This window comes from Massilia psychrophila (assembly GCF_002760665.1).
GTDB lineage: Bacteria > Pseudomonadota > Gammaproteobacteria > Burkholderiales > Burkholderiaceae_D > JAFCUW01.
In genome coordinates, this window is the sequence record NZ_PDOB01000015.1 from 1 (window position 1) to 57,671 (window position 57,671).

A 57,671-nucleotide genomic window follows, 5' to 3' on the forward strand; every position below is an offset into this window, starting at 1 on the left:
TGCCGCCAATGCTGCCCCGGAAGGTGGTGCGCCCGCCACCGGGCCGGCTGCGGCCCCTGCGGCGGCGCCCCCCGCAGCCGCCGCCGGCGGTAGCACGCCTGCCAGCGCCAAGCCGGCTGCCCCGACCGGCGGCAGTACCACTAACAGCACCACTTGAAGCGAACCGGCTGCAGGCCGGTTCGCCTGACAACCACCTGAGAAATCAATGCGTAAATATTTCATTACCGGATTACTGATTCTGGTTCCGCTCGCCATCACGGCCTGGGTCCTGAACCTGGTAATCAGCACAATGGATCAGTCGCTGTTGATCGTTCCTGAGCGCTGGCAGCCGCGCACCCTGATCGGCTTCGACATTCCCGGCCTTGGCACCATCCTGACGATCGCCATCGTGTTCCTCACCGGCCTGCTGACCAACAACCTGGTCGGCAACTACGTCGTCCGGCTGTGGGAGCGCCTGCTGCACCGCATTCCCGTGGTCAGCTCGCTCTACGGCAGCGTCAAGCAGGTGTCCGACACCTTGTTTTCGTCGTCCGGCAACGCCTTCCGCAAGGCAGTGCTACTGCCTTACCCGCACGCCAACTCGTACACCATCGGCTTTCTGACCGGGGTGCCCGGCGGCGACGTCCAGAACCACCTGTCCGGCGACTACGTCAGCGTGTACGTGCCGACCACCCCGAACCCGACCTCGGGCTTCTTCCTGATGATGGAGCGCAGCCGGATCGTCGAACTGGACATGTCGGTCGACGCCGCCCTTAAATACATCGTCTCGATGGGCGTCGTCGCTCCCGAGACGCCGGCCAAACGAGCCGGGTCGACACCGGCGCCGGCGCCGGCGCCCAACGAATTAACCAACCTGGATCGAGAATAATATGTCCACCATGCGTACTCACTATTGCGGCCTCGTCACTGAAGAAATGCTGGGCCAAACCGTCAGCCTGTGCGGCTGGGTGCATCGGCGCCGCGACCACGGCGGCGTCATCTTCATCGACCTGCGCGACCGCGAAGGCCTGGTGCAGATCGTCTGCCATCCGGACAGTGCCGACGTTTTCAAGGCGTCCGAGGCGGTCCGCAACGAGTACTGCCTGCGCATTACCGGCGTCGTCACCAACCGCCTGGAGGGTACCGTCAACAGCAACCTCAAGTCCGGCAAAATCGAAATCACCGCGTCGAACGTGGAAGTGCTGAACGCCTCGGTCGCCGTGCCGTTCCAGTTAGATGACGACAACCTGTCCGAGACCACCCGCCTGACCCACCGCGTGCTCGACCTGCGCCGCCCGCAGATGCAAAACAACCTGCGCCTGCGTTACAAGGTGACGATGGAAGTGCGAAAATACCTCGACGCGCTCGGCTTCATCGACATCGAAACACCGATGCTGACCAAGTCCACGCCCGAAGGTGCGCGCGACTACCTGGTGCCGTCGCGCGTCAACGCCGGCAAGTTCTTCGCGCTGCCGCAGTCGCCGCAGCTGTTCAAGCAGCTGCTGATGGTGGCCAACTTCGACCGCTACTACCAGATTACCAAGTGCTTCCGCGACGAAGACCTGCGCGCCGACCGCCAGCCGGAATTTACCCAGATCGACTGCGAGACGTCGTTCCTGTCCGAGCAGGAAATCCGCGACCTGTTCGAGGACATGATCCGCGTCGTCTTCAAGAACACGCTCGACATCGACCTGCCGAACCCGTTCCCTGTCATGGACTACTACGCCGCGATGGGCCTGTATGGCTCGGACAAGCCGGACATGCGCGTGAAGCTGGAATTTACCGACCTGACGGCGGTGATGAAGGACGTTGACTTCAAAGTCTTCGCCGGCGCCGCCAACATGGACGGCGGGCGCGTGGTCGGCCTGCGCGTACCGCAGGGCGGCAGCATGCCGCGCTCGGAAATCGATGCCTACACCCAGTTCGTCGGCATCTACGGCGCCCGCGGCCTGGCCTACATCAAGGTCAACGAAGCGGCCAAGGGCCGTGACGGCCTGCAGTCGCCGATCGTCAAGAACCTGCATGACGCGGCGCTGGCCCAGGTCATCGCGCTGACCGGCGCCCAGGACGGCGACCTGATTTTCTTCGGCGCCGACAAGGCCAAGGTCGTCAACGACGCCATCGGCGCCTTGCGCGTGAAAATCGGCCATTCGGATTTCGGCAAGAAGGCCGGGCTGTTCGACGACGTTTGGAAACCACTGTGGGTGATCGACTTCCCGATGTTCGAGCACGATGAAGAGTCGGGCCGCTGGAACGCCACCCACCATCCGTTCACGGCGCCGAAAGACGGCCACGAAGACATGCTCGAGACCGACCCGGGCGCGTGCATCTCGAAAGCCTACGACATGGTGCTCAACGGCTGGGAACTGGGCGGCGGTTCGATCCGTATCCACCGCGAAGAAGTGCAAAGCAAGGTATTTCGCGCACTGAAGATCGACGCCGAAGAAGCGCAATTGAAGTTCGGCTTCCTGCTCGACGCGCTGCAGTACGGCGCGCCGCCGCACGGCGGCCTGGCGTTCGGCCTGGACCGCATCGTCACGATGATGACCGGTTCCGACTCGATCCGCGACGTCATCGCCTTCCCGAAAACCCAGCGCGCCCAGTGCCTGCTGACCAACGCGCCGTCCGAAGTGGACGAGAAGCAGTTGAAAGAGCTGCACATCCGTTTGCGTAACGCAGAGCCGAAGGTGGCATAACACCTGCGGCGCGGGACAATCAGGGGCCAGGCTTTTTTTCGCGCGTTGTGCGAAAATCAGACTGGCCCTTTTTTTGGGGGGGCTGTGTGAACGCTAGCCGTTGACTCATGCGCCGTCGTCTTCGCGAATGCAGGGACCCAAGTTGCGCGAAGACCGTTGGCTCGCCTCGGTAGCCACGGATGATGCGCATGAATGGGGTCCCCCGCGTTCGCGAGGACGACGCAGACCGATATCTTTTTTTACGAACCTGGTCGCCAACGTGCCCCACAAAATCCCCGAATCCGTACTGGTCGTCATCCACACTCCTGACCTTCAGGTGCTGCTTATCGAGCGCGCCGACAAGCCGGGCTTCTGGCAATCGGTCACCGGTTCGCTCGATGCGCCCGACGAGCCCTTGTCGAATGCGGCGGTGCGCGAACTGTTCGAAGAAACCGGCATCGTCGCCGGCGGCGCCACCATTGTGCTGCGCGACTGGCAGCTGTCCAACGTCTACGAAATTTATCCGCTCTGGCGCCACCGCTACGCCCCTGGCGTCAGCCACAACACCGAGCACGTGTTCAGCGTCTGCGTGCCGATTGATACCGTCATCACCCTCAGTCCCCGCGAGCACGTAAATTATGCCTGGCTGCCCCGGGTCGAGGCGGCCGACCGCTGTTTTTCGTCGTCCAACGCGGAAGCGATCCTGCAGCTAAAACGCCATCTGGGCTAGTTCCACAAATCTTCTTTTTTGAAACTACCGTCTGAAGCTCCGCGCATCAAGACAATTTCAGGGGCGGTCGTGGATGCAGGGCGGGCAGCGCACGATAGACGTGCTTGCTAAAAAACATCGTCGGATACGGTTAAAATGTTCTCATGAAACTTCGTGTCGCAACCTATAACATCCACAAAGGCGTGTCGTCGATTGGCAGCCGGCCACGCGTTCTCGCGTTAAAAAGGGCCATCTCCCTGTTCGAGGCCGACGTCGTGTTCTTGCAGGAAGTGCAGGGCAAGCACGAGAAGTTTTCCGCCAAGTTCGGCGAGGAAAGCAACGGCAAGCGGCATTGGCCAGTAGCGGCCCAGCACGAGTATTTCGCTGGAGAATCCCATCATTCGGCTTACGGCATGAATGCGGTGTACGACCACGGCCACCACGGCAACGCGTTGTTGAGCGCGTTCCCGATCGGCGACCAGCGCAACCACGACATTTCCGATCACGCGTACGAACAGCGCGGCATCCTGCATTGCGTCCTCGAAACGCCAAACGGGCCAGTCCACTGCTACGTTGTCCATCTCGGCCTGTTCGAATCGGGCCGGGGGCGCCAGACCACGGCGCTGATCGAGGCGGTGATGGCGTCGGCGCCGAACGGCGAGCCGGTGATCATCGCCGGCGACTTCAACGACTGGCGCAATACCCTCAGCGCCAAGCTGCGCGACAAACTCGGCGTGGTTGAGGTATTTGACGAGCAGGGCTCCGGCACGGGGTTTGGCACACGGGTGCGCAACCTGATCGGCGGCGTCCAGCCGGTGCGTCCGGCGCGCACTTTCCCGGCCATGCTGCCGTGGTTTCGCCTCGACCGGATTTACGTGCGCGGCTTTAAGGTTGACACGGCCGAGGTATTGCATGGTAGCTTGTGGGCGAAACTGTCGGATCACGCGCCGATCGTCGCCACCCTCAAGCTGTCCTGAGGCTACCGCAACTTTTTTACTTGCCTATGCATTCGGTAAATTATGTCGGACATAATCAGGTCGGCCTGCTGGAGTCCGGCCAGGCCTTGTTCCCGGCGATGATCGCCGCCATCGACGGCGCCCGTCAGGATATCCATTTCGAAACCTACATCTTCGGCGCCGACGCCACCGGCCTGTCGGTACGGGCGGCGCTGGTGCGCGCCGCCGGGCGCGGCGTCAAGGTGCGGGTGGTGACCGACTGGTTCGGCACCGGCCGCAGGCAGGCAAAACTGCTCGGCCAGGCGTTTGCCGAAGCCGGCGTGTTTTACCGCGCGTTCAACCCCTGGTTCAGGCGCGGCGTCACCCGCACCCATCGCAAGATCGTCGTGGTCGACCGCAAAGTCGCCTTTGTGGGCGGCATCAATATCAACGACGACATGCTGCGCGATTACAGGCCGCACGAACCGCTGCCGGCGCCGCGCTGGGATTTCGCGGTGCAGGTGAACGGCCCGCTGGTGGCGCAAATCCACCGCGAGACGCAGGCGCAATGGGCGCGGGTCGGCCACCTCGGTTTTGTGAGGCGGCTCAGCCTGCTGCGCGAGATGCGCGAGCGCCCGTTGCCTGCTGGCCTGGCGCCGATGCAGGCCGGGTTCGTGGTGCGCGACAACCTGCGCAACCGCCGCACGATCCAGCGCGCCTATCTGCACGCGCTTGGCCGCGCGCGCCACAGCGTGCTGCTGGCCAATCCCTACTTTGCGCCGGGCCGCAAGTTCCGCGAGGCGCTGTCGCATGCGGCCCAGCGCGGGGTCGAGGTCAGGCTGTTGATCGGCGTTGGCGAATTCTGGCTGCAGGACATGGTGGCCCGCTCGTTCTATCCGAAGCTGCTCGACTGCGGCGTGCAGATCATCGAGTACCGCAAGACGCAATTGCATGCGAAGGTGGCCGTGATCGACGAGGACTGGTCGACGGTCGGCTCGAGCAATTGCGACGGCCTGTCGCTGTTTTTGAACCAGGAAGCAAACGTCGTCGTCAAGGACGCGCAATTTGCGCGCACCATGCGCGCCCACATCGAACGCGGCATGGCCGACGGCGTGGCGATCCATGCCGACCATTTCGCCCACGTCGGCCGCTTCAGGCGCCTGGGCTACGGAGCGGCGTATTTCCTATACCGGGTTACCATGCGCATTTTCACCATCGGTTACGCCTGACGAGACATTATGGACAACGTACGCATCGACAAGTGGCTGTGGGCCGCCCGTTTTTTCAAAACCCGCTCGCTGGCGACCGACGCCGTCGACAACGGCAAGGTTCGCCTCGGCGGCGAACGCATCAAGCCGGCGCGCGCCGTCAAGGCTGGCGACCTGCTGGCGATCGACAACGGCGCCGAGAACTGGGAAGTGGCGGTCATCGGAATTTCGGACAAGCGCGGCGCCGCGCCGGTGGCGCGCCTGCTGTATGCCGAGACCGAGGCGAGCATCGCCAGGCGCGCCAACGAGGCGGAGGGACGCAAACTGTACCGCGAGCCAGGCAGCATGATCAAGGGCCGCCCGAGCAAGCACGACCGCCGCGCCCTGAGCAAGGCCAGCGAATAGAACTTGAACTCTAAACTTCGTGTTTGACATTTGCCCGTGGCTGGATAATAGTACGAGCGTTCGGATTTTTCGCGCATGGCGCGGCGCCGTCAATCATATTGGGTAAGCTTATCAACACTTCAGTCAAATTCATGCGCAAGGGCGAGCTCACCCGCGCTGCGATCCTCGATGTCGCGCTCGATCTGGCCAGCCGGAACGGGCTCGAAGGCCTGACGATTGGCTTGCTCGCTGACAAGATGAACATGAGCAAGTCAGGCGTGTTCGCCCACTTCGGCTCGCGCGAGGATTTGCAGCTCGAGGTGCTCAAGCTGTATCACCACCGCTTCGAGCAGGAGGTGTTTTTCCCCAGCGTGCAGGAAGCGCGCGGTATTGCCCGCCTGAAATCGATGTTTTCGCGCTGGATCAAGCGTGTCAGCGTCGAGATTGCCTCCGGCTGCATCTACATCAGCGGCGCCGTCGAGTACGACGACCGTCCCGGCCCGATCCGCGAAGAACTGGTGTCGATGGTGCGGGCCTGGCAAGGCGCGCTGCTGCGCTGCGTCCAGCAAGCCATCGAGATCGGCGACCTGAAGGCCGACACCGACGCCGAGCAGCTGGTCTACGAGATGTACGGCATGATCCTGGCGCTGCACCATGACGCGCGCTTTTTGCGCATGCCGGGCAGCGTCGACCGCGCCCGGGTCGGCTTCGAGCGCTTGATAGAGAATTACCAAAAATCCGCCTAAGAAACAAGTCAGCTGAACTTGGCGCCAAGCCGGTTCAGCCACCATTATTACCTTCGCCAGGAGAATCACCATGGGTCAATACGTCGCGCCACTTCGGGACATGCAGTTCTTGCTGCACGAATTCCTCAACGTTTCGGAAGAGCTGAAACTGATGCCAAAGTTCGAGGATGTCGATGCCGACATCATCAACCAGGTACTGGAAGAGGGCGCCAAATTTACCCAGGAAGTGCTGTTCCCGCTGAACCACTCGGGCGACCGCGAAGGCTGCCATTACGACGCAGCGACCAAATCGGTGACGACGCCAAAAGGTTTTAAGGAAGCCTACAAGCAGTACGTCGCCGGCGGCTGGGCGGCGCTGGCGTGCGACCCGGAATACGGCGGCCAGGGCTTGCCGATCGTGCTCAATAATTCGTTCTATGAGATGCTCAATTCGTCCAACCAGGCCTGGTCGATGTATCCCGGCCTGTCGCACGGCGCCTACGAGTGCCTGAAGGAACACGGCACCGACGAGCAGAAAAAGACCTACCTGCCGAAACTGGTGTCGGGCGAATGGACCGGCACCATGTGCCTGACCGAAGCGCACTGCGGCACCGACCTGGGCATGCTGCGCTCGAAAGCGCTGCCGCAGGACGACGGCTCGTGGCTGATCACCGGCTCGAAGATCTTCATTTCGGCCGGCGAGCACGACATGACCGACAACATCGTCCACCTGGTGCTGGCGCGCGTGCCCGGTGCGCCGGAAGGCTCGAAAGGCATCTCGCTGTTCCTGGTGCCGAAGTTCCTGCCAAACCTTGATGGCAGCATCGGCGAGCGCAATCCGATCACCTGCGGCGCGATTGAAGAGAAGATGGGCATCCACGGCAATTCGACCTGCCAGATCAACCTCGACTCGGCGCGCGGCTGGATTATCGGCGAGCCCAACAAGGGCCTGAACGCCATGTTCGTGTTCATGAACGCGGCTCGCCTCGGCGTCGGCATGCAGTCGCTCGGCCTGACCGAAGTGGCCTACCAGAACGCGCTGGTATACGCCCGCGACCGCATCCAGATGCGCAGCCTGTCGGGCGTCAAAGCGCCCGACAAGGCGGCCGACCCGATCATCGTGCACCCGGACGTGCGGCGCATGCTGCTCACGGCCAAGGCTTACGCCGAAGGCGCGCGCGCTTTTTCGTCGTACGTCGCGCTGCAGATCGACCGCGAACTGCACCACCCGGACGCCGACGTGCGTAAGGAAGCGGCCGACGAAGTGGCGCTGCTCACGCCGGTAATCAAGGCCTTCATTACCGACAACGCGTGGATCGCGACGTCGGAAGCGATGCAGGTCTACGGCGGCCACGGCTACATCGCCGAATGGGGCATGGAGCAGTATGTGCGCGACGCCCGCATCAACATGATCTACGAAGGCACCAACACGATCCAGTCGCTCGACCTCTTGGGCCGCAAGGTCCTGATGGACAACGGCGCCAAGCTGCGCAAGTTCGGCGAAAAGATCAAGGCTTTTGTTGAAGAAAACGGCACCGATGAAGCGCTGTCGGAATTCATCACGCCGCTGGGCGACCTGGGCGACAAGCTCACCAAGCTGACCATGGAAATCGGCATGAAGGCGTTCCAGAATCCGGACGAAGTGGGCGCCGCCGCCGTGCCTTACCTGCGCGTGCTGGGCCACCTGGTGTACTCGTACTTTTTTGCGCAGATGGCAAAAATCGCGTTGGAGAAGCAGGATTCGGGCGACAACTTTTACAAGGCCAAGCTGGCCACCGCGCGCTTTTATTTCGCCCGCCTGCAACCCGAGACCGCCATGCTGATCCGCCAGGCGCGGTCCGGCTCGGCCAACCTGCTGGCGCTCGACGCTGATTTGTTCTGATTAGTCCGCCGTCCCCGCGCAGGCGGGGACGACGATGCAAGCGATATCGAAATTAAAAGGAAAATCATGACCAATTTCATCGTCAAAAAAGTCGCCGTGCTGGGCGCCGGCGTGATGGGCGCGCAAATCGCCGCCCACTGCATCAACGCCAAGGTGCCGGTGGTGCTGTTCGACCTGCCGGCCAAGGACGGCAACAAGAACGGCATCGTGCTGCGCGCGATCGAGAACCTCAAAAAACTCAGCCCTGCGCCGCTCGCCAACAAGGATGACGCGGCCCTGATTGAAGTCGCCAACTACGAAGACGACCTCGCGCTGTTGGCCGGCTGCGATCTGATCATCGAAGCGATCGCCGAGCGCATGGACTGGAAGCACGACCTGTACAAAAAGGTCGCGCCGCACATCGCGCCAAACGCGATTTTTGCGTCAAACACCTCGGGCCTGTCGATCACCGCACTGGCCGACGGCTTCGACGCCGAATTGAAAGCGCGCTTTTGCGGCGTCCACTTCTTCAATCCGCCGCGCTACATGCACCTGGTAGAGATCATCCCGACGGCGGCCACCGGCGCGGCGATCGTCGATCAGCTGGAAGGTTTTTTGACCACCACGCTCGGCAAGGGCGTCGTGCGGGCCAAGGACACGCCGAACTTCATCGCCAACCGGGTCGGCATCTTCGGCATGCTGGCCACCATCCATGAAGCCGAAAAATTCGGCCTGTCGGTCGACGTCGTCGACGACCTGACCGGCGCCAAGCTGGGCCGCGCCAAGTCCGGCACCTTCCGTACCGCCGACGTGGTCGGGCTCGACACGATGGGCCACGTGATCAAGACCATGCAGGACAACCTGGCCGACGATCCGTTCTTTGCCCTGTACAAGACGCCTGACGTGTTGGCCAAACTGGTGGCCGGCGGCGCACTCGGCCAAAAGGCCGGCGCCGGCTTCTATAAAAAGGTCGGCAAGGACATCCTGCGCCTCGACTTTGCCAGCGGCGAGTACGTCGCCGGCGGCGGCAAGGCAGCCGACATCGTCGCCCGCATCCTCAAAGAAAAAGATCCGGTCAAGAAATTCAAGGCGCTGCGCGAATCGACCAACCCGCAGGCGCAGTTCCTGTGGGCGATCTTCCGCGACGCGTTCCACTACATCGCCGTGCACCTGGGCGAAGTGGCCGACAACGCGCGCGACGTCGACTTTGCGATGCGCTGGGGTTTTGGGTGGAACGTCGGCCCGTTCGAAACGTGGCAGGCGGCCGGCTGGCAGCAGATCGCCACCTGGATCAATCAGGATATCGCCGAAGGCCGTGCCCTGTGCGACGCGCCGTTACCAGGCTGGGTCACCAGCGGGCAGGTAGCAGAGAAGGGCGGCGTGCACACCCCTGAAGGTTCGTACTCGGCCTCGAAGAACGCTTTCGTGCCGCGCTCCGAACTGTCCGTGTACCAGCGCCAGCCGTTTCGCGCCCCAGTATTCGGCACCGGCGCCATCGACGGCAAGACCGCCGGCACCACCTTCCACGAAGACGAGTCGGTACGCATCTGGCACATGGACGACGAGGTGCTGGTTATCTCCCTGAAGACCAAGATGCACGTGATCGGCGAAGGCGTCATCAACGGCCTGAAAATGGCGCAGGCCGAGGCCGAGAAAAACTTCAAGGGCCTGGTCATCTGGAACACCGATGCGGCCGAAGGCGGGGCGTTTTCGGCCGGCGCCGACTTGCAGGCCGCGCTGCCGCTGTTCATGCAGGGCGGCGCCAAGGCGATGGAGCCGGGCATCAAGCTGCTGCAGAACACCTTCATGGCGATGAAGTATTCGAGCGTGCCGGTGGTGGCCGCGGTGGCTGGCCTGGCGTTGGGCGGCGGCTGCGAAATGGCGCTGCATGCCTCCAAACGCGTCGCCTCGATCGAGTCGTACATTGGTCTCGTCGAAGTAGGCGTCGGCCTGATTCCGGCCGGCGGCGGCCTCAAGGAAGCGGCGCTGCGCGCATCGAACGACGCGAAAGGCAGCGATGTCCTGCACTTCCTGAAAGCCGGTTTTACCAACGCGGCAATGGCCAACGTGTCGAAGTCGGCGCTGGAAGCGAAAGCGATGGGCTATCTGAAGCAAGACGACGTCATCGTGTTCAACGCCTACGAGCTGCTGCACGTGGCGAAAGTGGAAGCGCGCGCGATGTTCGACGCCGGCTACCGGCCGCCGTTGCAAAAGACGGTTGCAGTGACGGGGCGCTACGGCTGGGCCACTATCCGCGCCCAGCTGGTCAACATGCGCGACGGCGGCTTCATCTCCGCGCACGATTACAAGCTGGGCGACATGATCGCCGAGATCGTCACCGGCGGCGATGTCGACCAGGGCAGCGTAGTGAACGAGCAGTGGTTCCTCGACATGGAGTGCAAGGCCTTCCTCGAACTGCTGAACAACCCGAAATCGCAGGAACGAATCATGGGCATGATGCAAACCGGTAAGCCCGTCCGCAACTGATCGGCAACTGATCGACGTTCGAGACCACTGAAAGAACAACATGAGCAAATTACTTCAAGACGCGTACATCGTCGCCGCCACCCGCACCCCGATCGGCAAGGCGCCGCGCGGGATGTTTCGCACCACCCGTCCGGACGACCTGCTGGTCCGCGCGATCCAGGCCGCCATGGCACAGGCGCCGGGCCTCGATCCGGCCCTGATCGACGACGCCATCATCGGCTGCTCGTTCCCGGAAGCGGAGCAGGGTTTCAATATTGCCCGCATGTCGGTGCTGCTGGCCGGTCTGCCCAAGACGGTTGGCGGCGTCACCGTCAACCGCTACTGCGCTTCCGGCATCACCGCCATTGCGATGGCGGCCGACCGCATCCGCGTCGGCCAGGCTGACGTGATGATCGCCGGCGGCGTCGAATCGATGTCGATGGTGCCGATGATGGGCCACCATCCATCGATGAACATGAACATGTTCACCGACGAAAACGTCGGCATGGCCTATGGCATGGGTTTGACGGCCGAAAACGTCGCCAAGCAGTGGAAGATCTCGCGCGAGCAGCAGGACGCTTTCGCGGTCGAGTCGCACCGCCGCGCCATCGCCGCCCAGCAGGCCGGCTTTTTCAAGGACGAGACCACCCCGGTCGAGATCATCACCCGCACGCCGAACCTGGCTACTGGCCAGGTCGACATCAAGACGCGCACCGTCGACACTGACGAAGGCGCGCGCGCCGATTCGACCATGGAGTCGCTCGGCAAACTGAAACCCGTGTTCGCCGCCAAGGGTTCCGTCACCGCCGCCAACAGCTCGCAGATGTCGGACGGCGCTGGCGCATTGTTAATCGTCAGCGAGAAAATCCTGCGCGAGCACAACCTGACGCCGCTAGCAAAATTCTCGTCGTTCGCCGTCAAGGGCGTGCCGCCGGAGATCATGGGCATCGGCCCGAAGGTGGCGATTCCGGCCGCCTTGAAGGCGGCCGGCATCACCCAGGACCAGCTCGACTGGATCGAACTGAACGAAGCATTTGCCGCGCAAGCGCTGGCGGTGATCGGCGACCTCGGTCTCGATCCGGCCAAGGTCAACCCGATGGGCGGCGCGATTGCGCTGGGCCATCCGCTCGGCGCGACCGGTGCGATTCGCGCCGCCACCGTGATCCACGCGCTGCGCCGCAATAACCTTAAATACGGCATGGTGACGATGTGCGTCGGCACCGGCATGGGGGCGGCGGGTATTTTCGAGCGGGTGTAACAAGGCCGGATCGAACGACGAACGATGAACGACAAAGGGCGCCCGGGACCACCTGGCGCCCTTCTTTTCATGGCCACACACAAGGAAAACGCATGGACATCCTGACCCGCAAGACCGACGGCATCCTGACGATCGAATTCAACCGCCCGGAGCGCAAGAACGCGATTACCGGGGCGATGTACCAGAGCATGGCCGACGCACTGGTCGATGCCGAACAGGATTACGCGGTGCGGGCAATCCTGATCACCGGCAAACCTGAGATTTTCACCGCCGGCAACGACCTCGACGACTTCCTCAAGAATGCGCCGGCCGATGGCGTGCCCGACATGTCGCGCCCGGTCTACCAGTTCATGCGCGCGCTGTCCGGCTCGACCAAGCCGGTGGTGGCGGCGGTGGCGGGCGCGGCGATCGGCATCGGCACCACGCTGCTGATGCATTGCGACCTGGTGTACGCCGCCGACAACGCCAAGTTCAGCATGCCGTTCGTGCAGCTGGGGCTGTGCCCGGAGTTCGCCTCGAGCGTGCTGTTCCCGGCCATTGCCGGCTACCCGCGCGCGGCCGAAAAGCTGCTGCTGGGAGAAGCGTTCATGGCACAGGAAGCGTTCCAGATGGGGCTGGTGTCGAAAGTGCTGCCGTTAGATGAGCTGATCCCGTTCGCGTCGCGCCAGGCCGCCAAGCTGGTGGCGCTGCCGGCGGCCTCGGTGCGCGCCACCAAGGCGCTGATGAAGCAGCCGCGCGCCGCGCAGATCGAGGCGGCGCTGGTGGCCGAAGTCGAACTGTTCAGCGCCATGCTGCGCGCGCCCGAAGCGGAAGAGGCGTTTACCGCCTTTTTTGACAAGCGCAAGCCGGATTTTTCGAAGTTCGCGTAAGGGCGGCGTGTGCGAAGCGCGACCGGCCGTTGAGTTGCGCATAAGTTGAGATTAATCTCGCATACGATGAGATTTGTCTCGCACAAGTTGAGACTGGAATTTCTTTTGGACCTCTGTAGCGGTTTGAGGATTCGTGGTGCTTGCCAAGATGGACAATGCCACCACCAAGACCGTCGTCAACAGCTTCGCGGCGGTGCTCAACCGCGAGCCGGCGGTGATGCGCAAGACCATGACGTACGACTAGGGCCTGTCATCAATTGAGTTGAACTCTCTAGGCTTCGTATGGCCAATCCTATCTTTGGAATAACTGTGCTGCATGCGAGAGGTCAACTGAGATGACAAAGCGTTATGAATTGCGGGATGATCAGTGGGAGAAGATCAAAGATTTGCTCCCGGGACGGGATGCGCATGTTGGCAGGACTTCGCGGGACAATCGTCTATTCGTTAACGCAGTGTTGTATCGCTATCGGTCAGGAGTTCCATGGCGGGATCTGCCAGAACGCTTTGGCGACTTTCGCGTCGTTCATACCCGACATTCACGCTGGAGTAGGAGCGGGGTGTGGAAACATATATTTCAGGTGCTGGCACAGGATGCCGGCAATGAATACGCCATGATCGATTCGACGATTGTACGTGCTCATCAACACAGCGCAGGCGCGAAAAAAGGGGGGCTGCAGCTCATGCAATCGGTCGCAGCCGGGGTGGACTGAGCGCCAAGATTCACGCTACGGTGGATGCCTTAGGCAATCCCACCGGATTTCACCTAACGCCAGGGCAAGCTCACGATCTTGAAGGCGCTGACGTGTTACTGCCTCAGACGCAGGGGGAACCCATGATCGCGGACAGGGCCTATGACGCCCAGGAACGGGTGATTACCCCTCTGGAGAATGCGAACAAAGGCATTGTTATCCCGTCGACCCGCTCTCGAAAGCAGGTCCGTGACTATGACCATCATATTTACCAAGCGCGCCATCTGATCGAAAATTTCTTCGCCAAGCTCAAGCAATATCGCGCGATCGCCACCCGCTACGACAAAACCGCCTGCAACTTCCTCGGAGGCATCCACTTGGCCGCTGCGGCTATTTGGCTTATTTGATGACGCGCCCTAGTGTCTCACAAAAAAAACGAATAGAAAAATACCTATTTGCAACTTTCCAGTTGAGTAGGAAGCATATTTTTGTTTTAGCGGCACTAGAGTTAGCAATCCGGAAGCCCGGCACGGGCACTTGCCTTGGCGGAGACGCCGCTCCCGGCCATGTCAGCTCGATGTTCACGGTTGAAGCCTCGGCAGGGCGGCCTAATTTTTACGTGGCCATGTTCCGCGTCTCCTCCTTGGCACCGTTGCTGGCGGTAGCGCCCCGGTAATCCAATGGATCAGTTTTGACCGGAAACCCCGGCCAAACAATTGCCAATCATCACGACGCGATCAGGTACCCGTGCCGGATCTGGTACGGCGTAGGCCCGCTGGAGACCAAGCGGCCCCGACAAACCCGCGCGAATTTCATTTCCACTTAGTCGCCGGTTGCGCGTATGACAAAAGTCTTTGTTGGGCTGACGAGATTGTCTTTTGCGTCAACGGCACACCGGCGGCTGTTGGCAGCTTCCTCTTGAGGCTTGAACGCGGCGTTGAAGCCGATGAATTCGCCTCCGGCAGCCCTCCAATTTGATTGACAATTCCGCGACGAGACCACGGCCGATGGTGCAGTTGCTCAATAAACGGGCAATCTGAATAATCTCATTTTATGTGAGATCCAACGACCGGACCGCAGTCGGTCTGCCCAAAGTTTCCAGGAGGCTAACCGGCGCTAGGCCCGGCAAGGCAAGCCTACACTGCGCTCTGCCTCATGCCGCTATCCCCGACCTTGTGCGGATATCGCGGTTCGCGGAGGCAAAGCCCGGACAGGAGACCGACATGCGCACCAACCCGATTCTGGCATTCCTGGCAGGCGTATCAGCCGCCGCTGTCCTGTTCGCCGCCGCGCCGGCCAGCGCCACCCAGGCCGCACAGACCGCTACGCCAGCCAGCGGCGGCGCGCCTGCTGCCGCCAGCGCCGCATTGAACAAGGCTGACCAAAAAATTCTGCTGGATATGGCGCACGGGAGCATGGCGGAAATCGAAATGGGCAAGATGGCTCAGGGCAAAAGTCGGAACGAGCAGGTCACGACCTACGCCCAGCAGATGATCGACGACCATACCGCCGCGCTGGGCGCCGTGCACCAGCTGGCCACCGCCAGGGGCTTGAGCATGCCGGCCGAGCTCGACAAGGCGCGCAAGGCGATGATTGGCAAGCTCGACGCCAAGTCGGGCGGTGCCTTTGACAAGGCGTATATGGCGCAGGGCGGTGTCGCCGATCACAAGAAAATGCACAGCATGCTCGCTAGCGCCGAAAAGAAGGCCAGGGACCCGGACCTCAAGGCGCTGGCTGCGAAAATTTTGCCGACCGTCGACCAGCACCTGAAAGCGGCCCGACAGATGGACCGCCAGAAGGGCTTGACGAACGCCGAGAAGCCATCTGCCGCCACCGACGCCGGCAGGTAGGGAGAATCGGCCCGGCCTGACATCGGCATTTCCCCCCGCTATTGCTGGTTTTTTTCGTCGCGGTTTTCGTGCTTGCGGGCACTGCAATCGTGAACGCGACCTTGATTTGTGAAATAATGAGAAGCGTGGGCAACATATGACGGCCGCACGCGCGATTAAATGGAGGCTTCGATTGATCCAGATGTTTGCACTCGACGAGGAATTGGCAGTGTGGGAGGCGCAACTGGCGCACCTGCAGGGCGCGGCGCGCCTGGATCTCCTGGTGACGTTGGCCTGGCACTATCGCCAGCGCGATCCGGCGCGCGCGCGCGGCATCGCCCTCGAAGCGGGCGCGCTGGTGGCGGCATGGCCGGCGCCCGGACGTGGCGGCAGCAATGCCCGCCTCCTGCTGGTCGAGGGCGAGGCCCAATGGCTGTTCGGCGAACTCGATGCCGCCGCCGCGCTGGCCGACCAGGCGATGGGCATGTTCGAGGCGGACGACGCCGCCGGCCGCGCCGACGCCTACTGGCTGCGTGCCTGGATCGACATCGACCGCGGCAATTCGGCCGCTGGCGACCAAGCCCTGGCCGATGCCGCTGGCGCCGCGCGCCGCGCCGGCGATAACGTGCGTATCGACGTGTGCGACGCCGCTAGCGCCCTGTTACAGGTGTTTCGCGACGTGCACGCGGCCAAGGCGCGCTGGGACCAGCGCTTCGATGCCGCCGCCGCAAGCCTGCACCCGGCCGCGCGCGGCTGGATCGACGACTATGTCGGCACCTGCGCGATCCAGGCCAGCGAGTTCGGCGGCGCCATCCCGCTGCTGATCCGCAGCTTCGAAGCATCAATGGTCACCGGCCAGGTACGCCGCTCGGTCAACCTCGCCACCAACATCGGCAACGGTTTCACCATGCTCGGTGCCCACCACGCCGCGCTTGAATGGATGCAGCGCGGGCTTGACCTGGCGCGGCCGACCGGCTGGCCGCTTTGCGTCGGCCTCGGCCTGATGCAGACCGCCGAGACGCTGCGCCAGCTGGGCCAGCGCCCGGCGGCGCGCCAACTGCTGCACCAGGCGCTGGCGACCATGGCGCCGCTGGCCGGCTCGCGCGCCTACGCCGTCGCGCTCGAGTACCAGGGCGACCTGGCGCTGGACGGCGCCGATTATGACGCCGCGCTCGACAGTTTTGCCTGCCTCGAAGTGCGCGGCGAGGCGCTCGGCCAGGTCGATTTCCAGAGCAGCGCGCGGCGCGGACAGGCGCACGCGCTGTCGCACCTGAACCGCCCGCGGGAAGCGCTGGCGATGGCCGAGTCGGCCCTGGCGCTGGCACGCGAACGGGGCGACGCGTACAGCCAGATCGCCGCGCTCGAGGTGCTGGCCGACCTCCACACGCGCCACCGCCTGCTCGAACCGGCCGAAAACGCCGCGCTGCACTACCTGCAGCAGGCAATGGCGCTGGCCGCCACCATCGATGGCTACACAATGCCGGGCGAACTGCTCGACGCCCTGGCACGCCAGTACGCTGGCATCGGCGACTTCGCAGAGGCCTACCAAGTGGCGCTGCGCGCCGGCGCCGCGCGCCAGAAAATCTACAGCACCGACGCGACCAACCGCGCCGTGGCGATGCAGGTGCAGCACCAGACCGAGCGCGCGCATACCGAGGGCGAACATCACCGCCAGCTGGCAGCGGCCGAGGCCAGGCGCGCCGAGGCGCTGCAGCAGATCAGCGCCACCCTCGAGCACCTCAGCGCGATCGGCCAGGAGATTACCGCCCACCTCGACGCCAAAGCGGTATTTCGCGCGCTCGACCGCCACGTCCACGGCCTGCTCGACGCCACCCATTTTTCGGTATTTTTGATCGACGCCGACAGCAACTCGCTGCGCTGCGCGTTCGGCATCGAGGCCGGCAAGGTGCTGCCGGCGACGTGCCTGGCGCTGTCCGACCCGCACGCCAACTCGGCGCGCTGCGTGCGCGAGCGGCGCGAAATCCTGGTCGAGCTTGATGCCGAATCATGCACCCCCAACCTGATCCCCGGCACCTTGCCGACCATGAGCCTGTTGTTTGCGCCGCTGCTGGTGGGCGAGCGCGTGCTCGGTGCGATGACGGTGCAGTCGCTGCAGCGAGGCGCCTACGGCGAGCGCGAGCGGCTCATTTTCCGCACCCTGTGCGCGTACGGCGCCATCGCGCTCGACAACGCCAGCGCCTACCGCCAGGTCGCCGCCACCTTGCGCACCCTCAGCGCTACCCAGGCCCAGCTGCTCGAGAAAAACGTCGAACTCGAACAGGCCTATCAGGCGCTCGAAGAAGTCAGCCTGACCGACCAGCTGACGGGCCTGCGCAACCGCCGTTTCTTCCTGCAGCATGTCGACGCCGACGTCGGCATGAGCCTTCGGCGCTACGACGACCCGTTGCACCCGGGCCGCGCCCAACACGAGTCGGTGCCCGGCAAAGACCTGGTGTTTTTCATGGTCGACCTCGACCATTTCAAGGAAGTCAACGACCGCTACGGCCATGCCGGCGGCGACGCGGTGCTGATCCAGATGCAGGAGCGGCTGCGCGAAGTGTTCCGCGAGTCCGACTACCTGATCCGTTGGGGCGGCGAGGAATTTCTCGTGCTGGCGCGCGCCACCCGCCGCGATGACGCCAAAGTGGTGGCCGAGCGGATCCGCCACGCGGTCGCTCACCGCGAGTTCATCCTGCCCGACGGCACCCGCCTGCACAAGACCTGTTCGATCGGCTTCGCCTGCTTTCCGTTCCTGCCGTCGGCACCGCGCCATCTCAGCTGGTCGGAAGTGGTGGAGCTGGCCGACCAGGGACTGTACCTGGCCAAGCGATCCGGGCGCAATGCGTGGGCCGCGGTGTACGCCACCGACCAGGCCCGCCCTGAAGGCCTGTTCCCGCGCCTGATGCACCATCTCGACCAGGCGTTGGACGCGGGCGAAGTGACGCTGGTGACCAGTCTCGAAAACCCGGCGCTGCCGACCGGGCCGAAAAAGCGCCGGCTCGGTCTTGCGGCCGGCGAAATCACTCCGTAAGCAAAGTCGCGGGCCTATCTTGCCGTCAGACCGGCCAGCCCGGGTTCAATCCTTTATACTTGGCCGATGATTCCGACCCGCTGCAGCTGGGCCAATATGGCCAATCCCCTCTATCTCGACTACCACGACCACGAGTGGGGTGTCGAATGCCACGATGAAAACCGGCTGTTCGAAATGCTCAACCTCGAGGGCGCGCAGGCCGGCCTGAGCTGGGAAACCATCCTCAACAAGCGGGCCAACTACCGCGCCGCTTTCGACCGCTGGGATGCGGAAAAAATTGCCCGCTACGACGCTGCCAAGGTCGCCGAACTGCTGGCCAACTCCGGCATCGTGCGTAACCGGCTGAAGGTGGCCGCGGCGATCACCAACGCCCAGGCTTACCTGCGTCTGCGCGACGACGGCCTCACGCTCGACCAGTACCTGTGGGCGTTCGTCGACGGTGCGCCGATCGTCAACCACTGGCCGAGCGGCGCGCGGCCGGCCAAAACCGAATTGTCCGACCGGCTCGCGAAAGACCTGGCCCGGCGCGGCTTCAAGTTCGTCGGCTCGACCATCGTCTATGCCTACATGCAAGCGATCGGCATGGTCGACGATCACGACCTGTCATGCATGCGGCGCGGCGCGCCCTGACCGTCATGGACTGCGGTATGGATTTACTGCCGTACTGGCGCGATCGCGAACGCTTCGTCGTGTTCGACGCCGACTGGGGCGACGGCGCCGCGTTTTCGGCGTGGGTGGAAGCCTGGCGCGGCGATCCGCGGCGCCCGGCCCGCCTGCACGTGATTGCCATTGCCCGTGGCGAGCTGCCGGGTTTTCGGCGCATGTTGCCACCATTGCAGCGGGACCCGGCCATCACGCTTGATTTGCTGCATGCGCCGGTCGAGGCCGCGCTGGCGCAACTGGAAGCCCGCTTCGACGCGGTCCACCTGCATGGGTTGAACAACGCCGGCAGCGGCTTTGCACGCGCCCTGGCGCGGCTGCTGGCGAAAAATGCCGTGCTCCACGCGGACCGACTCAGCGCCCAGCAAACGGCGGCGCTGGCGGCGACCGGCTGGGTGTTCGACGGCGCTCAGTCGGCCCGCTATGCCAGCCGTAAGCCGTTTGCGCCAATCGCGCCGGCGCCCCAGCGGCGCGCGATCGTGCTCGGTGCGGGTCTGGCCGGGGCCGCCGCCTGCCAGCGATTGTGCGCGCGCGGCTGGGACGTCACCCTGGTCGAACGCCACCCGCAGGCGGCAATGGAAGCGTCGGGCAACCTGGCCGGCATCACCATGCCGCTGCTGTCGAAGGACGACAACATCGCTTCGCGGCTGTCGCGCGCCGCTTACCTGTTCGCCCTCGACTACTGGCACCGCCTGGGCGGCGTCGGCGAGGCCATCGAAGGGGCGCGCTGCGGCGTGCTGCTGGTGGCAAAAGACGCGGCGCACGCCGGCCTGCAGCGCGCCATTGCCGGCGCCCGCACCTTGCCGCCCTGGTATGCCGAATGGTTCGACAGCGAAGCGGCGGCGGCCCGTTACGGCACGCTCGCGCCCCACGGCGCCTGGCTGTTCCCGCAAGGCGGCTGGATACGGCCGGCCAGCGCCTGCCAGGCCATGCTGGACGCTTGCGGCCCCGGGCTTGAGCGGCGTTTCGGCGTCGGCAGCGTCGGGCTCGAACGGAGCGGCGACGAGTGGCGGGTGGTTGATGCCGCCGGCGCGATAATCGCGCAGGCGCCGACCGTGATCGTCGCCAATGGCGCCGGCGCCAGTCAACTGGCGCAAGCAGCTTTCCTGCCTTTGACGCGGGTGCGCGGCCAGGTCACCCACCTGGACGCCGATGCATCGGATTTGCCGCCGAACCTCGGCCTGGTGCTGTGCCGCGAAGCCTACCTGACGCCGGCCTTTGGCGGCGTGCGCAGCGCCGGTGCCAGCTACGACGATGACGACGATCCGGCCCTGCGCATGTCAAGCCAGCAGCAGAACCTCGACAAGCTGCGTTCGATGCTGGGCAATCCTGCGATCGGCATCGATGCGCCGCTGCGCGGGCGGGTGGGCGTTCGTTCGGTGGCGCCGGACCGCCTGCCGCTGGTCGGCGCGCTGCCCGATCCGGCGTTCCCAATCGGCGCCGAGCGGCTGCGCGAACTGCCGCGCCAGGGCGGCCTGTACGCCTTGCTGGGCTACGCGTCGCGCGGGCTGACCTGGGCGCCGCTGGCGGCAGAATTGCTCGCCGCCAGACTGGAAGGCGAACCGCTGCCGCTTGAAACCGGTCTCGCCGACGCGCTCGACCCGGGCCGTTTCCAGTTACGGCGCCGCCGAGGTCAATCCAGACCAGCCTGACGCATTCGGGCAACGTGCGGCGGGAAGCGGTTATAATTTTTTCACGGTAATATTCGCATCGGGCGCCGGCCGGTCGGAGGTTTCCTGACGATGGACGATGGCCGATACCGATACCGATACCGCAGGTTCGAACGAGATTTTCCTGTTCCTTGCGTCGACCGTGCATGACATGAAAAATGTCATCAGTGTGCTGTCGGGCACGCTCGAAGGCTTGCTGGACGACGCTTCGCCCCCCGTCGGGCCGGCGTATTCGAAAATGGCGCACATGCTGTACCAGACCCGTCGCCTCAACGACAACCTGATGCAGCTGCTGGCGATCGGCCACCTGGTCATCGGCGTGCTCGGCCACGCCATCAACAATGCCATCGACTACACTGCCGACACCATCCGGTTGGCGATCGCCACCGTCGACGGCTGCCTCGAACTGCGGGTCGAGGACAATGGCCCAGGTTACCCGGCGGCGATGCTGGAGGCGGGCGCCTCGGCCATGAGCGGGGTCAGCACCGGCCTGGGCCTGTATTTCTCCAGTGACGTGGCGAAGATGCACAAGCACCGCGAGCGCCACGGCGCGCTGCGGCTGGAAAACGGCGGCTCGTACGGCGGCGGCTGCTTTGTACTGACCTTGCCATGAGTGCCATGGGCGCCATCGAGCAGGTCGACTGGGCCGCCAAGAGCTACCTGGTGGTGGATGACTTCGTCGGCATCCGCCAGCTGCTGCGCGAAAGTCTGCGCAACCTGGCGGCAAAAAATATCGGCCAGGCGTCCAGCGGCGGCGAAGCGATTGCGCTGCTGGCGCACATCCGCTACGACGTGGTGCTATGCGACTACAACCTCGGTGAAGGCAAAAACGGCCAGCAGGTGCTGGAAGAGGCGCGCATGCGCAACTACCTGCTGCCAAGCAGCGTGTGGATGATGGTGTCGGCCGAAAAAAGCGTCGAATCGGTGATCGGCGCGGCCGAGCGCCAGCCCGATGCCTATTCAAGATCACCGAAGGCCTGGTCCACCACGAAAGCGGCGACTTCCGGCGTGCGCGCAAGGCCGGCGACGAGCTGGAGGAATTGCTTGACGCGAACGCCGCGCGCCCGGACACGCCAACCTGCCTGGCGATGGCGACCTTGCTGCTGGCGGTCGGCGTGAAAGAAGCGCCGGTCGAGCTGCTGTGCTACGTGACGCGCAACAATCACGACAACAGCCTGCTGCTTGACGAGGTGCAGAAAATTTTCGACAAGGCCCGCATGGGAGAGGAGGGGATGGCGCTGATCCGCTCGTCGAAAAAAGAAGCGTCCGACCTGATGAACCAGGGCGTGCTGCTGTGGAAGACCGGCAAACTGGCTGACGCGGTGGCGTGGATGCGCCATGCGCGCCGCCTGCTGCCCAACAACCTGCGCATCTTGTTCAATGCGGCGCAGATCTTGCTGTCGCACCTACAGCAGATTGGCGACGACGAGGCGCTGGCGGCCGAGGCCCTCGACGTGCTGATGCACGTCGACCGGATCCAGCCTGGGCAGCAGCGGTTTGCCCAGCTGATGGAGCAGCTTGCCAGGCTGGCGCCGGTGGCTGGGCCGGACAGCGATCCGGCCGATTAGCCGGGCGCGTCTGTCTTCATTCCTGCCGGCCGGACCCTGCCGGCAATCGGATAATGCCTGCCGTCCCGCGCGCCATCCGCTCTGGTGATAAACTGCAAACCTTGTGGGTCAATACCCATGTTCAAGAAAGGCACAACGAATGCGCGATATCGCAATGGAAGTTTACGAAAAAATGAAGGTCGGCGGCACGGCGTGGATCCGTCCGGTGTCGGCCAAGGGCGACACGGTGGCGTCATTCCAGCAAACCCATGAGAAAGCCCGGCAGATGGCCGATGAAGGCCTGATTTCGATTTCCAGCGTCAAGCGCCAGGAAGACGGACTGATCGAATCGATCCGGATCCTGCGCTTGGCGTGACGCTGTAGCTGCAGCCAATCAGCTCTTGGCGGGCGGCTTCGGTTTCGCCGCCTTCGGCTTCGCCCCCGCATCGGCCGCTCCGGCGTCTGCGCTCCTGTCCCCCGCAGCCGGCTTGAACGTTGCCGCCGCAGTCATCTTCGCCGCGGCGTCCTGCATCTTGATGCCGGCATTGGCCATGGTGTCGGGCGACATCGCGCCCGACACTGCTTGCGTGAACTGATCTTGCAGTACATTCCACCACAGCGTCGCATCGGGCATGAGGGGCGCGCCGACGGGAGGGGGCGCTTCAGCAGCCTGGGCCGCCTGGGCGGGTTGACCCTGCGGCTTGGGCGCTTGCGCCACCGCGGCTGCCGGCTGGCCAAAGAAGGCGCCGAAGGGCGACGCTGCCAGCACCGATTTCTGGTCCGCGCCGGGCTGTTTCATGGCGTCGGCCAGGCTTGCGCCCATCGACTTGAGGGTGGCGAGGGTGCCGCGCTGGATTTCCATCGCCTGTATCGTGCCGCGCAACATCGACACATTCACATTCAGCCACGATTCGACCGCTTTCAGGTCGGCAATTTTCTTGTCCAAGTCGTCGACCGACAGCGTCGGCGCGCCGAGGCCGGGAATGGACATGCCCGGCACACCCATGCTGCCCCACAGGTTCTTGACGAAGTCGAGCGTGTCGGTAACACCGGGGACATTGGGCATTTGAGAATTAGGCATGGTGACTCTCCATTTTATGTAGGCTCTAGCGTAGCAGATAACTAACATCGGTTCAAAGATGTTGCGTGTAACGGCGCGTCTGCGGCCCGCCGCCCCGCGCCGCAGACGCGCTCCAGGCCAACTTTCGGCGCCGGACACGTTAGACTGTTTGCATGACCATCGCTTTCTTCCTTTCCAGCCGCCGCCGTGCGCTGGGGCTGTGCGCCTTGTCGGTAGGACTGCATGTGGCGGCGCTGTGGTGGACGGCGCCGCGCATCGGCGCGGCCGGGACGCGGCCGCAACCTCGTTTGCCGGTGGCGATACAGGTGCGTTTGGTGGCGGCGCCGTCGCCGGAACCGCAGCGGGTGCGCAAACTGCCGGCGACAGCGGCCAAACCCGCGGCGAGCGGGGCGCTCGCGTCACGCCAAGGCGGCGCTGCCGAAACTGTATCGGACGTACAATCGGAACAGCCGATAACTGTCGAGGCGGGCGGGCCTGCCATCGCGGCCGCTGGCGCGGTGGCAGAATCCGCAGAATCTGCAGAATCTGCCGAGCCGCAGCCGGCCTTGCCTGCGGCAGCGCCGCTGGCGCAGCCGCAGCCGCAGCCGTACCGCGTCGACATGCCGCCTTCGGCCAGCATCACGCTCGACGTCGCGCGTACCGACGCCGACGGCACGGCTTGGTCCGGCGAAGCGGTCATCGCGTGGCGTCTCGATGGCGACAGCTATCGCATGCGGGTCGAAGCGGGGGTGCGCGTGCTGGTAACGAGGATTAACCTGGTGGTGCTGGAAAGCGAAGGCAAGGTAGGCGAGACTGGCTTCGCGCCAGCGACGCTGATCGAAAAACGCCGCGGTCGCGCGCCGACGACAACGCATTTTAGCGAGCGCGACGGGCGCATCACGTTTTCAAACGGCTCTGCGGCCGCGCTGCTGCCCGGCGCGCAGGACAAGGCGACGCTGCCGCTGCAACTGGCAGCGATCGCGCGCGCTGGCAGCGGCCAGATCGACGGCGGCATCGAGGTGCCGGTGGGCGCAGACCGCGACGCCAGCCTGTACCGCTTTGTCGTGCTGGGGCAGGAATTGCTCGATACCCGGCTTGGCAAGCTGCCGACCTGGCATCTGTCGCGTCCGCCGAGGGCCGGCGCCTATGGCTCGCGCCTCGACATCTGGCTGGCGCCGGATTACGGCTGGTATCCGGTACAGATCAGGAACATCGAAGCGAGCGGGGCGGTAACGACCCAGACGGCCAACAAGATAGTCATAACGGATGCGGAATTCTAAGATGCGAAGTCAATTAATCAACCATCTTGCCGGCGGCTTGATTGTAGCAATTGCGTTGGCAGCGACGGCGCCTGGCGCCGGCGCGGCCGAACACGTTGCCATCAAGCGCCCGGTCGACCTGCCGCCCTCGGCCGACCTGAGCTACACGATCGAAGCGCGCCAAAAAGGTTTTTCGATCGGCGGCGAGGCGCTCGTCAGCTGGCGCCTCAGCGGCGCCGCGTACACGCTGCGCGCCGATACGCGCGCCAAGCTGTTCGGCAGCATCGTCGAAAGCCGCAGCGAAGGCGTGATCGACAGTTTCGGCATCGCCCCCGTGCAGTTTTACGAAAAGCGCCTCCGCAAGGAACCGTGGACGACGACGTTCGACCGCGCCGGCAAGACCATCAGCTTTACCGAAGACAAGCAGACGTATCCGATCAAGGGTGGTGAGCAGGACCGCACCAGCGTGTCGTGGCAACTGGTCGGTGTCGCCCGCGCCGCGCCGGAAAAATTCATCCCCGGCTCGGAATGGACGTTTTTTGTCGCCGGCCGGCGCGACGCCGAGCCGTGGACCTTCAAGGTCGTCAAGCGGGAAAACGTGCGCACCGGGCTCGGGCCGGTCGCGGCGCTGCACCTGGTCAAACTGCCGCCGCCCGATTCGAAAGGCCAGACGCTCGACATCTGGCTGGCGCCGTCCCACGAGTGGTATCCGGTGCGGCTGCGTTTTTCCGACAGCGACGACGAATTCATCGACCAGACGCTCGACAAGATCGTCAAGAAATAAGGCATACGCTCGACAATAACCGGGTTTTTGCTTGCTCTTTTTTCAAGCGCCTTTTTTCCCTGGCGGCTCAGCCCTAGCTGATATACTGACGCCCCGCGAGCGAGCTGGTGTTCGTCCCTCCAGGGCGACGGTTCGGCGCGTATGACACGGGTACCCCGAACACGATGATCGACATTACGGCAGGTGCGGCCTTGGCCGCGGATTCACCGACAGCGGGACAGGACGCCGCCGCCGCCGCCGATTCGCTGCAGGCGCACTTCCACGCCGGCATTTCCGCCGACGAAATCGAGCAGGTTTTCCACCTCAAGCGCGCCCAGCCGACCTTGCAGGCGTTCACCGCGCTGTTCCACGGCGGCGCCGACGGCGTGCTGATTCGCCTGCTGGTGCTGCGCGAACTGGCCGCCGACAGCACCGCTTCGGCCTTCTCTCGCGCCGACATTAACCAGCGCCTGGCCTACCTGATCCCCGAAAGCCTGGAGACCGTGCTCACGCGCCTGCGCTCGCACGGCCTGTTGGCTTGGGACGCGCAAGCCGGGGTCTACCGCGTCACGCCGATGGCGCGCAACGTTCTCTCCGCGCTCGACACGCTGCTGTCGATGGGCGCCGCCGAGGACCAGGCCGAGATGGGCTTTTTGCTGTCGCAAGTGGCCGGCGCGCAGGCCGTCGGCGGCGTCACCGTGGAGCAGCTCAAGCACCTGCTGGGGCGCCTGGTCGACTTGACCGAGGAGTTCCGCGATGCGATCGCCTCCGGCTCCGAATTCCGGCTGCGCACCTCGCAGGCGAAGTGGCACATGGCCTGCGACTGGGTCGAAAAAGGCTCGCTGATCCTGCGCGCGATCACTTCGGACGAACGCGCCGACGCCGCCACTCACAAGGCGGCCCAGGCCATCGGCCGCGCCCAGAGCGCGCTGCTGAACATGCAAGGCATGTTTTCGCGCGCGTTGAACCAGATCGAGCGCCAGCGCGTACACCTTGGCCAGTCCGGGCTGTCGACTACCGACGTCAAGCGCTGGCTGCTGGCGCACGACGACTTGTCGAGCCTGGCCCGGGGCGCGATCGACCGCCCGCTGGTGCCGCTGTTCGGCACCCCGGCCGAGATGATCGACGTCGCCGAAACCGAACTGCTGGCCGAGCGCAGCAGCGTGGCCGGCCCGGCCTGTCTGCCGACGGGCGAAGATGCGCCGCTCACCGTCAACGACGCGCCGGCGATCCAGGTCGAACTCGACGACTGGCTGGCGCGCCTGTCGGACTTTGCCAATCTCGGCAATTTTCCCAGCTTTTCCGGGCACGGCCCCAAGTCGGTGCCGATCCAGGATTCGCTGCTGCCGGCCAGTTTTGCCATCGCCTCGTACCGCGCCTCGCTGCTGCCGCTGTTAGGCGACGTCGCCGAAGCGAGCCTGCAAGGCGCCACCGCGCAACTGGCGCGCCTGCCGATCACGTTTGCCGCCACCGACGACATGGTCGAGCTGAACGATCCGCACGTCGCCGCCATGTCGCTGGCCACCCTCTCACTAGACCTCGAAAGCGGCCCGTTCGATGAATGACGATTCCCAGATCCTGATTGCGCGCCTGCTCACGCACCAGACGCTGCGCCGCGACGACAAGATGGTCAAGCGCGTGCTGTCGGACGAACTGTTTCGCGCCGAAGTCGACAAGCGTCTGCTCGAGTCGGGCCTCAAGTTGCTGGACAACGTCTACGCCGACCACGTCACGCTGGCGCTGCACCGCGCGGTCGAGCCGAAGATTTTCGGCGCCAAGGACATCTGGCAAAACAATAACTTCGGCCTCACGCGCGACGGCGTGGCGCTGTTGGTGGTGCTGTGGGCGCAGATCATCCTGCCCAAGCGCGAACGCCAGGAAACCCACCAGAACGCCGACGACGACCAGAACGACCTGTTCGACAAAGACCGCCCGATGCCGCGTGCCGAAGACACCTCGATCGGCATCTCGTACACCGCGCTGCTGTCGGACTTCGGCGACAAGCTGGGCAAAAAAACCCGGATGGACATGAACCTCGGCACGCTCGCCAAGCTCGGTTTCATCGAGCGGCGCGCCGATCTGATTCTGGAAGGTCCGCTGCTCGACCTGATGATGGATACCGACACGCTCAAGGAGCGCATCATCAACGGCGCACTGGCCGACGTGTTCAAGCGCGCGCCGATCATGGTGGCGGTGCCGCGCGCGGTGAGCGCCGATCCGGTGGCCGGCCTTGCGGTCGATGCCGAGGCCGAGGCCGATGTTAAACCCATTGAACCCTTTGATCCCTTCGATCCCGCCGACACCCCAACCTGAGAGCCGCCATGTTCCACATCAAATCGCTAGAACTGGTCCATTGGGATTACTGGCAGCGCATCAAAAACATTCCGCTCGACGCCAAGATCATTACCATCGCCGGCCAGAACGGCTCCGGCAAGACCACCTTGCTCGATGCGCTGCGCACCCTGTTCGGCCTCGATTGCTCGATGGGCCGCACCTATAAGCATTACGCGCGCCACTCCGGCCAGCAAAACGCGTGGATCCGCGCCGTGGTCGACAACAAGGCGGTCGGGCGCCAGCTGTCGAACCGGCCGTTTCGCAGCTCGGGCTTTTTCAGCGACGACGAAGTGACGCTGTTCTGCCAGATCCAGAAAAACGGCGGCGACTGGAAGCGCCAGTATCTGATGCGCCCGGGGAATATCCAGATCGAGGAAGTGGCCGATGCCAGCGATTGGCTCGGCGTCGAGAACTACCGCAAGCGCCTGGCCAATGCCGGCCTGTCGCCGGCGATGGCGAAAGTGCTGGCGCTCGAGCAGGGCGAGACCGACAAGCTGTGCGAATATGCGCCGCGCCAGCTGCTCGACCTGGTGTTCCAGGTGTTCGGCGACAAGGAGGTGCTGGACGCCTACGATGAAGCCAAGCGCCACCAGCGCGATACCGAAACGGAGCTGAAGCGCTTCGAGACCGAGCTGGAAGCGTCGCGCACCAACCTGGAAGGCCTGCGCCTGCGGGTGGCCAATTTCCACCAGTGGGAAGACCTGCACAAGGAGCGCCGCAACCTGCTCGAGGAAGTGCTGCCGAGCCTTGAATACCACGAGGCGCGCGAAAAGGCCGGCGCGGCCAGCCGCCAGCTGCGCGACGCCCGCAAACCGATGGCGCAGGCCGACTCGCAGCTGATCGACAAGCGCAACGCGCTGGCCAGCCAGGTTCGCGCGCTGACCGACGCCCAGCAGCAGGAAACCCTGCTCGAACAGGAAGCGGCGGTGCTGGCAAGCCGCCTGGCGCAGGTGAACGGCAAACTCAAGCCGCTCGACGGCTTGCTTGAACAGAAAGAGCGCTTGCGCAAGCTGGCGGCCGATGCGGGCGCCGACATCGCCGAAGTAGCGGCCCAGTTAGACACCAAAGAGGCTGAGCTGGCGCGTCAGAAGGGCGCGCGCGATACGCTGGCTTCACGCATCGCCGGCGACAAATCGACCGTCTCGGCGCTGCAGGGCAAGAGCGCGATGCCGGAACCGGAAGCGGTGCGCGGCATGCGCCGGGCGCTGCGCGACGCCGGCATCGCCCACGCGATGCTGTCCGACATCGTCGAAGTGACGGACGCCAAGTGGCAGGGCGCGGTCGAAGGCGTGCTTGGCGGTTATGCGTCGGTGGTGCTGCTCGAGCATTCGAAAGACGCCACCGCCGCCTACAAGCTGGCCGAGAGGGAGCGCTATCGCCACTTCATCGTGCCCGAGTGCGTCAGCGCCCCGGTCTCGAAAGACGACAGCCTGTTGTCGGTGGTGCGGTTCTCGGCGCCGGCGCCGTCGTGGCTGATCGACCAGCTGGCGCGCATCGACCGCGTCGATTCGGTCGAAGCCGGTTTTAAACTGTCGACCGACGAATGGATCACACCGGACGCCTACCACCGCGAACGGCGCGGCGGGCGCTCGCTGTTCGTCGAAGCATCGCGTTATCGTTTTGGCCAGGCCGGCCGCACCGGGCGCCTCGAAGCTTTGCTGCGCTCGCTGCCGGCGCTCGAAGCGCAGGAAGATACGCTGACGCTGGCAATCAGCAAACTGGCTGGCGAAGTGGGCGCGCTGAAGGCGCGCATCGCCGGCGTCGACGCGGCCAAGGAGCTGGCGGCGCGCCACGCCGAATTCGAGGAAGCGGCGCGCAACAGCGTGCCCTTGAAAGCCGAACGCTTGACTGTCGGTTCGCGCCTGGGCGAACTGCAGGCGCTGACCAAGGCCGCCATCGTTGCGCGCACCCGCGCCGACACGGTGTGGCAAAACGCCCGCATGGCCTTGTCGGAAGCCGAAGCCGGGCTGCGCCTCGGCCACAAGCGCCAGATCGAGCAACGCGTCGAGCACGCGAAAACGCTGGCCGAACTGCGCCGCGCCTGGCGCCACCTGCCGTACTCCTGGCGCCGCCCGGCGCGCCGGGCGTCGCTGGTGGCCGAACACCAGAACGCCCACCAGGTCGACCTGCGCGTGTCGTCGCTGCAGCACAGCCTGGCGCGCGACGACTGGGAACTCGACGCCACCGTTATCGACCAGCACGGGCGCCTCGGCGAACAGCTGCAGGGCCGCCAGAATGAAACCGACGAGCGACGCTACCAGAACAACCGTGCCATCGAGGCGACCGGCAATGCGCGCGGCGCCTACATCGAGCGGCTGCGCTACACCGTCAAGGCCTACAGCAAGAACATCAAGGAGTTGGGCGAACTGGCCGGCATCGATGTCCATGCCGACCCGGTGCGGCTGGAGAATGACGACGTGCAATTGTCGCAGGCAGGCTTGCACGTGCGCTTCAAGTTCGACGGCAAGGACCAGATCGGGATGAACGACGGCGAGGCGTCAGGCGGGCAGCAGGTGATGAAGTCGCTGGTGCTGCTGATCGGCTTGTTGAAGTCGGAAGACGGTTCCGGCGGTTTTGTCTTCATCGACGAACCGTTCGCCCACCTCGACATCCGCAACATCCAGCTGGTCGGCGAGTTCCTCAAGAACACCGAGGCGCAATACCTGATGACAACGCCGCTGACGCACAATACCGACGTCTACGACCCGTCCGAGCTGACTTTAATTACCAGCAAGAAGAAAAAGGACGCGCCGTGGGCGCAGCCGATTTTTGTGCTGCAGCGGCGGGTGGCGGCACCGGTGAAAACGGCAGCGTGAAGCTGCGTCGTCCTGGCGAACGTTCGCCAGGACGATGCAGCTTACGGCAGTCCCGCCTTCGCCGCCTTTTTCAACCTCAACCGCCAGCGCAGCACCCCTGCCGAAAACGTGCCGAAATATCCCCCGGTCACCCCAACCGCGAGCATCGTCAGCAAGCTGTCGGTAAACCGCGGCGGCGGCGTGTTGCTGCCCTGGTTCGCGTACATCTCGAAGCCGAGGTACAGGATGCGGGCGGTGAACAGCATCGCGATCAGGATGCCGAGGCGCGCGTTCGGCGTGAAGTAACAGCCTTCGTCGGTATCCTCGAAGCGCGTCAGGCGCAGGCCCCAGACGCCGTAGGCGACACCAAAAACGGCGCCGAGCGCCAGCCAGCCGAGCATCGGCGGGCGCGATACCAGTTCGGACGCCGGCACCAGCACCATCGCCAGGAACACCCCCAGCCCGGTCCAGTGGCGCGACATGATCGAACGCTGGCGCGCCATCATCGTCTTCAAGCGCGAGTAGACGCGCCATACCAGGAACGGGGTCAGTACCAGCAGGGCCAGGGTGGTCAGGTTCATCGATTCGGATTTCATGTGGCAAGGGCAATAGGGGGGCGCCGCCCTGCCGGCGCAGCGGGCCGCGTACGTCATGTAGTCGCCGGCAAGGACGCCGGACATCGACGGCGCCATTGTAATCGACAGAACGCGCCGACTGTAGCGCTTGCGGCGCCCGCGGCGGCCATGCGACTACTTCATCGATTGACAAGGTGTCCACGAATGCGCAACATGCGTGATCCAAAACACGCCGCGCACGACGGCGTATCATACGGGGACCATCCATGCAAAAACACTTCACTATCGTGCCGCTTACTCTTTCCCTGATCGCCTCCATGCCGCAGGCGTACGCCCAATACCAGCTGCCGCCGGCGCCGCTGCAGGCAATCGTCGACGCGCCGCGCGCACCAGGCATGAGCCTGTCGCCGAGGCGCAATCTGGTCGCCATGATTGCCACCCCGGCGTTGCCGGGCATCAATGAAGTGGCCCAGCCTGAACTGAAGCTGGCCGGCATGCGCATCAATCCGCGCACCTATTCGCCGAGTCGCTTCAGCTTCGGACTTGACCTCGCCTTGCTCGACGTCGGCACGCAGGCCGAAAGCAAGGTAGGCGGCCTGCCGGCGCCATTGCGCCTGGCCGACAGCGCCTGGTCGCCGGACCAGCGCTACCTGGCGTTCACCCATGTGGCGTACTCCGACAAGACCGCCGAATCGAAGGTCGAGCTGTGGCTGGTCGATATCGCTACCCGCATGGCAAAAAGACTCACTCACCAGCCGATGTCGTACGTCGCCGGCGCCGGTTTCAGCTGGCTGCCCGATTCGAGCGCCCTGCTGGTCAACCTGAAGCCGGCCGCCATCGGCAAGGTGCCTTTGGCGACAGGCATTCCGAGCGGTCCCGCCACCCAGGACAGCCAGGCGAACCTTGGTGCGCGCCAGTTGCGTACCTATCCCGACCTGCTCAAGAACGAGGAAGACGCAAAACTGTTCGAACATTACGCGACCGTTCAACTGGCGCTGGTCGACCTGGCCGGCAAGACCCGGATGATCGGCGCGCCCGATCTGTTCATCGGCGCGCGCGTGGCGCCAAATGGCAAGTACCTGCTGACGCAGGCGATGCAGCGGCCCTTTTCGTACGTGGTGCCGGCGTCCGGTTTCGCCCGCCGCATCGATGTGCGCGACCTGTCCGGCAAGGCGGTGCACCTGGTGGCGAACAAGCCGCTCCAGGAAGGCCTGCCGCCGGGGAACGACGCGGTATCGACCGGCGTGCGCGATGTCAGCTGGCGCGTCGATGCGCCGGCCACGCTGGTATGGGCCGAAGCGCAAGACGGCGGCGACCCGGCAATAGTGGCGGAAATCCGCGACATCGTCTACGCGCAAGCGGCGCCGTTCGCCGACAAGCCGGTGGTGCTGGCGAAATTAGGTTCGCGTTTCGACGGCATCCAGTGGGGCCGCGGCGACCTGGCCCTGCTGTCGGAAGGTTGGTACAAGACGCGCGCGGTCAAGACGTGGCGCATCGCGCCGGACCAGCCGGAAGCCAAGCCCGAACCGGTGTTCGCCTACTCGGCCGAGGACCGCTACAACAATCCCGGCCACCCGGTGATGCAGCCCGACGCCGCCGGCTTGCCGCGCCTGCTGATCGGGCCTGACGCCACCATCTTGTTAGATGGCGCCGGCGCGTCGAACGACGGCGACCGGCCGTTCATCGACCGCTTCAGTCTTACCACCAAAAAGAAGGAGCGTCTGTTCCAGAGCAGCGCGCCATTTTACGAAAACATCGTCTCGGTATTGAACGACGACGGCACGCGCTTGTTGACGACGCGCGAGTCGCCGCTTGAACGACCAAATTTTTTCGTGCGCGATTTGACACAAAGCGGCGCGGCGCAACTGACGGCGCTGACCCGTTTCCCGCATCCGACGCCGCAACTGAAAGACGTGCAAAAAGAGCAAATCCGCTACAAGCGCGCCGATGGCGTCGACCTGACCGCGACCTTGCTGCTGCCGCCCGGTTACGAGGCCAGGCGCGACGGCCCGCTGCCGATGCTGATGTGGGCTTATCCGCAGGAGTTCAAGAGCGCCAGCGCGGCCAGCCAGACCACCGGTTCGCCGTACCGCTTCAATGCGGTAAGCTTCTGGGGTCCGGCGGCCTTCCTGGCGATGGGCTACGCGGTGCTGGACAACCCATCGATGCCGATCGTCGGCGCCGGCGACGCCGAACCGAACGACACCTACCTGGCGCAGCTGGTGGCCGACGCCCAGGCGGCGGTCGACGAAGTGGTGCGGCGCGGCGTGGCAGAACGCCACCGCATCGCCATCGGCGGCCATTCGTACGGCGCCTTCATGACCGGCAACCTGCTGGCGCACACCCGTCTGTTCCGCGCCGGGATCGCGCGCAGCGGCGCCTACAACCGCACGTTGACGCCGTTCGGCTTCCAGTCGGAAGAGCGGCCGTTCTGGACGGCGCAAGAGGTCTACCACGCCATGTCGCCGTTCAATAACGCCGACAAGATCAAGGACGCGATGCTGATGATTCACGGTGAACAGGACAACAATCCCGGCACCTTTCCGATCCAGAGCGAGCGCATGTTCCAGGCCATCAAAGGCCTGGGCGGCACCGCGCGGCTGGTAATGCTGCCCAACGAGAGCCACGCCTACCGCGCGCGCGAATCGATCATGCAGATGCTGCACGAAACCAACGCCTGGCTCGACAAATACGTCAAGAACGCCAAGTAGGGTCAGGTAGGCGCAGGCAAGGGGTCAGACCCCGGTGTTGTTTTCTTAGGGGCTCGGCGTCCCCGTCTGACCCCGGTTGCGTTGAAGCCGGCAGACCCGATAGCGCTTTCAACGTATCCGACCCCGGTTGAGCTTCTGCAAACCTGGGGCAGGCCCTGGTTTTGTTTTTTAGGGGCTTGGCGTCCTCGTCTGACGGGAACGCCAAGTCACGGGTTGCGCCGAAGCCGGCAGCCCTGGTATTTCAGGCGCTCCGACCCTGCATCGGCCGGCAGCGCACACCCGGTCCTGCCCCGTTGCGCTACCTTATCAGTCACCGCTCTCGCGTTGAATTCGGTGTGATGAGCGGCGTCTACTGAGTCGGCCCATAAAAAAGCCCGGGCGATATGGCGTCGCCTGGGCTTTCCGCGGTGGCTTGCCGCCATTTCGATAGTGGCCGATTGCTAACGTCGGCCTGCAGCATTAGGCGTATCAGGGGGCAAGTGCCCAAGTCCACTCCGGAAGGATAATGTCCGGTTCACGCTGCGCCCCCTGCTCGCACAAAGCATGCAATTCACTGGCGCGCGATGCGCTGGCGATTCACTATTGTTCGATCCCCTTGAAAGTGCCTTTTTGGAACTCGTTGCACAAGTGACAGTTTTTCAGACTATCGAATCGAATCGAATTTTACGGCCATTTGCGCGGGCTTGGCGACGTCTACATTGCGCGGGGAAACCCGCAAGGCTACGATCGGCAGCGTATATCCATTTTGTAGCGTTTTTTCGCGTCCCTGGAATAGGCGATCCGGCACTCCTTGGTCGAATCGGGGAGCCGCTGGGATAGGATAAAATCTTGCCCCTCGCCGTAGAAGCAGGCCATCCAATTTCCCTCTGGTCCTGGCCGCATGTCCGTCCACACGGCCTCGGATTGCCGGCCGGCACCTGACGGTTTCTGCTCTGCCATCATCGATGGCGGGCCGTACATCAGGCCGGCTCCAGTCAGCAGCACAGCCTTTCTATACTCGAAAGGCACGAAGCCCTGCCACCCTGCTGGCGAGCGGGTTATCTGAATGGCCTCGCGCGGGAGCTCCTTCGGACATGCGATGCGCTGCTCGGTAGCGTGGGCATCGTGCATTGCCCACCATCCAATCGCCAGCACGATGAAAATATTTCGGAGCATGGTCAGCACGCTCATTCGTCACCTCGATTCGATGGTAGAAAAAGCCTCAGCGGTATTGCTGGCGTTCCACCAAGACCCGTCCGTATTCTGCTTCATGTGACGCGCAGGGATGAATTGCTCCTTAACGGGCCGCGGCTTTTGGTCCAGCTTGTCCGACCACTGACCCATTGCCCAAAACCCTGTTCCCGGCGCGCCGTGTCGCATAAAAAGCGCAGCGTGATTGCCGGTTTCCTTGTTTGGATAGCGGGCGTGAACGAATGTTGCGATCGCAGTTCCTGGTCGGATATTAGAATTATCCAGCACTTTATCTCCGGGCTTCCATGCGCGGTGATTTGGCACTCCAGCGTAGAATTGGACGAGCGCGACGCACTCAGTATTCCCCACTTTCGGGGTACCGCCAAGGGTACTCACACCTGGGTAGATGTAGGGCATCTTAGCAAATCCTGTTGCTCGACAAGTCCCAGCCGCCGGCCGTATTGCCGGCCGAGCCGCCACTGACCTTCTGCTGTGAATACTTCCACTTCACTTTGGCGAACTTGATTCCCACCAGTTCGGTCAGGATTGCACCGGGCTCGATCGCGGGCGCAACGTGGGCAATGAGGACGCTGGTCAGCTCGATTTCAAAGTAAAGCACCCGCTCACCGGCGCCGTCCGCGCGCAAGAACTCGAATTTGGCCTTCGGAAGAGTGCGCCCGGACGCGCAGCTCTGCATCAGCAGCGGCGATGACAGGTCGGCGATCTTGATGAGAGAAATATCGGTCATGTCACAGCGCTCGGCCGAGTGCCCGCCTGCTGTGGACGATGTCGCATTCTTCCGGCTGGGACATGGCCCAGTTTACCGACTGGCACTCGATCCAGCCATTGTGCCGGTCGTCAGTCGATTCGCCCTTGATGCCTTCGATGTGCAGATACACGTCGATCGCCATAGTTCCTCCGTAGAATTGGCCACTCCTTATTATTGGGCGGTATTCTCCCGGCAAATTGCTCATGCGCAATAAACTTATTGGCGCCGCCCCTTTGACGAAACTTTATGCATGGAGTGTTCGCGCGCTTGCATTTCGCGCTTGAGCATTCGCAAGCGTAGTGCAAAACAAGTCTTTCGGTTCGTTATCGGACTGACGCTGTGCCGGCACTAATCGGTATCTCGATTAGGTGGAGAGTTGGTGGTTTAAATATCGAATGAGCGTTTTTCAAAAAGTACAAGTTGCATCTTTAAGGGGGGTGAGGCGCTTAACCGTTTCTTCATGGAACCCCTCGAGGCCATATTGTCCTTTATTAGGATATTTACCAAATCGGGACCATCTCAACCTTACCCCGGTTGAGCTAAAGCCCACGGATAAGATTTTTCTTTTGAGCGATCCGACCTGGCTTCAGCCTGCAGCGCACGCCCGCCTCCTTGCCCTTCCGTACCGGTCCCCGCCGTCCAATTATGGTAACGTCAACCCTCAACCAACGGGAGCGACGACCATGAATCCATCAGTTATCCAGGCGCACCGCGCGCCCGACCCGGTGCCGGCCGACGAGCCGACGCCCGAGCCGTTCGACAATCCCCACCCCCACCATCCGCCGGTCCACACCCCGCAGGGCGACGACCCGGTGCCCGACCCGAAGCCGATCGTCTCGTTCACCTGATCGGTAACGATGAGGATGATGGCAGGTATGAAGCCGAGATAAGGATCTATCGGACCGCTTGAATATCGGGTCTGCCGGCTTCAGCTCAACCTGGGTCAGACCCTTTAGAAGCAAAATCGGGTCTGACCTCTCGCCGGTCGACGACCCGAAGCCGATCGTCTCGTTCAGCTGCTCGCAAGGCGCTAATCGAACGCCCACAAATACAGTACGTCGAACGCTGTATTCGTGCCGGTCTGCACTTGCAGCGTGATGCGCGGATTGAGTTTGTAGCGCAGTTTGACTAGGCTCGATGCGGTGGTGGCGCCTTGCTCGAAGCTCAAGAAGGCGCGCGACGAAATCCGCTTGCCGACCGTGACCACGGTCGACTCGAGTCCCTTGGCCTGCGACAGGCCCAGTTCGTCGACGCCGAGCGAATTGGCCAGGCGCGACTGGAAGCCGCCGCTGCCGCCTTTGCCGCCCAACAGCGCGCCCGCGGCGGCGCTGAGGACGCCCGCTTCATTGCCCGACGTGCCTTCCATGCCGTGGCCCAGCACCAGCCATGACAGCTTTTCGCTATCCGGCACTGACGGCGTCGACACCAGCTTGGCGACCGGCGCCAAGGCGGTGCCGCGCACTTCGACGCCGGCTTCGACATTCGTCTCGCTCAGTTGCTCGGCTTCGGGGCGCTTGCGCACCGCCAGGAGGTTGAGCGACGGGTTGTCGAGCGGGCCGCTGAAACTGAGCACGCCGCGTTCGATCGACAACTTCTGGCCGTAGGCATCGTACTTGCCGCTGACGACGCGGATGGTGCCGTTGGCACGCGGCGCCCGCCCACCGGCGGCGCGGATCCGCAACACGCCGGCCAGTTCGACGTCGGCGCCCATGCCGCGCAGCCGGAAAGCGTCGCCCAGGTCGGCCTCGACGTCGACCGTGAGCGGCATCGATGGCGCTTCCTTGACCGGCAGGCCGGCTTTGCCGCGGCCGAGCACGACGACGTCATCTGACAGTACCGGACGGCCTTGCGGCGCCAGTTCGACCAGCGCGCGGTCGGCCCTGAATTTGCCTTCCAGCGCAAAGCGCTTGGCGTCGCGCGTGAGCGTGCTTTGGCCGGTGATGACGAGAGTGCGGTCGGGACGCGACAGTATCTCGAGCTTGTCGGCCACGAGTTTGAGGTTCATGCTCGCCTCGCCGCCGGCGAAGCGCACCGCGCCATCGGCGATTGCGCGGCCCTGCACGCCATCGAAGCTCAAGCGCTGCAGCAGCAACTGGTCGCCCGCCAGTTGCGCCCGCAGTTGCCCATTGCGCAGCTTGACGCCCTGGTCGGTCCAGCGCAGCGCGAGGTTGTCGCCGCTCACGCTGCCGTTCAGGCTCGGCGCGCCGACGGTGCCGGCGCCGGCCAGCTCGAACTTGAGCGTGCCGTCGAGTTCGAGCGCCGGCTGGCCGGTCAAGGGCGCGAGCCAGGCAATCGATCCCATGTCGCCCTTGGCGCTCAGCTTGAGCGGGCTGTCGTTGCCGAGCCGGCCGGCCACCATCTGCGCGGTAGCGTCGACCCTGGCACGGCCGGCGCGCGCACCGTCGATGTCCACCTGCATGCGCAGGACGCCGCCGGCGACGTCGGCACGGGCATCTAACTGGCGCAGGCCGAGCGCCACTGGCACGTCGGTGCCGGCGACCAGATCGCCTTTTTCACGGAACACGTGAACCATGCCGCTCAAGGCCGGCGCGCCGCCCGCCACTTGCGCGCCGGTCATGTCGAGCCCCCATTGCGCGCCCAGCGTCAGGTCGCCAGACAGGTTGTCGCGCATCCCTTGCGAAAATTGCGCCAGGTAGTTTAGCGGCACGCCGGTGGCGATGCCCTTGCTGGTCCAGCGCGCGCCGTTCTTTTCCAGCGACTGCACAGTGACGCTGCCCTCGGGCAGTTTGATCACCGCGTTCGACAGCGAAATCTGCCCGGGCCGCGCCAGTCCCATCACGCCCGAGCCAGGCGCGCCGGCCAGGCGCAGCGGCGCCGGCGCCTGCAGCGCGAGGGCGTAGCGGCCGGTGTTTTGCAGCTTGTCGATGCTGCCGGTCCAGGCGCCGGCGTTCCAGCCGCCGTGCACGTCGACGAGCGCGTTGAAGTTCTCGCCGCGCCCGCTGAGCTGGATGGTATGAGCGCCGCGGGTGCCGGTGGTTTGCAGGCGGGCATTGGCGACCCGGGTAGCTGCGCCGCTTGTGCCACCTATATAGTTGGTGATTTCGACGTCGCTAATAAACGGATCGGCCGCGCCTTGTCCGCTGCCAACGCTGGCGCTGGCGCGCAGCGAGCCGACCTGGTGCTTGCCGGGCAGGCGCAGATTTTGTCCCTCCAACGCGAGTTTCAACGCCGGCGCCTGCATGCTGCCTGACAGCCTGCCCGACCCTTTCAAAGCGCCGCTGAAATCGGGGCCGAGCGCGACCAGCTGGCCGGCGTCGATGCGCCAGTCGAGCGCGTCGCCCGCGGCGCCGAAGCTGCCGCGGGCAGCCAGTACGTTGGGGCCGATGTGCAGGTCGACGTCGGCATTCGACACTCGCTGCTTGTCAACAGTCAATTTTGCGTAACCCGACAGCGGCGCGTTCGACAGCGTCGACGGCTGCAAGGCCAGGTTCACCGCGCCGCGCCAGTCGGGCCCCAGCCGCCCGCTGGCGTCGAAGCTGCCGTTGATGCTGCCTGCCAGGGGCGAGCCGAAGGCAGCCGGATTAAAGCGCTGCGCGCTGCCGCTGGTTTTGAGTTCGACGACGCGGCCAGGGCCAGCTGGCGTCAGCCACGCTTCGCCGCTGGCGTGTAGCAGGCCGTTGTCGGCCTTGCGGGTGCCGGCAGCCCAGCCGAGGCCAGTGGCGTCGACGACAAAGCTGGTGCGCGGCGCGGCCAGGGTGCCGGTGACGGCGCCGTTGGCACTCACCACGCCATACAGGTCGGCGCGCGCGGCGCTCAGTTGTTTGGCGTCGACCTTCCACAGCAGGCGTTCGCCCGGCGCGCCGAAGCTGCCACGCAAGTCGACCGTGTTGCGGCCCAGCGCCAGGGTGGCGACGACGTTGCTGACGTGAGCGGCGTCGGCGTCGAACTTGCCTTTTCCCGACAACGGCTGGTTGAACAGCCGGCTCGGGCGCAGCGCGAAATCGGCCGCCACGTTCCACGCCGGGGCAGCATCGCCGGCCGCGTTCGCACTGCCTTTAGCGTTGATCCCGGCGTTGATGTCGGCTTGCGGATAGTCGCCGAACGACGCCGGATTGAAGTGCGCGGCGTTGGCGGTGATTTTAAAAGCCTGCTCGCCGGTGAGGGCGGCGGTGCCGGCCAGGTCGATCCTGCCGGTGCCGGCAGCCAGCTGCGCCCGCTCGACGGTGAGCAGGTTGTCGGTCAGCGTGGCGAGGGCGTCCAACCGCATGCCGGACTCGGCCAGGCGCGCGGTGAAAGTCTGGGTGGCGCCGGCATTGGCCACCTTGATGTCGCCGGCGATGCTGGTGCTTTTGAGCCGGCTGTGCAACATTTTAAGGTCGAGGCGGTCGGTGTGCAGCGCGAATTCGGCGGTCCCGATGCCATTGTCCTCGGCCGTGCGCGCCACCGTGCCGGCGCCGGTAAACTTGCCGGCCACGCCGAAGTCGACCAGCACGTCGCTCATTTGCAGCGCGCTCAAGCTGCCTTCGAGCTTGCCGCGCATCGCGCGCAGCGGCAGGCGCTGTTTGTCGAGGGTGCCGGCCGGACCCGCGTTGTCGACGCTGACGCTGCCGGCGACGTCGCGATTGGCTCCAATGCGCGCCGCGATCGCGATCGTCAGGTCGGCGCTTGGCAGGGCCGGATTGAAAAAGCCCGGGTCGATGCCGCGGCCGTTGATCGTCAGCGCACGCAGCGCGATCGGCTCGAACGGCGCCAGCGAGAATGTGGCGTCGCCGCTGGCCGCGCCCGACTGGCCGTTCGCTGCCAGCTCGGTGGCGGTCAGGTCGCCGCTGGCGCGCAGGTTCAATTGCGCCGGTTTCTGACCGCTTTTCAGCGTTGATTGCGGCGTCGATTGCGGCGTTGATTGCGGCGTCGATCCGGTCAGGCTGGCCGTGGCGTCGAGCTTGAACGGCCGGTTCACGCCGATGCTGCCGTTCGCCTTTGCCAGGCCGACCGGCGTCGTCGCGCTGGCGTCCTCCAACAGCCACTGGCGAGTGTTGCCATGCAGCTTGAAGCGCACGTCCGACAGCACCGTGCCGACAGGGGGGGCGCCTTTGGCGCCCAAAGTGGTCGCCGCATTGGTGCCGGCAGGCGCGAGCGGGATCATCGTCAGCTTCGCCAGTTGCGCGTCAAGGATCGCCAGTTCGAACGGCGGCGCCAGGCTTGCAGGCATCTTGGCCGGGCCGCTGTCGCGCAGCGTCTGCATGGTGAGACTGGCCACGCGCAGCTGGTTGATAGCGATGCCTTTCGACAGGTACTGGAACGGCGACCAGGAGATGTCGATGTTGTCGCCGGTGATCAATTGGTCGGGGCTGCGAAACACCACGTGGCCGAGGTGCATCGAGCCGTACAGCGAACCGCTGACGCCGGTGATGACGATATTGCCGCCGCTCGATGAGGCGATTTTCTGCGCCAGCGTCTGCAGTGTCGATTCGCGCCCGAGGTACCAGTAGGCGCCGGCCAGCAGCGCGCCGGTGACGACGACGCCGACGGCGACCCGGCGCGGCCAGCGCCGTGGCCGGACCGGTGGCAGCGCCTTGCCTGCGGGTGGATGCGGCGGGGTATCGGTAGCGGCCATCAGAAAGTGAATCCAAGTGAGAAGTGCAGGCGGACTTGCTTGGCCGCCTGGCCGTAGGCAACGTCGACGTTGATCGGGCCGACCGGGCTGCGCCAGCGCGCGCCGATGCCGTAGCCGGCTTTTGGGCGCAGGTCGCGCAGCGAGTCGGCGGCATTGCCGGCGTCGACGAACACGGCGACGCCGTATGGCGGCCTGAACCAGTACTGGTATTCGGCGCTGCCGGTGAGCAGGTAGCGTCCGGGGACGATGGCACCGCTTTCGAGCACGCCCAGTTCCTGGTAGGCGTAACCGCGTACCGACTGGTCACCGCCGGCGCGAAATAGGAACGTGCTCGGCACGCCGAGCTTGCGCTTCGAGACGACGGCGCCGGCCTCGGCGCGCAGGACCAGCGTGCCGGCGGGTCCGATCGGGCGGAAGTTGACGAAGCGGCCGGTGGCGCGCAGGAAGCGTTCGTCGGTGAGCACCGGCAGCACGGCGCCGCCGAACTGGGCGTTGAAGACGTAGCCGCTGGTGGGCGAGAGCAGGTTGTCGAGCGCACGCCTGGTGATGCTATAGGTCAGCGGCACGCTCTTGCTGCTTGTTTCCGGCAGGTCGTCGACCTGGCGCTTCTCGTGCAGGACTTCGACGGTCAGGCTGCGCTCGAGCAGCGGCGAGCCCCAAGACCTGCGCGCGGCCACTGTCGTCACGTTGGTGCGCTCGCCGCGCAGGTCGTTGCGCTCGAAGCCGCCGCCGAAGCTGTCGTTGTAGCCTTTCGGCGTGGTGGGAAAATAGAAGTCGGCGCGCGCGGTCTGGCGCAGCGTCTCGAAAATGAGCTTGCTTTTCAGGCGCAGCCCGCGCACGTTCAGGTCGTCGTACGTCAGCTGGGCGCGGTTGCCGGTGTTGGTCGAGTAACCGAGGCCGGCGGCAACGTTCCTCTGCTTGTTTTCGGTGACCCGCACCAGCACCGGGGTGGTGACCGGGCCGGCGGCAGCGGCAGCGGCAGCAGGCGCGTTCGGCGCGGCGCCCTTTTGCTCGTCGGTCATGGTCTCGATCGATTCGTCGAGCAGGGCGCTCATGTCGGCGCTGACCTCGACCCCGCTGAAGTAGCCGGTGTCCTGCAGGCGCGCCTGGAACGCCTGCAGCGTCGCCTCGTCGTATTCGTCACCCGGCTTGATCTGGTTCAGGTTGGTGATGACGGTGGGCGGGTAGCGCTTGAGCCCTTCGATGCGCAGGCCGCCCAGCTGCACTTCGGGGCCGCTGTCGACGACCACGCGCAGCAGCGCACGGCGCATGTCCGGGTCGACCGTGGCGTTCGATTCGACCAGTTGGGCGCGCGGATAACGTGTCTGCATTACCTGGCGCAGCAGGTTGCGCTTGGCCACTTCCCAGTCGGCCTGGCGAAAGCGCTGGCCGACGCCCAGGCTCCAGCGGCGGCGCAAAGCGTCGGCGTCGAATTTGACGCTGGTCGGCGCCAACGGCTCGAACCCTTGCAGCACCAGGTCGACGTCGCCCACCAGCACCGGCTGGCCCGGGTCGACCATCACCCGCGCTTCCAGTGCGGCGCCGCTGGTGTTCAGTGCCGCCGTGACGTTCGGCGAATAATAGCCTTCGGTGGCGACCAGGGTGCGCACCTGGTCCGGCGTGTTTTTGACAAGCCGCTGCAACTGGTCGCGGTCCAGGCGCGGGTTGCCGCGCCAGCGCACCAGGTCGAGGTTATCTTGCAGCAGTTCTTCGAGCGGGCGCGGCGCGTCGATCCGCACCGTGTAGCTGACGCCCTGCGCGTACGCGCTGGCGCTGGCCAGCATGGTGAACACGGTCACGCCGATTTGTGCCAGAATTCGGGGCGCTGGCAGGGATCGGTGGTTTGGTCGTGCGAGAAACATGTCGCTCCATTCGGGAAAATGCTGAGCCCATCTTACCGGATCGGCAAAATTGATGGCGAACGGTTCACCTTGCGGAAAATCCAATTCATGTTGCACACCGATACTGCCCTGGTCCTGTTTAGCGGCGGCCAGGATTCCACCACCTGCCTGGCCTGGGCGCTTGGGCGTTACGCGCGCGTCGAGACGATCGGCTTCGACTATGGCCAGCGCCACGCGATCGAACTGACCGTGCGCCCGGCCGTGCTGGCCGGCGTGCGCGCCTTGTCGCATGAGTGGGACGCGCGCCTCGGCGAAGACCACGTCGTCGACCTGTCGGTGATCGGCCGCATTTCCGAAAGTGCGCTCACCAGCAATGTCGACATCGCCATGCAGGAAAACGGCTTGCCGAACACCTTCGTGCCGGGCCGCAATTTGCTGTTCATGACGGTTGCCGCCGCGCTGGCCTACCGGCGCGGCCTCAACGTGTTGGTCGGCGGCATGTGCGAGACCGATTTTTCCGGCTATCCGGATTGCCGCGACGACAGCATGAAAGCGCTGCAGGTGGCGCTCAACCTGGGCATGGCGACGCGCCTGAAGATCGAGACGCCGCTCATGTGGATCGACAAGAAGCAGACCTGGGAGCTGGCAAAAAGCGCCGGCGGCAGCGCGCTGGTCGACCTGATCCGCGAGCAGACCCACACCTGCTACCTGGGCGAGCGCGGCGCGCTGCACGCCTGGGGCTATGGTTGCGGCACCTGCCCGGCGTGCGAATTGCGCGCGCGCGGCTACGCGCAGTTTGCGGCCGGCATGGCGGGCGTGATTGCAGCGGCACCAGTTTCTTAGTCCGCGCCGGCGCTTATTCGGTCAAAACCGAGGGCGCAATGCCGCGCAAGCAGCATGGTATGATGCTTGCCCCAGCTCCAGGTGATGTAACTACGGGGCGCCATCAAAGTCCAACGTACGCCACGCGTGCAAAGAACCACCTCATGCGCCTCGCCATCCTGACCGACCTGCACGCCAACCGCGAAGCGTTGAGCGCATGCTTGGCGCACGCCGAACAACAGAAGGCCGACCAGTATGCGTTTACCGGCGACTTGGTCGGCTACGGCGCTGATCCGGCATGGGTGGTCGATACGGTGATGGATTACGTGCTCCATGGCGCCGCGGCGGTGCAGGGCAACCACGATTATTCGGTCACGCGCGACACCCGTCCGCACATGCACGCCGAAGCGCGCGAAGTGATCGACTGGACGCGCGGCCAGCTCAACGCCGGCCAGCTGGCCTTCCTGGCCGGCCTGGCGCTGACGGAAGAGCGTGGCAACATGCTGTTCGTGCACGCCAGTGCCTTCGAGCCGGTCAAATGGGAATACGTGACCGGTGTCGCCGAGGCCGAGCGCAGCTTGCGTGCCACGCGCAGCCGGATGGTGTTTTGCGGCCACGTGCACACGCCGGCGCTGTACCGCCGCGCCGACGACGGCCGCATGGGCAGCCATGCCCCGGCGCCGGGCAACCGCATCGCCATCAAGCCGCAGCACCAGTACCTGGTGATTCCAGGGGCGGTGGGCCAGCCGCGCGACGGCAATTGCGCGGCGTGCTACGCCATGTACGACGACGTCACGCGCGAGCTGACGTACTTCCGGGTGCCGTACGACCATGGTGCGGCGGCGCGCCGGGTGATCGCCTCCGGGCTGCCGATCGTGCTCGCGATGCGCCTGATCGAAGGCATTTGAGGCTGTGCAGACCCGGGTTCAGCTGAGATTCGGCTTGAGGCGGTTGCGGCGCGCGCGGCCAACGAAAAACCAGATGATGGCGAGCGGGATCAACAGCGGCGAGACCAGCGCCGCCACTACCAGCGCCAGGGCGGTGACGATCATGACGCCGGGCGGGGCGTCGATCTCCTCGCCGTCGAAGTCGAACGTCGCGTCGGACGAATCACCGAAAACGTGCCACGCCAGCAGGAAAAACAGCACCAGGACGACGAAGGGGCGAATCTTTTTCATGTTTGGGCCTCGTGGTGGCGACAGGCTGCACGTTTTGCGGGCCGGGCCGGGCGCCGACCAATCGCACCGGCGTGAATCGGCGTAAATTTCGACGCATCGGCGGTTTGCCTTGAATTACGCATCACACTGCCTATACTGAACCCTTGCTTTGTCGAAGGGGATGCCATGCACGTTGTCTTTCACGCACCGCACGGACGGTGGCCTGCGCAGTTAGGCCTCGATGGTCCGAAAGGGCCGCCATCGGCGCCGCCGGCGATACCGCCGATCATTATCAATCCATTCAGCTACCATTCGCCGTCACCGGCGATCGACCCGCCCGTGCCGCCGCTCGGGCCGCCGCTGATGCCGCCGCCGCGCCCGCGCCAGCGCCTGTGAACACTGCCCGCCTTGCGCGGGTTTTTTTTCGTGGCGGCAAAACCCGCATGGTCGCACGCAGGCTCCCCGATTAGGTAAAATGGGACTTCGAACGGCCCGCCGAGTCAACGCGGCACCCTCAGTTACCGAAAGTTGGAATCAATGATAGACAACGCAGCAGGCCACGAGCCGGATCAAGATAACGAACCGGATGCCGACGCACTGGTCAACGAACCACGACTGTGGAAGGGCAACGGCTGGACCGCGCGGGTGATCAAGAACGACGACGACGAAGGCTGGGCGGTCGCCATGATCAAGGACGGCGAGCCGGAGCCGGCGCTGGTCGGGCCGTGGACGATGGGCCGCGACAAAAAGAATCCCAAGCCGCTCGACACCAACGCCTTCCACACGCTGGTCAAGACCGCCAATGAAGTGCTGCGCCGCCACGAACAGCAGTTGCACGCCCAGTTGCACAAGAACACCTATGTGTACGCCAATGGCGCACAGCTCAAGGTGACGCTCGATATCGTGCCCGACGACGAGCATCCCTACGCCTTGCTGAGCGCGTTCGACGACGCCGGCGAGCGCCTAGCCCAGGTACGGGTGGCGGCCAGCTTCAAGCTGTCGCCGTCGAGCGCCACCGAGTGGATCGAAAAAGATTTTCGCGCGCCGCGCTGAAAAGCGACACTTTTACGCCTACCAGCTTCCAATTTGCACGATGGCCCCGGCGACCCGGCCGGGGAACTGTTAATATTTACTTAATTTATTGATTTAAGGAAAATAGATGGAAAACCGTCTCAATCGTCTCGAAACGGTCCAGGCGACACTGCTCGAGATCGGGCAGCTGTCGGCCAGTTGCAGCGATATTACCGAATTCATTGGCGCGGTGCACCGCGCCCTCGGCCGCATCATGTACGCCGCCAACTTTTACGTGGCGCTGGGTGACCATGATGACGGCACCGTGCGCTTCGTCTATTTTGTCGACGAGGCCGACGCCGCCCCCGACCCGGAAGAAAAAATTACGCTGGCCTCGCCCGAGCAATCGCCCACCGCCTGGGTGATGCTCAACCGCCGCACCCTGGTGATGACGGCCGCCGAACACAACGCGCGCGGGCCGGATGGCAATGGCTGGGGCGTTGGCAGCACCGCCGAGCACTGGATGGGCTGCCCGCTGCTCGACCAGCAGCACCAGGCGCTGGGCGTGATCGTGATCCAGAGCTACTCGCCCGAATATACCTTCAGCGACGAGGATCAGGCGCTGTTCGCGCTGCTGGCCAACCATGTCTCGAACGCGCTGCAGGGCATGCAGAGCATGGACCGGCTCGAACGCGCGGTGCAGGAGCGCACCGCCATGCTCGAGCAGCAGAACGCCGCGCTCTCTACCGCGATGACGGCGCTGCGCGAAGCACAGTCCGAACTGGTGCGCCAGGAAAAGCTCGCCTCGCTGGGGCGGCTGGTGGCCGGCGTCGCCCACGAAATCAACACGCCGCTGGGAATTTGCGTGACTGCCACCAGTCATTTGGTGCAGGAACTCAAGCTCACGCGCGAAGAACTGGCCGGCGGCGCGATGACGCAGGACAGTCTGGAAGAGTTCCTCGGCATCGTCGACCAGTCGCTGCGCATTCTTACCACCAACACCCAGCGCGCGGCGGCGCTGGTGCGCAGCTTCAAGCAGGTGGCGGTGGACCAGTCGTCGGACGCCATCCGCAGCTTCAACCTGAAAACATACATGCACGAGGTGCTGCTGTCGCTGCAGCCGAAACTGAAAGGGCGGCCGGTATTGGTGGAGGTCGACTGCGCGCCCGATATCGTGCTCGACAGCTTCCCGGGCGCGGTGTCGCAGATCCTCACCAACATGGTGGTCAATTCGCTGGTGCATGGCTTCGAGCACGAGCAGGCCGGATCGATCGTGATAAAAGCGGCGCGGGACGGAGAAACAGTGGTGCTCGACTACAGCGATGACGGCGCCGGCATGGATGCCGACACGCTGGCCAAGCTGTTCGATCCGTTTTTCACCACGCGGCGCGGCAGCGGCGGCAGCGGCCTGGGCGCGCACATCCTGTACAACCTGGTGACCGGGCCGCTGGGCGGAACGGTCAAGGTGAACAGTGCGCCGGGGCAGGGATTGCGCTATCGGCTGCGGTTTCCGCGCAGTAGGCGCAAGGAGACAGTGGTGGTGTGAGGCGGCGCGGCGGCGGGTCCCGAAACCGTCACATTGTGCATGTCGTCCTTGCGGATGAGGGGTGTCGCAAAAGGCCGCTCAACTCTAGATCCGTCGTCCTCGCCATTGGCGAAAACGCCTCCCCGCGCACGCGGGTGTCGCAAAAGGCCGCTCAACTCTAGATCCGTCGTTCTCGCCATTGGCGAAAACGCCTCCTCGCGCACGCGGGTGTCGCAAAAGGCCGCTCAACTCTAGATCCGTCGTCCTCGCCATTGGCGAAAACGCCTCCTCGCGCACGCGGGGACCCAATTTGCCCGATTAGTTGACCATTTTTTTAACGGACGAAGCCAGGCATTGTCGAGATTCGTGAAAAATTGGGTCCCCGCATTCGCGAGGACGACGTGTTAGTTGTGGCCATTCGTCTTTTTGCGACACCCCTCGGATGCGGGGACCCAATTTGCCCGATTAGTTGACCATCTTCTTAACGGACGAAGCCAGGCATTGTCGAGATTCGTGAAAAATTGGGTCCCCGCATTCGCGAGGACGACGTGTTAGTTGTGGCCATTCGTCTTTTTGCGACACCCCTCGGATGCGGGGACCCCATTTCGTGGCAACACGATAAAATGGGTTTCGCGCCTGCGCGGGAATGACGGTCTTGAGTTTGGCGGCGAAACGCCGCTTCAATCCGGCCAGCGCCGGTTGATGTCGAGCACCTTGTCCATGTTGGCGATCAGCAGTTCGACGTACTGTGGGTCCAGGTGGTGGCCCGACACGTCGCGCAGGTGGGCGGTGATTTGCTCGATCGGCCAGGCATCTTTGTAGCAGCGCTTGTGGCTAAGCGCATCGAACACGTCGGCGACGGCGACGATGCGCGCGTAACGGTGGATGTCGTACCCCTTCAAGCCCTGCGGATAGCCGCTGCCGTCGAATTTTTCATGGTGCTGGTAGGCGATCACGGCGGCCGCTTTCAGGATCGGGCGCGACGAGCCTTCCAGGATCGACAGGCCGACCGCCGGATGCTGCTTCATGATTTCCCACTCGCTCGGGGTCAGCTTGCCCGGTTTGAGCAGCACCGAATCGGGCGTGGCAATCTTGCCGATATCGTGCATCGGTGCGGCGTGCATCAGCACCGTGGTTTCGTCGTCCGGCAGGCCGGATGCCTGGGCCAGCAAAAAGCACACTTGCGACATGCGGCGCACGTGGTTGCCCGCTTCATTGGAGCGCGACTCGACGACGTCGCCCAGCCGTAAAATCAGTTCAGCCTGGGTGTCGGTGATCTCCTGGCTCAGCAGGATATTGTCGAAGGCGATTGCCACGCCCGAGCAGAACACTTCGAGCAGTTGGGCGTCGATGTCTGAAATCTCATCGACGCCCTTGAGCACCAGCAGCGACGCCTTGCCGCTGCTGTTCGGGAAGAAGCCGACGTAGGTGTCGCCGTGCAAGCGCGAGATGCGATTGTGGCGCGCCTCGTCGAGCTTGGCGATCAGTTCCGGGCAGATCACGTCGTTGCCGAGCTCGCCAATCTGGGCGAGGATTTCGTATTCGGTTTCGCCCGTGATGAGGCTGGCACCGGACAGGCGCAGCAGCATGCTTTGCTCGAGGTGCAGCAGCGCGACGACTTGCTGCAGCAAGCCGCTGGCGAAGTCTTTCAGGTTGCGTTGCTGGAAAATATGGGCGGATGCGGCGATGACGCGCTCGAGGCCCTCACGGTAAGTTACCGCCGCCAGGCGTGCGTCTTCGACCTTCATGATGTCGCGGTAGGCGCGCAGCGCGGCGAAGGTGGTGGTGAACAGCTTGGTGCGGTCGAGCTCGGTTTTTTCCTTGTAATCGTTGATGTCGTAATCGACGATCACGCGTTCTTCCGGCGCCTGGCCCGGCTGGCCGGTGCGCAGCACGATGCGGGTGAACTGGTTACCGTGCTCCTTGCGCATCCAGCGCGCCACTTCCAGCCCGCTGTCTTCCTTCTCCATCACGACGTCGAGGAAGACCAGCGCGATATCGGTTTCGCGCGCCAGGATTTCCTTCGCTTCGGCGGCGCTGTAAGCGTGCAGGAAAGCCAGCGCCCGGCCGTCAAGTCGGAAACGGGCCAGCGTCAGCTTGGTGACGTCATGGATATCCGGCTCGTCGTCGACGAGCAAGACTTTCCATGGGACGAGCTTGGGCGCGGCAGGCGACAGGAAGGACATAAACAATTTCCGATACCGGTAAAATTTTAACGCGACAATAAAACATATTGCCTGTATGCAGGCTTTAGCTTGATTGTAGTATGAGAAATGCCCATTAACAACATCAATGTCGCGCGCTAACGCAAGCCAGGCATCTCCGGCAGCTGGCAAACGGCGTATATTAAGGTGCTGGCACGCAGCGTGAGAGAAATCGACCATGAACATGTTATTGAAGAAGATGGCGCTGGCAGGCCTGTTCGCGCTATCGGCCGGCGGCGCCTCGGCTGCCGTCACGGTGGCGTTTTCGCATCCCGAAAAGTACGGCGACCTGCCGTTTTCGCCGAGCGACCGCGAACAGGTACTTAAGGATCTAGGCGAGTACTTCGTCTCATTAAGCCGCGACTTGCCGCCGGGGCAGGAGCTGCGCGTGGAAGTGACCGACCTCGACATGGCCGGACGAATCTATCCCAATTTCCGTGGACAAGACCTGCGGGTCCTGCGCGGCCGTGCCGATTGGCCGCGCATGGCGCTGCGCTACAGCCTCGAGTCGAACGGCCGGGTCATCTCCAGCGGTGAGGAAAACCTGAGCGACATGGCCTACCTGGAGCGCATCAACCGCTATTCCGATGGCGATACGCTGCGCTATGAAAAGCGCATGATCGGCGATTGGTTTAAAAATAAGTTTGTCGTCCGCAGGCAGGGGTGATGACGGCAACGGCACGGCGCGCGGGTCGCTGTGCCTGGACATCAGCGTCACCTTCGATTCGGGCGCATACCAGCTCTCGTCAGACACCGTAATGGCATTGCGGTTGCCGATTTCGCCGGCGGCAATCTCGTAGCTGCGCTGTTTGCCCTCGGCCTTGATGCCTTGTAGTTATAAAAAACAAAGCCGGACTTGGCCATCGCTACCAGCGTCCTGTCGCGCGGCCCGGGTGATGCGGAAAGTGAGGTCGCCGCCGTATTTATTAAAATCCATGACGCCCACGTCGAACAGCAGGCCACCGTGCGCGTGCGCTTCGGCGCGGTAGATGGTGGCGAGGTCGGTGACGATCATGCCGCTGCCGTCGCGCTCGGTTTCGGAAATCATCGAGATCATCGCGTCGTTGCCTAGCTGTACTGGTCTCCGGCGAAGTCGAGATACAAGCGTGCCATGTGCACATTGCCGCCGTGAAGTTAGCCTGGGGCCGCGCCGGCGCGGACGAGCTTGTAGACAATCCCGGCGGCGCTGATGATGTACAACTCGCCATCGGCGTCGCGCCCGAACGAGACGATGGCGCCGAGCTTGCCGACGTCCCAGTCGGCCTGCGCGCGCACGCCGGCACTGGCAGCCGTACCGCTGGCGACAACGCTTTTTAAAAAGCCGGCGCAGTAATCGGAATAGAAATACTGCCCCGCCAGTTCGGGAATCGCCCGGCCGCGGTAGACATAGCCGCCGATGATCGAGCAGCCCGTTGCGTGGTCGTACTCGAAGGCCGGCGCGGCCAGCCCTGCGTCGGCGCCGGGGCAGCTGGCGGCGTTGAAGCACAGCGTTCCTTCACGGATGTTCCAGCCGTAGTTCAAGCCGCCCTGCGCTACTTGGCTGATGTTGACTTCCTCGCGGCTGCCCTGGCCGACGTCGGCGATGGTCAAGTTGCCGCCGTCGAAAGCGAAGCGCCAGGGATTGCGCAGCCCGGAGGCCCAGATTTCGGCGCGCCGGCCGGCTTGACCAACGAATGGGTTGCCGGGCGGGATGGTGTACGGCGCGCCGGCGGTGGCGGCGCCAACGTCGAGCCGCAGCAGCTTGCCGAGCAGGCTGGCCGGGTTCTGCGCGTTGCCGGCCGGGTCGCCCGCGCCGCCGCCGTCGCCGGTGCCAAGATAAAGGAAACCGTCGGGGCCGAAGGCGACCAGGCCGCCGTAGTGGTTGGTAAAGCCGGGGTGAGCGATGCGGATGATTTCCAGCACCGCGGTCGGGTCGGCCAGGCCTGGATTGGGCGACACGCTGCGCCGTTCGACGACGATATCGCCGGCGCGGTCGGTATAGTAGATGAAGAACTTGCCGTTGGTGGCGAACTGCGGATGGAACGCCATCGACAGCAGCCCGCCTTCGCCAGCGACCGACACGCGCGCGCTGACGTCGAGAAAGGGTAAGGCCAGCAGCGCGCCGTTTTGCAAGATGCGGATGCGGCCGGCGCGCTCGACGATGAACTGGCGCGGGTCGCCGGTCGGCGCGGTGAGAAATACTGGACTGTCGAGCCCGGTTGCGACTTGGCGCGCCGCCAACAGCAAGGGCGCCGTCGGCGTGGGCGCCGGCAGCGGCGCGTCGGCATTGCCGGGCATGCCGCCGCCACCGCCGCAGCCGGCCAGCAAGGCCAGCAAGCTCCCCAGTCGCGCCACCGGTAGCCGCCCTACAGCACGCGTGTGTCCGACCTGCATGGATGCTTCCCTGTGTGGTCAAGCAGATAAAACTTTATGCCGTGCGGCGCGCGCGGTCTGTGCGCCAACGCACGACGGGTCGCGGTGCGGATCATGGCGCGCTTCATGCGGCATCCAGGCGCTGGTTGCTGACCTGGGCCGAGGCCGACTGGATCTTGCCATCAACGACTTCATAGATGACGACCATGTCGACCCGGCCGGCGCCTTCGGGAAATGTGCGGGTCACTTCTTCGTGGTCGATGACGATGTTGCCCATCACCACGCGCTGCAGCAGGCGGGCGTGCAGGTTCGGTTCGGCGAAGCGCTGCGCCATCCGTGCGCGCAGGTCGGCCGCGCCGCTGGCGAGCAGCGTGGCGGGATGGGCGAACTGGCGGGCATCCAGGGCGTAGGTGGCCAGCAGGGCGTCGAGGTCGCGGGCGTTGTAGGCGTCGAGCTGGCGCTGGACGATGGTTGCGGGGTCAAGTGCAGAGGCGGTAGCAGGGTCGATTGCGGTCATGGCGTTGGGGCGGTGGGTTGGCGCGCGGCTGCGTCCGACGATTGTACTGTGCCGTGTTGTGTCGTCCGGAAAAACCGTCAGGACGCCAGCATGGTTTCGAATTCCGGCGCCGGCATGGCACGGCCGAACAGGAATCCCTGGCCGAAGTCGCAGCCTGCGCGCCTGAGCAATTCGGCCTGCTGACGCGTTTCGATCCCTTCGGCGATGACCCGCAGGCCGAGCTTATGGGCCATCACGATGATCGCTTCGCACAGCGCGACGTTAGCGGCGTCGCATTCGAGGTTGTAGACAAACGATTTGTCGATCTTGAGGAAGTCGAGGGCGAACCTGCGCAGGTAGGACAGCGACGAATAGCCGGTGCCGAAATCGTCGAGCGTGATCTCGACGCCGGCCTGCTGGAATGCCAGCAGCTGCTTGAGCACCTCGGCGTCCGACGACAGCAGCAGGCCCTCGGTGATTTCGATGCCGATTTCCGGCACCGCCGGCACCTCACCCGGCTTGGCCGTGCCGAGCCAGTTGCGGCAGTTCGCGCCGTTGCCTTCGTAGAACTGCAAGGGCGACACGTTGACGTTGACGGTCAGGTGCGGATCGCGCGTGCGCCAGTGGCGCGCCCGGGCCAGCGCTTGCTCGTAGACCCAGTTGCCGATGCGCGAGATCAGCCCGGCATGTTCGGCGATCGGGATGAATTCGGCCGGGCTGATGTCGCCGCGTTCCGGATGGTGCCAGCGCAGCAGCGCCTCGGCCTTGCGGACCTTGCCGTTGACAAGGTCGACGATCGGCTGGTAATACACTTCGAGCTGGCCGTTCTCCAATGCGCGACGCAGCTCGTTACTGATCGCCATGCGGTTTTGCGCCGCGTCCTGCATGCTCGACTTGAAATAGGTAAAACGGTTGCGTCCGCGTTCCTTGGAGCGGTACATGGCCTGGTCGGCGTTGCGCAGCAGCTCGCCGGCGCTGGCGGCGTCGCGCGGATAGATGGTGATGCCGATGCTGGCGGAAATGTAGGCGGTTTCTGCGCCGATCATGAAGGGCCGCGCCAGGTCGTCGCACAGTTTTTGCGCGATGTCGGTCACCAGTTCGATGTCGTGCAAGTGAGCCAGCGTGATGGTGAATTCGTCGCCGCCGAGCCGGGCCACGGTGTCGCTTTGGCGGACGTGGCCGCACAGGCGCTGGCCGACCGCTTTTAATAGCAGGTCGCCGGCCTCATGGCCGCGCGTGTCGTTGATTTCCTTGAAATGGTCGAGGTCGATGAACAGCAGCGCCAGCGGCAAGCCGCTGCGCTGCGAGCGCTTGATGTCGAGCTCGATCCGGTCCTGGAACACGCTGCGGTTGGGCAGGCCGGTGAGGCGGTCGATGTTCACTTCGCGCAGCGCCTGCTCGACCAGTTGGCGGTCGTGCACTTCGCGGCTGAGGGCATGGGCCTGCTGCTGGAGACCGGCCACGGTGCGCTGCAGGGCGTCGCGCTGGGCGGCGGGATCGTAGCTTTCGGCCGGCAGCACCTCATTGTGCAGCGCGCACACGTCGTGGAAGATGCCGGTGTCGCTGGCCGAAGGAAAGGCCGACAACGGATAGGCGCACAGCATGTTGAAATCGACTTGGTCGAGCAGCAGGTTGATATAGCGCTCGGCACGGACGGCGGTGTCGTGGACGATGTCGGACGGACAATGCGCGCAGCCTGGCCTGACACACAGCAGCGCCGCCATTTCGCCGCAGAAGAACAAATCGCGCGCGCGGTCTTGGGTGGCCTCAAGGATGAGGTCGCCGATGCTGGCGCGAAAGCGCTCCTCGTCGAGATGGCCGTCTTCCATATACGACGCCATCGCCACGTTGACGTCGATCCTGGTGTAGTGGCCTTCGGTGGCCTTGCCGCTGGCGTCCAGCAGGCCGCGCCCGGCCAGCAACCGTTCGAGCTGCGCCAAGTGCTCGCCGGTGGCAGCGGCGATAGCGCGGTTGCCGCCGATCAGCGCGGCGCCGACGTAGTCCGCCAAGACTTTGATAAGAAAAGTCTCGTTGTCGTAAAACTGTACGGTATGCGCACCCATGAATGTTCTGCCTGACCTCATCAATCTACTTGGACACTTCGGGCGCGATTCGGTTTCGGCTATTTTTGGGGCGGCGACCGATACACGGTTGGCGCGCGGCGCGCCCTGGCGACGACGCCGCGTGCGTCAAACACGACAACGTATTCGCCGTAGCCGGCCGGCGTTGTAATCAGGTAACGCCATACCTCGACGCCGCTGTCGAAGCGGATCGCGGTGGTGGCGCCAAACCGGGCCAGCAGCATTGCCCGGGTGGTCACGCCTGGCTGCACCGCCTGGTCGATGGCGTCAATCGGCACGACCGTGCCGGGTGGGGCCGCCAGGGTGGTGGCGCAGCCGGCCAAAATCGCCGCGCACATGAGAACGTACATGAGAACGCACATGAGAACGTACAAGCGAGCGCAAAAGCGCTTCATGGCGTCTTCCCGGCTTGGTCGTCGATGAAGTCGAATTCGACCAGCGTGTCGTCGGGCCAGCTGCGGTCCCAGATCGGCGCGTAATAACTGCGCTCGAGCAGCACCTGGCAATCGCAGTAGGGCAGCGTTTCAGCCGTCTGGTCGCCGGCCGCGTACAGCATCGTGAACGGCAGCGCTTCCACCCGGGTCCCAAAGCGCACAGTGACGCCGTAGATCGGCCGCTCGGCAAAGAACAGGTAGTTGCCTTCGGGGCTGGAGCAGACCTGGTCGGTGTCGGTCAGCAGGTTCGACAGCCAGCCGAACACCGGCGCGCTGTTCGAGATCAGGCCGGCGTCCATGCCGGCCTTGCATTCGAGCCGCAGGTCGCCGAGCCGGCGCACGCCGTCGAGCAAACCAGGAGTGCGCACCGATACGCGCCACGTCATGCTGTCGGTCTTGCGGTTGGCCAGCACGGCGGCGTCTTCGCGCAAGGCTTGCTCGTTACGCGGCAGCACGAAACTGTTGTCGTCGGCCACCGGCACCGGCACGGTAACGGTGTCGCCGGCAATGCGCAACGTAATGCCGGTCATTTTCGCCGTCGATATCCGCCGCAGCAGACGGAATCGCAACGTCGCGGCAGGCGCCAGCGCATGTTCGCGCTCGAAGCGTTCCATCCCTTTTATCATTTTCCGGTAGGATTTGTCGACGGGGTCGCGGGTGCTCGACACGGTGACGCTCTGGATCGGCTGCGGCTCCTGGGCCAGCGCTGGTGCGTTGCAACAGGCGGCCAGCACGAGGGCACAGGCGATGAGGGCGTTCGGATGGTGCAAGTAAATAAACATCATGCTCAAATAATATGCCGATCGCCGATCGCCGATGGCGGGACGCACCACTGAACAGCCCGCTTACCAGTGGCGCAGGCGGCCCGTATCCATATGGACGAACTGCGAATCGGGATAGTAGCCGACCCCGCCGCCGCCGACGCGCAGCGCGGCCTTGTGCAGCGACGCCAGGTCGCGGCCCGGAATGCGCACGTCGATCGCCTTGCCGTCCAGGTGCATGCTGTGCTTGGCGACGCCGCTGGTTTTCTCGGCCAGCAGCTGGTTCGAGGCCGGCGAACGGTAGCCCGATATGATGTGGACGACGCTGTTGGCGCCGACGGCGCTGCTGACCTGGTCAAGCAAAAGCAGCAGCTTCGGATCGATTGGCGCAACTTGGTTGTTGCGATGGTCGCGCAGCAGCTGGTTGATGTCGTCCATCGCGCCGGGCACGAATTGGCCTTCTGCCCAAAACACGGTGCGCAGCGATTCGCCGGTGTGCGTGTTGTACATGCGCAGGGTGCGTTCGTGCGGCGTCGCCAGCAGGGGCGCCGCTGCCGGCGCCGCGCGCACTATGGCGGGAGCGGCCAGCACTGAAGCGAGCATGGCGGAGCTTTTTAGAAATGAGCGGCGGTGGTTCATGATACTTCCTCACGCAGGTTCACAAGAATCCATCATACAGGCATGCCGCTTTGGCTGTTGTAAATGTTTTAATGGCAATATTGTTACGCAGAAAAGCAGCCGTGGCCGGCGGGAAAAAACCATCCGCATTAAAATTGGTTCTCCCTTTTTTCATTGTACATCGCAAAAACATGATTCCCTTGTCCGTGCTTGACCTGTCCCCGATTGCCGAAGGCAGCGATGCCGCCCAATCGTTTCGTAATTCGCTGGAGCTGGCGCAGCACGCCGAACGCTGGAATTACCAGCGTTTCTGGCTGGCCGAGCACCATGGCATGCAAGGCATCGCCAGCGCCGCCACCGCCGTGCTGATCGGCCATGTCGCCGGCGGCACCAGCCGCATCCGGGTCGGCGCCGGCGGCATCATGCTGCCGAATCATTCTCCGCTGGTCATTGCCGAGCAGTTCGGTACGCTGGCGTCGCTGTATCCGGGCCGCATCGACCTTGGCCTTGGCCGCGCGCCCGGTTCCGACCAGCTTACCGCGCGCGCGCTGCGCCGCAACCTCGGTTCCGACGCCGACGAGTTCCCGCAAGACGTCGCCCAACTTCGGGATTATTTGTCCGACGCGCCGCGCCAGCAGGTGCTGGCGGTGCCGGGGCAGGGGTTGAAAGTACCGCTGTGGATACTCGGCTCGAGCCTGTTCGGCGCCCAGCTGGCGGCCGCGCTCGGCCTGCCGTACGCCTTTGCGTCGCACTTCGCGCCGCAGCAGATGATGCAGGCGGTGGCGCTGTACCGCGCCACGTTCAAGCCATCGGCCCAACAGGACAAGCCGTACGTGATGCTCGGCTTTAACGTGTTCGCCGCC

At 64.3% G+C, this 57,671-nt stretch carries 48 protein-coding genes and 3 pseudogenes (1 of these 51 running past the window's edge); 35 read left to right on the plus strand and 16 right to left on the minus strand.

What is annotated here, in order from left to right; all coding sequences use genetic code 11:
- Window positions 1–205: 205 nt before the first annotated feature.
- The 21 genes and pseudogenes from CR103_RS11145 to CR103_RS11240 all read left to right on the plus strand — a co-directional run bounded on the left by CR103_RS11145 (window position 206) and on the right by CR103_RS11240 (window position 22,871).
- Entirely contained in the window at window positions 206–868 is a 663-nt protein-coding gene (locus tag CR103_RS11145; protein ID WP_229443008.1) for a DUF502 domain-containing protein, read from the plus strand.
- A 10-nt stretch (window positions 869–878) separates the two neighbouring features.
- The gene (aspS, locus tag CR103_RS11150) at window positions 879–2,675 is read left to right on the plus strand and encodes an aspartate--tRNA ligase (protein WP_180279359.1); all 1,797 of its coding nucleotides are present in this window, start codon (window positions 879–881) and stop codon (window positions 2,673–2,675) included.
- A gap of 259 nt (window positions 2,676–2,934) precedes the next feature.
- Complete coding sequence (nudB, locus tag CR103_RS11155) at window positions 2,935–3,384, plus strand: dihydroneopterin triphosphate diphosphatase (RefSeq protein WP_229443009.1); 450 nt, start codon at window positions 2,935–2,937, stop codon at window positions 3,382–3,384.
- Between the two features lie 143 nt (window positions 3,385–3,527).
- Entirely contained in the window at window positions 3,528–4,340 is an 813-nt protein-coding gene (locus tag CR103_RS11160; protein ID WP_099916068.1) for an endonuclease/exonuclease/phosphatase family protein, read from the plus strand.
- A gap of 26 nt (window positions 4,341–4,366) precedes the next feature.
- Window positions 4,367–5,527 carry a cardiolipin synthase ClsB gene (gene clsB, locus CR103_RS11165; protein WP_099916069.1) on the plus strand — a complete coding sequence of 387 codons (1,161 nt, stop codon included), beginning with the start codon at window positions 4,367–4,369 and terminating at the stop codon, window positions 5,525–5,527.
- A 9-nt stretch (window positions 5,528–5,536) separates the two neighbouring features.
- Window positions 5,537–5,911, plus strand: a complete 375-nt coding sequence (locus tag CR103_RS11170) for an RNA-binding S4 domain-containing protein (protein WP_099916070.1) — start codon at window positions 5,537–5,539, stop codon at window positions 5,909–5,911.
- A 131-nt stretch (window positions 5,912–6,042) separates the two neighbouring features.
- A complete protein-coding gene (locus CR103_RS11175) occupies window positions 6,043–6,636 on the plus strand; it encodes a TetR/AcrR family transcriptional regulator (RefSeq protein ID WP_099916141.1) in 594 nt (197 codons plus the stop codon).
- Between the two features lie 70 nt (window positions 6,637–6,706).
- Window positions 6,707–8,497, plus strand: coding sequence for an acyl-CoA dehydrogenase C-terminal domain-containing protein (locus tag CR103_RS11180; protein ID WP_099916071.1), 1,791 nt, complete (start codon window positions 6,707–6,709; stop codon window positions 8,495–8,497).
- A 66-nt stretch (window positions 8,498–8,563) separates the two neighbouring features.
- Entirely contained in the window at window positions 8,564–10,963 is a 2,400-nt protein-coding gene (locus CR103_RS11185; RefSeq protein ID WP_099916072.1) for a 3-hydroxyacyl-CoA dehydrogenase/enoyl-CoA hydratase family protein, read from the plus strand.
- A 40-nt stretch (window positions 10,964–11,003) separates the two neighbouring features.
- A complete protein-coding gene (locus tag CR103_RS11190; RefSeq protein ID WP_099916073.1) occupies window positions 11,004–12,200 on the plus strand; it encodes an acetyl-CoA C-acyltransferase in 1,197 nt (398 codons plus the stop codon).
- 92 nt (window positions 12,201–12,292) lie between these two features.
- Window positions 12,293–13,069, plus strand: a complete 777-nt coding sequence (locus tag CR103_RS11195) for an enoyl-CoA hydratase (protein WP_099916074.1) — start codon at window positions 12,293–12,295, stop codon at window positions 13,067–13,069.
- Window positions 13,070–13,196: 127 nt separating this feature from the next.
- Window positions 13,197–13,310: pseudogene (locus CR103_RS24320) on the plus strand (IS30 family transposase); the annotation flags it as partial.
- A 94-nt stretch (window positions 13,311–13,404) separates the two neighbouring features.
- Window positions 13,405–14,165 (plus strand): IS5 family transposase gene (locus CR103_RS11205; protein WP_218968472.1). Its coding sequence is split into 2 segments (ribosomal slippage): window positions 13,405–13,734 and window positions 13,737–14,165, totalling 759 coding nucleotides; the frame shifts between segments, so codons are not numbered across the junction.
- Between the two features lie 816 nt (window positions 14,166–14,981).
- A complete protein-coding gene (locus CR103_RS11210; RefSeq protein WP_099916075.1) occupies window positions 14,982–15,608 on the plus strand; it encodes a DUF4142 domain-containing protein in 627 nt (208 codons plus the stop codon).
- A gap of 181 nt (window positions 15,609–15,789) precedes the next feature.
- The gene (locus CR103_RS11215; RefSeq protein ID WP_099916142.1) at window positions 15,790–18,618 is read left to right on the plus strand and encodes a sensor domain-containing diguanylate cyclase; all 2,829 of its coding nucleotides are present in this window, start codon (window positions 15,790–15,792) and stop codon (window positions 18,616–18,618) included.
- Between the two features lie 66 nt (window positions 18,619–18,684).
- Complete coding sequence (locus CR103_RS11220) at window positions 18,685–19,248, plus strand: DNA-3-methyladenine glycosylase I (RefSeq protein ID WP_099916076.1); 564 nt, start codon at window positions 18,685–18,687, stop codon at window positions 19,246–19,248.
- Between the two features lie 17 nt (window positions 19,249–19,265).
- Window positions 19,266–20,930: an FAD-dependent 5-carboxymethylaminomethyl-2-thiouridine(34) oxidoreductase MnmC1 gene (gene mnmC1, locus CR103_RS11225; RefSeq protein ID WP_099916143.1), complete on the plus strand. Its 1,665-nt coding sequence runs from the start codon at window positions 19,266–19,268 to the stop codon at window positions 20,928–20,930.
- A 97-nt stretch (window positions 20,931–21,027) separates the two neighbouring features.
- Window positions 21,028–21,561 carry a sensor histidine kinase gene (locus CR103_RS11230; protein ID WP_099916077.1) on the plus strand — a complete coding sequence of 178 codons (534 nt, stop codon included), beginning with the start codon at window positions 21,028–21,030 and terminating at the stop codon, window positions 21,559–21,561.
- Window positions 21,558–22,067, plus strand: coding sequence for a response regulator (locus CR103_RS23990; RefSeq protein ID WP_307719699.1), 510 nt, complete (start codon window positions 21,558–21,560; stop codon window positions 22,065–22,067). Before CR103_RS11230 ends, CR103_RS23990 begins: the two co-directional genes overlap by 4 nt.
- Complete coding sequence (locus CR103_RS23995; protein WP_307719700.1) at window positions 21,989–22,516, plus strand: hypothetical protein; 528 nt, start codon at window positions 21,989–21,991, stop codon at window positions 22,514–22,516. Before CR103_RS23990 ends, CR103_RS23995 begins: the two co-directional genes overlap by 79 nt.
- Window positions 22,517–22,655: 139 nt before the next feature.
- Window positions 22,656–22,871 carry a hypothetical protein gene (locus CR103_RS11240; RefSeq protein ID WP_099916078.1) on the plus strand — a complete coding sequence of 72 codons (216 nt, stop codon included), beginning with the start codon at window positions 22,656–22,658 and terminating at the stop codon, window positions 22,869–22,871.
- An 18-nt stretch (window positions 22,872–22,889) separates the two neighbouring features.
- Here CR103_RS11240 and CR103_RS11245 read toward each other — a convergent pair whose 3' ends face one another.
- Window positions 22,890–23,576, minus strand: a complete 687-nt coding sequence (locus CR103_RS11245; protein ID WP_099916079.1) for a PhaM family polyhydroxyalkanoate granule multifunctional regulatory protein — start codon at window positions 23,574–23,576, stop codon at window positions 22,890–22,892.
- Between the two features lie 152 nt (window positions 23,577–23,728).
- Here CR103_RS11245 and CR103_RS11250 point away from each other — a divergent pair, with 152 nt between their 5' ends.
- From CR103_RS11250 to CR103_RS11270, 5 genes are all read left to right on the plus strand, one after another.
- Entirely contained in the window at window positions 23,729–24,835 is a 1,107-nt protein-coding gene (locus CR103_RS11250) for a DUF3108 domain-containing protein (RefSeq protein WP_099916080.1), read from the plus strand.
- Window position 24,836: 1 nt separating this feature from the next.
- Window positions 24,837–25,598: a DUF3108 domain-containing protein gene (locus tag CR103_RS11255; protein WP_099916081.1), complete on the plus strand. Its 762-nt coding sequence runs from the start codon at window positions 24,837–24,839 to the stop codon at window positions 25,596–25,598.
- Between the two features lie 164 nt (window positions 25,599–25,762).
- Window positions 25,763–27,142: a hypothetical protein gene (locus tag CR103_RS11260; protein WP_229443010.1), complete on the plus strand. Its 1,380-nt coding sequence runs from the start codon at window positions 25,763–25,765 to the stop codon at window positions 27,140–27,142.
- On the plus strand, window positions 27,135–27,890 hold the full coding sequence (locus CR103_RS11265; protein ID WP_099916082.1) for a hypothetical protein: 756 nt from the start codon (window positions 27,135–27,137) through the stop codon (window positions 27,888–27,890). Before CR103_RS11260 ends, CR103_RS11265 begins: the two co-directional genes overlap by 8 nt.
- A gap of 8 nt (window positions 27,891–27,898) precedes the next feature.
- Complete coding sequence (locus tag CR103_RS11270) at window positions 27,899–30,727, plus strand: AAA family ATPase (protein WP_099916083.1); 2,829 nt, start codon at window positions 27,899–27,901, stop codon at window positions 30,725–30,727.
- 41 nt (window positions 30,728–30,768) lie between these two features.
- Here CR103_RS11270 and CR103_RS11275 read toward each other — a convergent pair whose 3' ends face one another.
- Window positions 30,769–31,386: a CcdC protein domain-containing protein gene (locus CR103_RS11275; RefSeq protein WP_229443011.1), complete on the minus strand. Its 618-nt coding sequence runs from the start codon at window positions 31,384–31,386 to the stop codon at window positions 30,769–30,771.
- A 161-nt stretch (window positions 31,387–31,547) separates the two neighbouring features.
- Between CR103_RS11275 and CR103_RS11280 the strand changes: the two genes are divergently transcribed.
- Window positions 31,548–33,992, plus strand: coding sequence for a S9 family peptidase (locus CR103_RS11280; protein WP_099916084.1), 2,445 nt, complete (start codon window positions 31,548–31,550; stop codon window positions 33,990–33,992).
- Between the two features lie 720 nt (window positions 33,993–34,712).
- Here CR103_RS11280 and CR103_RS11285 read toward each other — a convergent pair.
- The 3 genes and pseudogenes from CR103_RS11285 to CR103_RS11290 all read right to left on the minus strand — a co-directional run bounded on the left by CR103_RS11285 (window position 34,713) and on the right by CR103_RS11290 (window position 36,073).
- On the minus strand, window positions 34,713–35,162 hold the full coding sequence (locus tag CR103_RS11285; RefSeq protein WP_099916085.1) for an STY0301 family protein: 450 nt from the start codon (window positions 35,160–35,162) through the stop codon (window positions 34,713–34,715).
- Window positions 35,163–35,165: 3 nt separating this feature from the next.
- Window positions 35,166–35,579 (minus strand): BPSL0067 family protein, encoded by a 414-nt coding sequence (locus tag CR103_RS24105; protein WP_143752582.1) that lies wholly within the window; start codon window positions 35,577–35,579, stop codon window positions 35,166–35,168.
- Between the two features lies 1 nt (window position 35,580).
- Window positions 35,581–36,073, minus strand: a pseudogene (locus CR103_RS11290) (Hcp family type VI secretion system effector).
- 541 nt (window positions 36,074–36,614) lie between these two features.
- Between CR103_RS11290 and CR103_RS22645 the strand changes: the two are divergent.
- Window positions 36,615–36,779, plus strand: a complete 165-nt coding sequence (locus CR103_RS22645; RefSeq protein ID WP_180279354.1) for a hypothetical protein — start codon at window positions 36,615–36,617, stop codon at window positions 36,777–36,779.
- A gap of 182 nt (window positions 36,780–36,961) precedes the next feature.
- Here CR103_RS22645 and CR103_RS11295 read toward each other — a convergent pair whose 3' ends face one another.
- Both CR103_RS11295 and CR103_RS11300 read right to left on the minus strand, forming a co-directional pair.
- A complete protein-coding gene (locus tag CR103_RS11295; protein ID WP_099916086.1) occupies window positions 36,962–41,506 on the minus strand; it encodes a translocation/assembly module TamB domain-containing protein in 4,545 nt (1,514 codons plus the stop codon).
- Window positions 41,506–43,290 (minus strand): autotransporter assembly complex protein TamA, encoded by a 1,785-nt coding sequence (locus CR103_RS11300; RefSeq protein WP_229443018.1) that lies wholly within the window; start codon window positions 43,288–43,290, stop codon window positions 41,506–41,508. Before CR103_RS11300 ends, CR103_RS11295 begins: the two co-directional genes overlap by 1 nt.
- Before the next feature lie 165 nt (window positions 43,291–43,455).
- On the opposite strand from CR103_RS11300, the gene queC reads away from it, so the two are divergent.
- Both queC and CR103_RS11310 read left to right on the plus strand, forming a co-directional pair.
- The gene (gene queC / locus CR103_RS11305) at window positions 43,456–44,190 is read left to right on the plus strand and encodes a 7-cyano-7-deazaguanine synthase QueC (protein WP_099916146.1); all 735 of its coding nucleotides are present in this window, start codon (window positions 43,456–43,458) and stop codon (window positions 44,188–44,190) included.
- Between the two features lie 143 nt (window positions 44,191–44,333).
- A complete protein-coding gene (locus CR103_RS11310; protein WP_099916088.1) occupies window positions 44,334–45,077 on the plus strand; it encodes a metallophosphoesterase family protein in 744 nt (247 codons plus the stop codon).
- A gap of 18 nt (window positions 45,078–45,095) precedes the next feature.
- Here the strand turns inward: CR103_RS11310 and CR103_RS11315 are convergent, their stop codons facing one another.
- Window positions 45,096–45,347 (minus strand): hypothetical protein, encoded by a 252-nt coding sequence (locus tag CR103_RS11315; RefSeq protein WP_099916089.1) that lies wholly within the window; start codon window positions 45,345–45,347, stop codon window positions 45,096–45,098.
- A gap of 165 nt (window positions 45,348–45,512) precedes the next feature.
- Between CR103_RS11315 and CR103_RS11320 the strand changes: the two genes are divergently transcribed.
- From CR103_RS11320 to CR103_RS11330, 3 genes are all read left to right on the plus strand, one after another.
- Window positions 45,513–45,722: a hypothetical protein gene (locus tag CR103_RS11320; protein WP_099916090.1), complete on the plus strand. Its 210-nt coding sequence runs from the start codon at window positions 45,513–45,515 to the stop codon at window positions 45,720–45,722.
- A gap of 141 nt (window positions 45,723–45,863) precedes the next feature.
- Window positions 45,864–46,379: a hypothetical protein gene (locus CR103_RS11325; protein ID WP_099916091.1), complete on the plus strand. Its 516-nt coding sequence runs from the start codon at window positions 45,864–45,866 to the stop codon at window positions 46,377–46,379.
- A gap of 106 nt (window positions 46,380–46,485) precedes the next feature.
- A complete protein-coding gene (locus CR103_RS11330; RefSeq protein WP_099916092.1) occupies window positions 46,486–47,883 on the plus strand; it encodes a GAF domain-containing sensor histidine kinase in 1,398 nt (465 codons plus the stop codon).
- Between the two features lie 659 nt (window positions 47,884–48,542).
- Here the strand turns inward: CR103_RS11330 and CR103_RS11335 are convergent.
- On the minus strand, window positions 48,543–50,048 hold the full coding sequence (locus tag CR103_RS11335) for a response regulator (RefSeq protein ID WP_099916093.1): 1,506 nt from the start codon (window positions 50,046–50,048) through the stop codon (window positions 48,543–48,545).
- Window positions 50,049–50,244: 196 nt separating this feature from the next.
- Between CR103_RS11335 and CR103_RS11340 the strand changes: the two genes are divergently transcribed.
- Window positions 50,245–50,733 carry a DUF3016 domain-containing protein gene (locus CR103_RS11340; RefSeq protein ID WP_099916094.1) on the plus strand — a complete coding sequence of 163 codons (489 nt, stop codon included), beginning with the start codon at window positions 50,245–50,247 and terminating at the stop codon, window positions 50,731–50,733.
- A 47-nt stretch (window positions 50,734–50,780) separates the two neighbouring features.
- On the opposite strand, the pseudogene CR103_RS11345 reads toward CR103_RS11340, so the two are convergent.
- The 7 genes and pseudogenes from CR103_RS11345 to mepK form a co-directional block, all read right to left on the minus strand.
- Window positions 50,781–51,123, minus strand: a pseudogene (locus CR103_RS11345) (thioesterase family protein).
- Window positions 51,124–51,200: 77 nt separating this feature from the next.
- Entirely contained in the window at window positions 51,201–52,439 is a 1,239-nt protein-coding gene (locus CR103_RS11350; protein ID WP_099916095.1) for a PQQ-dependent sugar dehydrogenase, read from the minus strand.
- Between the two features lie 103 nt (window positions 52,440–52,542).
- On the minus strand, window positions 52,543–52,935 hold the full coding sequence (locus CR103_RS11355; RefSeq protein ID WP_099916096.1) for a nuclear transport factor 2 family protein: 393 nt from the start codon (window positions 52,933–52,935) through the stop codon (window positions 52,543–52,545).
- Between the two features lie 77 nt (window positions 52,936–53,012).
- Window positions 53,013–54,977 carry a putative bifunctional diguanylate cyclase/phosphodiesterase gene (locus CR103_RS11360; RefSeq protein WP_180279355.1) on the minus strand — a complete coding sequence of 655 codons (1,965 nt, stop codon included), beginning with the start codon at window positions 54,975–54,977 and terminating at the stop codon, window positions 53,013–53,015.
- A 59-nt stretch (window positions 54,978–55,036) separates the two neighbouring features.
- Window positions 55,037–55,345, minus strand: coding sequence for a hypothetical protein (locus CR103_RS11365; RefSeq protein WP_099916098.1), 309 nt, complete (start codon window positions 55,343–55,345; stop codon window positions 55,037–55,039).
- A gap of 41 nt (window positions 55,346–55,386) precedes the next feature.
- Window positions 55,387–56,214, minus strand: coding sequence for a hypothetical protein (locus tag CR103_RS11370; protein ID WP_229443019.1), 828 nt, complete (start codon window positions 56,212–56,214; stop codon window positions 55,387–55,389).
- 60 nt (window positions 56,215–56,274) lie between these two features.
- Window positions 56,275–56,829, minus strand: a complete 555-nt coding sequence (gene mepK, locus CR103_RS11375) for a peptidoglycan L,D-endopeptidase MepK (RefSeq protein WP_099916099.1) — start codon at window positions 56,827–56,829, stop codon at window positions 56,275–56,277.
- Window positions 56,830–56,999: 170 nt separating this feature from the next.
- On the opposite strand from mepK, the gene CR103_RS11380 reads away from it, so the two are divergent.
- Window positions 57,000–57,671 carry the 5' portion of an LLM class flavin-dependent oxidoreductase gene (locus tag CR103_RS11380; RefSeq protein WP_099916100.1) on the plus strand. It continues 318 nt past the right edge of the window, so 672 of the gene's 990 nt are visible here — the first part of the coding sequence; its start codon is at window positions 57,000–57,002; its stop codon lies off the right edge, out of view.

Excerpts from the sequence above, each read along its gene's own strand:
- CR103_RS11320 (WP_099916090.1), top strand. The coding sequence starts at position 45,513 with ATGCACGTTGTCTTTCACGCACCGCACGGACGGTGGCCTGCGCAGTTA.
- CR103_RS11335 (WP_099916093.1), bottom strand. The coding sequence starts at position 50,048 with ATGTCCTTCCTGTCGCCTGCCGCGCCCAAGCTCGTCCCATGGAAAGTC.
- CR103_RS11145 (WP_229443008.1), top strand. The coding sequence starts at position 206 with ATGCGTAAATATTTCATTACCGGATTACTGATTCTGGTTCCGCTCGCC.
- CR103_RS11240 (WP_099916078.1), top strand. The coding sequence starts at position 22,656 with ATGCGCGATATCGCAATGGAAGTTTACGAAAAAATGAAGGTCGGCGGC.
- CR103_RS11370 (WP_229443019.1), bottom strand. The coding sequence starts at position 56,214 with ATGATGTTTATTTACTTGCACCATCCGAACGCCCTCATCGCCTGTGCC.
- CR103_RS11190 (WP_099916073.1), top strand. The coding sequence starts at position 11,004 with ATGAGCAAATTACTTCAAGACGCGTACATCGTCGCCGCCACCCGCACC.
- CR103_RS11350 (WP_099916095.1), bottom strand. The coding sequence starts at position 52,439 with ATGCAGGTCGGACACACGCGTGCTGTAGGGCGGCTACCGGTGGCGCGA.
- CR103_RS22645 (WP_180279354.1), top strand. The coding sequence starts at position 36,615 with ATGAATCCATCAGTTATCCAGGCGCACCGCGCGCCCGACCCGGTGCCG.
- CR103_RS11265 (WP_099916082.1), top strand. The coding sequence starts at position 27,135 with ATGAATGACGATTCCCAGATCCTGATTGCGCGCCTGCTCACGCACCAG.
- CR103_RS11185 (WP_099916072.1), top strand. The coding sequence starts at position 8,564 with ATGACCAATTTCATCGTCAAAAAAGTCGCCGTGCTGGGCGCCGGCGTG.
- CR103_RS11270 (WP_099916083.1), top strand. The coding sequence starts at position 27,899 with ATGTTCCACATCAAATCGCTAGAACTGGTCCATTGGGATTACTGGCAG.
- CR103_RS11195 (WP_099916074.1), top strand. The coding sequence starts at position 12,293 with ATGGACATCCTGACCCGCAAGACCGACGGCATCCTGACGATCGAATTC.
- CR103_RS11210 (WP_099916075.1), top strand. The coding sequence starts at position 14,982 with ATGCGCACCAACCCGATTCTGGCATTCCTGGCAGGCGTATCAGCCGCC.
- CR103_RS11340 (WP_099916094.1), top strand. The coding sequence starts at position 50,245 with ATGAACATGTTATTGAAGAAGATGGCGCTGGCAGGCCTGTTCGCGCTA.
- CR103_RS11300 (WP_229443018.1), bottom strand. The coding sequence starts at position 43,290 with ATGCTGGCCAGCGCCAGCGCGTACGCGCAGGGCGTCAGCTACACGGTG.
- CR103_RS11255 (WP_099916081.1), top strand. The coding sequence starts at position 24,837 with ATGCGAAGTCAATTAATCAACCATCTTGCCGGCGGCTTGATTGTAGCA.
- CR103_RS11160 (WP_099916068.1), top strand. The coding sequence starts at position 3,528 with ATGAAACTTCGTGTCGCAACCTATAACATCCACAAAGGCGTGTCGTCG.
- CR103_RS11360 (WP_180279355.1), bottom strand. The coding sequence starts at position 54,977 with ATGGGTGCGCATACCGTACAGTTTTACGACAACGAGACTTTTCTTATC.
- CR103_RS11365 (WP_099916098.1), bottom strand. The coding sequence starts at position 55,345 with ATGTACGTTCTCATGTGCGCGGCGATTTTGGCCGGCTGCGCCACCACC.
- CR103_RS11250 (WP_099916080.1), top strand. The coding sequence starts at position 23,729 with ATGACCATCGCTTTCTTCCTTTCCAGCCGCCGCCGTGCGCTGGGGCTG.
- CR103_RS23990 (WP_307719699.1), top strand. The coding sequence starts at position 21,558 with ATGAGTGCCATGGGCGCCATCGAGCAGGTCGACTGGGCCGCCAAGAGC.
- CR103_RS11170 (WP_099916070.1), top strand. The coding sequence starts at position 5,537 with ATGGACAACGTACGCATCGACAAGTGGCTGTGGGCCGCCCGTTTTTTC.
- CR103_RS11310 (WP_099916088.1), top strand. The coding sequence starts at position 44,334 with ATGCGCCTCGCCATCCTGACCGACCTGCACGCCAACCGCGAAGCGTTG.
- CR103_RS11295 (WP_099916086.1), bottom strand. The coding sequence starts at position 41,506 with ATGGCCGCTACCGATACCCCGCCGCATCCACCCGCAGGCAAGGCGCTG.
- CR103_RS11275 (WP_229443011.1), bottom strand. The coding sequence starts at position 31,386 with ATGTCCGGCGTCCTTGCCGGCGACTACATGACGTACGCGGCCCGCTGC.
- aspS (WP_180279359.1), top strand. The coding sequence starts at position 879 with ATGCGTACTCACTATTGCGGCCTCGTCACTGAAGAAATGCTGGGCCAA.
- CR103_RS11325 (WP_099916091.1), top strand. The coding sequence starts at position 45,864 with ATGATAGACAACGCAGCAGGCCACGAGCCGGATCAAGATAACGAACCG.
- CR103_RS24105 (WP_143752582.1), bottom strand. The coding sequence starts at position 35,579 with ATGCCCTACATCTACCCAGGTGTGAGTACCCTTGGCGGTACCCCGAAA.
- CR103_RS11220 (WP_099916076.1), top strand. The coding sequence starts at position 18,685 with ATGATTCCGACCCGCTGCAGCTGGGCCAATATGGCCAATCCCCTCTAT.
- CR103_RS11180 (WP_099916071.1), top strand. The coding sequence starts at position 6,707 with ATGGGTCAATACGTCGCGCCACTTCGGGACATGCAGTTCTTGCTGCAC.
- CR103_RS11175 (WP_099916141.1), top strand. The coding sequence starts at position 6,043 with ATGCGCAAGGGCGAGCTCACCCGCGCTGCGATCCTCGATGTCGCGCTC.
- CR103_RS11230 (WP_099916077.1), top strand. The coding sequence starts at position 21,028 with ATGGCCGATACCGATACCGATACCGCAGGTTCGAACGAGATTTTCCTG.
- CR103_RS11260 (WP_229443010.1), top strand. The coding sequence starts at position 25,763 with ATGATCGACATTACGGCAGGTGCGGCCTTGGCCGCGGATTCACCGACA.
- CR103_RS11355 (WP_099916096.1), bottom strand. The coding sequence starts at position 52,935 with ATGACCGCAATCGACCCTGCTACCGCCTCTGCACTTGACCCCGCAACC.
- queC (WP_099916146.1), top strand. The coding sequence starts at position 43,456 with ATGTTGCACACCGATACTGCCCTGGTCCTGTTTAGCGGCGGCCAGGAT.
- CR103_RS11245 (WP_099916079.1), bottom strand. The coding sequence starts at position 23,576 with ATGCCTAATTCTCAAATGCCCAATGTCCCCGGTGTTACCGACACGCTC.
- CR103_RS11280 (WP_099916084.1), top strand. The coding sequence starts at position 31,548 with ATGCAAAAACACTTCACTATCGTGCCGCTTACTCTTTCCCTGATCGCC.
- CR103_RS11315 (WP_099916089.1), bottom strand. The coding sequence starts at position 45,347 with ATGAAAAAGATTCGCCCCTTCGTCGTCCTGGTGCTGTTTTTCCTGCTG.
- clsB (WP_099916069.1), top strand. The coding sequence starts at position 4,367 with ATGCATTCGGTAAATTATGTCGGACATAATCAGGTCGGCCTGCTGGAG.
- CR103_RS11330 (WP_099916092.1), top strand. The coding sequence starts at position 46,486 with ATGGAAAACCGTCTCAATCGTCTCGAAACGGTCCAGGCGACACTGCTC.
- mnmC1 (WP_099916143.1), top strand. The coding sequence starts at position 19,266 with ATGGATTTACTGCCGTACTGGCGCGATCGCGAACGCTTCGTCGTGTTC.
- CR103_RS11285 (WP_099916085.1), bottom strand. The coding sequence starts at position 35,162 with ATGAGCGTGCTGACCATGCTCCGAAATATTTTCATCGTGCTGGCGATT.
- mepK (WP_099916099.1), bottom strand. The coding sequence starts at position 56,829 with ATGAACCACCGCCGCTCATTTCTAAAAAGCTCCGCCATGCTCGCTTCA.
- CR103_RS11215 (WP_099916142.1), top strand. The coding sequence starts at position 15,790 with ATGTTTGCACTCGACGAGGAATTGGCAGTGTGGGAGGCGCAACTGGCG.